Consider the following 57,671-nt stretch of genomic DNA (forward strand, 5'->3'; position numbering starts at 1 on the left):
CAAATATAATTCTTTTGTGGCACAAGAATCAAACCAATTTTCATTCCTGGCGGTGACCAGTAGGTCATGTTTGATTCCTCCGTTTATATATAAATAGTGGCTTTCATGGCATCTTTTGAACTTCATGTGAGATTTATCTGATACACGACTAAATGTAATAGATAAACCTGGGGAGTTCCCAAGGATAAAAAAATTATTACGAGGACGGATTAATACAAGGTTATTTTAAAGAATAATAACCGGTACTCTTAGAGTATGAAATTCAATTTTCTATAACTTCATTATTAACTTCCTCCAGTACAATATATTATAGTAATCAAAACCTTCCATATATTTGGGTATTTGTTACACTATCTGGCGAATTTTCAAAGATAGTATAACAAAACACCCCTGTTTGTTATAGCATCTTGAAGATAGTAGAACAAAAAGGCTTACTTTGTTATACTATCTGGCAAAATCTCGAAGATAGTAGAACAAAACACCCCTGTTTGTTATAGCATCTGGAAAATAGTAGAACAAAAAGGCTTACTTTGTTATACTATCTGGCGAATTTCCAAAGATAGTAGAACAAAACACCCCCGTTTGTTATAGCATCTTGAAGATAGTAGAACAAAACACCCCCGTTTGTTATAGCATCTTGAAGATAGTAGAACAAAAGGGCTTACTTTGTTATACTATCTGGCGAATTTCCAAAGATAGTAGAACAAAACACCCCCGTTTGTTATAGCATCTGGAAAATAGTAGAACAAAAGGGCTTACTTTGTTATAGTATCTGGCGAATTTTCAAAGATAGTAGAACAAAACCCAACAGCTATACAATTCTTTACGCTGGAAACAAAGGCCGGAAAGGGCATTTCGTCATAATTCTCAATAAAAACAGCCCCCGATTCCGGGGGCTGCCAAAGAGTTAGTTTACGGTGAACGGAGCTTTTTGCCCTTCAACGAGTATTTCATATTGTCCTGGCATTACTTCCCTTTTGCTGTTTGAGAATACATCCCCCGGAACGACTGCCAGCTGTGATGCAGGAATTTTGAAGGTGACTGTTTTGGTTTCTCCTGCTTTCAGGCTGACTCTTTCAAAGCCGATTAGTTTTCTGTCAGGTGTCAGGATTCCGCCGGCTTTTTGGTCGGAGTAGATTTGGACAATTTCATCTCCGTCTCTTCCGCCGGTATTTTTCACATTGACAGAGACTTGAATGTTTCCGTTCTTTTTCACATTGGCGCCTACTTTCAGGCTGCTGTACTCGTATGTGGTGTAGCTGAGCCCCGCTTCGAAAGGAAACAGCGGATCGTAGCCGGAACCTGGAAGGCTGTTATAGTAAACTGGTACTTGTCCAATGTTTTTCGGCCAGGTGAAGGAAAGCTCCCCGCTTGGGTTGTAGTTGCCGAAGAGGATGTCTGCAACGGCTGTTCCTCCTTCTGCACCTGGAAGGAAAGCGGCAAGAAATGCGTCAGACTTGTTGATGGCATCTGTCATCATGACAGGCCTTCCTGTTACTCCGACAAGAATTGTTTTCTTGCCTGCAGCACCTACTGCTTTCACAAGCTCCTTCTGCGCCTGGCTTAAATCGGCCGTTGTTGTATTGCCTTCACCTTCTGCATAAGGTTTTTCAGCGACTGTCAGCACGACAACATCTGAATTTTTAGCGGCTTTCACAGCTGCATTAACTGCTTTGGTTATTTCAGCAGAATTATTTTCCTTATCAGCCGCAGGAACGCCCTCAGCGAAATTCACTTTCACATCTTTGCCGACCGCTTTTTGAATACCTTCAAGGATTGTTACGCCCGGAGGCTGCTCTTTTGGATTTGTTGCTCCCTGCCATTCAATCGTCCAGCCGCCCATTTGGTTGCTGATGCTGTTGGCTCCCGGCCCAATGACAGCGATTGACTTCAGCTGCTCTTTTTTCAGCGGAAGCAGATTGCCTTCATTTTTCAAAAGCGTCATGCTCTCTCTTGCAGATTGCAGTGCAAGCGCTGAATTGCCGTTCAAAATCAGATCATTGACTTTCTTTTCATTCACATAAGGTTTTTCGAAAAGACCCAGTTCAAATTTCAGTGTAAGAATTCTTGATACTGCTTCGTCAATGCGCTTTTGCGAAACGCCTCCTTCATTTACCAGCTCTATCAGCAATTTCGTATATTCTACCGCATCAATCGGCACCATCGACATGTCCACACCTGCATTGATACTCATGGCAATGGCTTCTTTATAATTGGCAGCTGTTTTATGCACAGTTACCAGTTTAATAATGTCTTCCCAGTCACTTACAACGACACCCTTGAAGCCAAGCTCTTTTCTCAGCAAATCAGTCAGCAGATACTTGGAAGCATGAACCGGCACTCCGTTCACAGCACCCGAGTTAATCATCATCGTTTTAACACCAGCTTTTATTTGGGCTTCAAAAGGAGGAAGAAAAACTTCACGAAGTGTTCTTGCTGACATGTCTCCAGGGGCACGGTCCATTCCATTAAACGGCTGTGAATAACCAATAAAGTGTTTACCGGTCGCAGCAACTGCATTGTTTTTCGAGATATCCTTACCTTGCTGTCCGATAACTGCCTCTTCATTCATTTCTGAAACAAGATAAGGATCTTCGCCAAATGTTTCATAATAACGGCCCCAGCGAATATCCCTGGCAACATCCCCTACCGGCGAAAAGTTCCAGTGTACACCGGTGGCTCTTACTTCTTTGGCAGTCTGTTTGTTCACTTCTTTTACAAGAGATCTGTTCCAGCTGGTGGATAATCCGATGTTATGAGGATACAATGTAGCACCGATGATATTATTATGACCATGTACAGCGTCTACTCCGTAGATAATCGGTATTTTCAGACGGCTGTTTTCAAGCGCATATTTTTGAACGGCGTTCGTTAGCTTTGCCCACTCTTCAGGGTTATTCGGCAGCGGTGAGGCGCCGCCTCCACTCAAAATACTGCCTACATGATTGTCCTTCAGAACTTTTTTCATCGTCTGCTCATTCAGCGGCCCTCTGTCCCAATCTCCGTTCCCCATCAGGACAGTAGCATTGATTTGCGTCATTTGCCCGACTTTTTCTTTAAGCGTCATTTCTTTCAGCAATGCTTTTACTCTTTTTTCGATAGATTGATTTTCTTGAAGGTAGACTGGTGCAGCTTTGGTTTTTCCATCGGCTGCCATGGCATAGTAGGAGCCTGTCCCCAACAGAAGGCTGCCTACAAGGCTGGTCACAACGGCACTTTTCATCAGCTTTTTATTACCCATGTTTTCTCCTCCTAAAATATGTAATGAAATCGCTTACAACTACATTATAAATTGTAAATAATGTGAAAATACTGTAAGTTCTAGCACTATTTTAGGGTTTTCTTCATTATTTTAAGGTAAAAAAACGGTTTATGTCAGAGTCAGGACTAAGTTCTTATGAGCTGCAGAGGCTTAAGTCACGAGAAAAAATCCACTTCTTTTCATCTTCTTTTCTGTTAAAATACATAACTATAGAAAGGGGGAAAGAAACGATGTTTTTACATAGAATTGATGAGAGCATCTCTTTAAAAGTTCTTCAGCCCCAAGATGCGCCCGAGCTGTTTCAGCTGACTGACGCTTCTAGAGCTCACTTGAAGGAGTGGCTTCCCTGGCTGGATGCAACTTCAACAGAAAAAGACACAGAAGGCTTCATCCTGTCTGCACTAAAAGGCTTTGCCGAAAACAAAAGTCTTACCACGGGGATCCTTTATCAGGGAAAGCTCGCAGGAACGGCAGGCTTTAATTCTATCAACTGGGCCAACAAAACAGCTTATATAGGCTACTGGCTGGGAACGGGATTTCAAGGCAAAGGCATCATGACAAAAACAGCTTCCGCACTCACGGAGTACGCTTTTTCGGATCTTCATTTGAATAAGGTGGAAATCCGGGCTGCTGAAGATAATGCAAAAAGCAGAGCTGTACCAGAAAGGCTGGGCTATACGCAGGAAGGCAAGCTTCGTCAGGCGGAATGGCTGTATGATCACTATGTTGACCATATTGTTTACGGAATGCTGGCTGAGGAATGGAGAAAAAAGTGATTTTTGTTGACATGTGTGCGGGAGTGGAGGTATTTGTAAGAAAATATGACCTGTTCAAACACCTGAACAGGTCATTTCATATAATGCTTTTTAAAATCAGGATGAAGAGAAAATTTTTGCCGCAAATTTTGAAGATTTTTGCCAAAACTGTTTTCTAATACGTCTCTGTGCTTTTCCATAATTTCCATTAGGTATAAATCATGAATCATCACTTCCGTAATCGGCATGACCAGACCAACATGCATGGTCCATGCTGCACGGCTGTCTTTTCCAAGGGAAACAATCCCCGCAAGCACTTCTTCATCATCGGCACTCATGACAATCCAGCGGCCGCCATATTCTTCTGTTATTTCGCTCCCCATATAATGTAGATACACATCCGCAAAATCAGAAGCTATTACACCATAGGCGATAATCGTTATGGAAACTCCTTTAGAAGCTGCTTGTCTCAAAGAAGGCTCAAGCTCGTGAAATTCCTCTTCCCATATCTCCAGCAGTATTCTGTTCTCGGCAGCTAAAATTCGGGCTCTCACTTTATCAAGAATTTCTTTGCTTCCTGTAATATTCCAGATGTTTTCACGATCCTGAGAAGAGTACTGAAAATCCTGTAAAGATTTTTCTGCCAGCTCAAAATTTTCTTCTGCCTGAATTCTCCGGTTTTTAATCAATTCTTTTGCAGGCACAGGTGTATACTGAGGCGTGTTTCCCGGACTCACCAGAATATCTCCGCGATGTGTAAGCTGATCCAGAACTTCATAAATTTTCGAACGGGGTACACCGGATTTTTTCGCCGCCGCATAGCCGGTTAAGGGAGATTCCTCTAATAACGCCAAATATGCTTTCGCTTCATACTCCGTAAAACCAAGATTTTTTAATATGTCCAGAATATTTCCTTCCATAAATCCTCCATTAGTCACTACTTTAGTAACTAATATTTTAGCAAAAAGATTGCCACAATCCAAGGGCATCTGATATAATTCCAAAAAAGTAGTTACTGATGTAGTCACTAACAGGATAGGGGTAAAAAATTTCATGGATAACTTAATCACATACATACCTATTGCAGCCATGATGGTTATTCTTCCCGGAGCCGATACGATGCTGCTGGTACGAAACACGCTCAGCTACGGCACCAAAGCAGGACGCTTCACTGTACTCGGAATGGCAGCAGGGCTTTCTTTTTGGACGCTCATTGCGATACTCGGCCTTGCAGTTGTCATCGCAAAATCCGTTGTTTTATTTACCGCCATTAAATATTTGGGCGCAGCTTATCTCATTTATCTCGGAATCAAAAGCTTCTTTTCAAAAAATGGTTTTTCCCTGAAAGACATACAGTCTCAGGCAAAAGAGCCTGTTCACTATTCCAATAAGCATAATAAAGATTCCTTCGTACAGGCACTGTTCAGCAATATTCTTAATCCGAAAACTGTTCTGGTATATATTACGATTATGCCGCAGTTCATCAGCCTGGATGGAAATGTCAATCAGCAATTGATTGTGTTAGCCTCTATTTTGACCATTCTCGCTGTCCTATGGTTCTTGCTGCTTGTTTCTATCACTGACTATGCAAGAAAGTGGATGAACAACCCTAAATTTCAGCAAGTGTTTCAAAAGTCAGCAGGCTTAATTCTTGTAGGCTTTGGCATTAAGACAGGCTTTTAAGCCGCTCTCCATCATATACTGAAAAGCACAGAGAAGCATGAAAGTAAGTAGTTCAGATAACGTCGAGAAAACTCAAAATTACAGCCTAAAAAAGTTCCCTCAACGTATATAGCAAGTGAATTAACAATAAAATTATCGCAACAGAAAAAGCTTGGGATATCCCAAGCTTAGGCTGTCGAGAAACTCTTGGCAGTCTTTTATTTTTTTCTTACACTTTTCCAATTCTCCGCGTTAATTTGGTATAATATTTGAATCAAAAACGTGTAGGTTGATGAAAAGAGAGAAATTACAAGTAATAAAAAAGCTTGTGGAAGAAACATATAGTATCTTTCTCCACAAGCTGAGTACCCATTTGGGTACTTTTTCACCACAAGGTTTATTAAACTAATTTGGGGAAAATACTTCACCAACTGCTGTCTCTAAAGCTGGAGTTAATATCAAATGTTTACCATCAATAGATGTAACAATCCTTACCTGTACCTTTTTTCTCAATAACTTCTCTATTACATTTGGGTCGGAATTGGGCTTCGGTATCTTAATCATATATTACCTCTTTGAGATCCTTATCCACGCCGATTCCCCCATCCAATTAAGCCAGTGTATATTCCGATACTTCTTCAACTAACACTCAGATAGCTAAAGTACATTTGATAAGATGATAATGAAAAAAGGAAGCGTTCAATAAGAATCCGCTTCCCTTTTTTGATATTAACTTACTTAATTAACCACTGTTTTCCGTTTTCGCAAATGAATTTTATTTCGTTTTGATAATGGTCATAATGTCCTTCATCTATCATTTTTTGAAAAGCAACATCACCTTCACTTGCTTTTCTCTTCATTGTCATACATAACCCTTCTAACCTTAGCACAACCATATTTAAATAATCTTCTTCTATACCCTTAACACCGTAGGATTCAAAAAACAATTTAACTCTTTCCATAATACCTTGTGCATCACGTTCTGAATCATAATAAACTGCTTCACCTGTTTCGGTATGATAAAGCCTGCTCAAAGGGACACAAGTATAAAGAGTATAAGCTATGTCCCAAAGTCTAGGACCAGGACCTGCAAGGTCAAAATCAATAATACCTACTGGTTTATTATTGTTAAAAATTATATTGTAAATAGCAAAATCATTGTGACAAATAACTTCCTTGTTATTTGGAGTATTGTCGATTGGATTCCACTCACCTGATATTGGAAAATCACACACAGCTTCATGATAGTTACGAAGTAGTTTTGCTATTTCTTGTAATGCTTCATTAGACCACATATATTCTTTCAAAGGATAATTACCAGCTTCTCCGTCAATAAATGATAATTTCTCTCTACCTTTTTCATCAATTCCTAAAAACCTAGGTGAGTTTTCGAATCCTTTGTTCTCTAAATGTTTTAATAACTCGTGAATTTTCTGACTGTCTGACTTTAATTCTCGCCGAACAGTATCTCCCATGCGAAATACGCTTGAGACATTTCCCCCTGTTAACTTTTCTTCATTTTCATATTGACTTTTCATTAGTAGTTTCCCCCTAATTAGGGACACTACTAATGTCGATAGAGAGATGTATTTTTGCCCATAATAAAAAACAGATATACGAAGGTATCTGCTTGGCTATGGGAATAATATTACACACCAAGTGTCCCTTGAATGATTTTAGATAGACAAATAAACGCATCCTAGGACCTAGGACCGTGATTGCCTCTATCCAATTAATTAATCATTTAAAGGTTGTTCCACATGTGTAACTAGATTCCCCTTTCTTTACATCTCTTTAATAGAATTTACCAAATATCACTAATTATGTAAAGGTTATAAATACACTAAGAAGAGCCAATTTTTGTTGCTCAGTATGAGTAGTAATTTGTACTAAGAGTGGTGGACCCATTCTCACTCCTTATTAAAGGAATGCACCCTTTAGCTTAGTTAAGCTATTTTATTAATTAATTTGCTTTAAGTATGTTTAAATGCTTGGTTGAAGAAATTAAATCTATTTTTTTATTTCCTTTTGTGTATATAACGGAAGCACCTTCCCTTTCTCCCTTTTTCCATCCATTGATTTTAAGCACTAATTCATATCCAAAAGGTATGCCTTTATCCTCTGATGCAGCTGACCAATCATAACTTTTTCCTATTTCATTTTCCTGAATTAATTCAGCATACCGTGGGACAGGAAAGTTAAATAAATCTTCTGATGGTAGATATAGAGCTAGCAAAATGAAATAATAAATAACTCCTCCTAACAAGGGCATAGCTAAGGCTATTGTCCACCCAATCATTTTCTTCCTTACCTGATTTGCCATATGAACCTCCTGTTAAACGACCTGTTATTTATTTATTCTTCCTGCCTTTTTGAAATTCATCTTTCAAAAAAACTGCCCTGTTAGTTGAAGAAGATACTTCAATTGGTAAAATCTGATAATTTAATCCTATCATAAGTGGTGTTTCTTTGGTACTTGTTCTTATTATCTTGGGAATTTTATCAATTATTGGGGGGTTGTTCTACTATCTTTGAAAATCCGACAGATACTATAACAAAGTGTGCCCTTTTGTTCTACTATCTTCTAGATGCTATAACAAACTGAGGGGTTTTGTTCTACTATCTTCGAAAATCCGCGAGATACTATAATAAAGTGAGCCCTTTTGTTCTACTATCTTCCAGATACTATAACAAACTGGGGGGTTTTGTTCTACTATCTTTGAAAATCCGCGAGATAGTATAACAAAGTGTGCCCTTTTGTTCTACTATCTTCAAGATACTATAACAAACCGGCACGTTTTGCTCTACCATCTCCAAAAACTCCACAACATCCCACACCAGAGTCTACACAAAAAAACACCCTCACTCAAGCATCTGCCCGCAGCAAAGGTGTTTTCCAGAGTTCCCGTACCCTTCAGCAATTCCCAAAAATGTCCGCAGGTTCCCCTGCGTTCCGCCGCCCTACAATCCTACTTTTCCAGCCAAGTGTACATATAGCCTTTGTCTTCTATTTCTTCTCCACTACTTACGATGTTCAGCGGGCGGAATGTGTCTATCATAACGGCAAGTTCCAGCGTTTCTTTTTTTCCGATGCTTCCTTCTGTTTTACCTGGGTGGGGGCCATGGGGAATGCCGCTTGGGTGCAGGGTAATGGAACCTTCTTTTACTCCTTTTCTGCTCATAAAGTTTCCTTTTACATAATAGAGCAGTTCATCGCTGTTTACATTGCTGTGATAGTAAGGCGCCGGAATTGCTTCCGGATGATAATCATACAGCCGCGGCACAAATGAGCAGACCACAAAATTATGTCCTTCAAAGGTCTGATGGACAGGAGGCGGCTGGTGGATGCGGCCGGTAATGGGTTCAAAGTCTTCAATGTTGAACACCCATGGATACAAATAGCCGTCCCAGCCTTCCACATCCAAAGGATGGTGAGCAAGGACATGCCGATGAAGCTGACCCCTTGATTTTGTGATTACTTCGAATTCACCTTTTTCGGTGTAAGTTTCCAGCTTTTCAGGGCCGCGGATATCCCGCTCGCAAAAAGGGCTGTGCTCGAGCAGCTGACCGTATTCGTTTCGGTAGCGTTTCGGTGTTGTGATTTGGCTGAAGGCTTCTAGAAATAGTACAGAGGTTTTTTCCTCCGGCAGCAGTTGATAAATCGTGCCAATGGGAATCACCACATAGTCGCCGGGCCTGTATGTAAGCGTGCCAAACATCGTTCTTATTTTTCCGGATCCATGGTGAATGAACAGCATTTCATCACCATCGCCGTTGCGGTAGTACTGTTCCATCGCTTTGCTGACATTGATAAATCCGATATAAAGATCAGCGTTGCCGAGCAGATATTCTCTTCCCCCTATTGCATCTCCGTTTTTTTCGATAGAATCTGTATAAAAATGGCGATGGGACAGTGCTCCCTGCTTTTCAAATTGAGGGGTATACCCACCAATCAATTCGCTTTTGCTAACCTCGGTCGGCATATGATGATGGTAGAGAATTGATTGTGTACCAGAGAATCCTTTCGTTCCCATCACCTGCTCCCTGAAAAGAGAATCATCTTCTTTTTTAAATATGGTGTGGCGCTTTTTTGGTATTCTTCCAAGCTGGCGGTAGTACATTTTTTCACCATCCTTTATTCTTCAGCAATGATATTCTTCAGTTTTCCTAGTCCTTCGATTTCGATTTCCACAGTATCTCCAGGCTCCAGCCAGCGGTGAATGTCAGTTCCAAGCTCCAAAATGCAGCCTGTACCGACAGTGCCTGAGCCCAGTATTTCTCCCGGATACAGCGTAGTTCCTGCAGAGGCCCTTTCAATCATTTCCCCGAAAGAATAGTATAGATCCTTGACGTTGCCGAAAGATAAGGTCACCCCGTTCACGCTTGCTTTCATCATCAGATTATATCCCTTGCCGGATCGAAAAGGTTCCAGCTCATCTGCCGTCACAATCGCAGGGCCGAATGAAGTGGCAAAGTCCTTTCCTTTTGCAGGTCCCAGTCCCACTTGCATTTCTTCTCTTTGCAAATCTCTTGCGCTCCAGTCATTCATGACCGTAAATCCGAAAATGTACTCCTCTGCATTCTCCGCTAGCACATTTCTCCCCTTTTTGCCGATTACACAGGCGATTTCCAGTTCATAATCGAGCTCCCTGCACGCTTTCGGCCTAAAAATTTGGTCACCCGGCCCATGCACGGCAAGAGAATTTGTAAAGTAAAAGACCGGCATGCTATACCATTCTTTCACCATGCTGAGCCCCCTGTTTTGCCGGGCTGTTTTTACATGCTGCTCAAAGGCATAGAAATCTCTGATACTGCGCGGATTGGGCAGAGGTGCAAGAAGCTGGACCTCATTAAGAGGATAGTGCCCGCTCCCCTCCCCGGCACCTTGAAAAAACGTTTTCAAATAGTGCTGGTAGTGTTCATAATTGTCCAGGAGTGCCAGCATATTGTCCGGGAGTGCTCCATTAGAAACCTGATGCATATCGACAGCCATGCCGGATTGAGACAGCCAGCCTGCTTTCTTTTCCCCATTTTGCTGCTTAAAGGTTATCAGCTTCATGTGTTTCCACCTAATTTCTCTGCAAATCAAATGTGTTTTTTACAGGCAGCGTGTAAGAAGCTCCGGCGAGTCTGCCGACCGGATTCAGCTTTTCTGTAGAAATTCTGCCGTTTTCATAGAGCTCATCATTCACATGTACATGGACAACTCTGCCGATGACCAGGCTGCCGCTGCCTGCATGATCTCCGTAGGAAAGAATCTGGTCCAACTCGCATTCCAGATGAACCATCGATTCCTTCACCCTGCATGCTGATACAGCACAGGCGCTTTCCTTTGTGAGCCCGGATTGTTCAAATTCATCGACATCTGAGGGAAATTCACCAGCGCATTCATTCATTTGCAGGACAATGCTTTCACTCACTATGTTAATGACAAACTGTTTTGTCGCTTCAATATTTACCAGGGTATCTTTTTTTTCACCGTCAGATCCTCTAATCATAGGAGAAAAGCAAACCATCATGGGATCTGCAGAAATGGCTGTAAAAAAACTGAACGGCGCCAAATTGTCCCGCCCCTCTTCATCCCTGCTTGATACAAAGGCAATCGGCCTCGGCAGAATGGAGCCGACCAATAGCTTATATGCATCCTTCCAGGCAAGATTGTCCGGTTTTATCTCCATTACTTCACGCTCCGATTCTGAAAATGCACATTCAGTACGTTTATCAAATATTCATGATCTTCCCTTGTGCCCAGCGTAATCCTGAAAGCTTCCTCATAGCCTCTCAAGCTAAACTGCCTAACCAATATTCCCTTGGATGCGAGCAGGTCAATAACGGGAGACTGGGAAAAGGCAAACAAAAAATTTGTTTCTGAAGGAAAGCATTTTATACCAAATTGCTGCAGCCTTTCCTGAAGGTAATCTCTTTCCACCTTGTTTTTCTGCCTGCAAGAGGAAACAAACTCCACATCAGCTAGTGCTGCAGCTGCTGCGGTTTGGGCCATGCTGTTCACATTGAATACATCTCTCACTTTGTGAAGCTGTGCTGCTATCTCTTCAGAGAGCATGGCATAGCCGCAACGCAGTCCTGCAAGGCCGTATATTTTGGAAAATGTCCTGAGAATAACAAGATTGCTGAAAGCAGAAAGAAGCTGCTGTGATTCCAAATATCTTTCTGAAGAGGCATATTCATAATAGGCTTCATCCAGTACAATCAAAACATGGGTGGGAACCTGCTCAATAAAAGCAGATAGATCTTCCTTGCTGACAATCGTGCCTGTCGGGTTATTAGGATTGCAGATAAACACCATTTTTGTATGCTTCGTAATGGCGGAGAGCATATACTTCAAATCATGTTTCCCTTCCGTTAATGGCACCTCAACCGCTGTTCCGCCTTCTATAAGTACATTCGTTTTATATCTGGGAAAAGTCAGATCTGCCATCACAGCTTCATCATGTTTGTAAATATAGGCACGGACCAGCAGGCGAATCAGCTCTTCAGATCCGTTGCTAATCAAAAAATGTTCCTGCCCAAGTTTGTAATGTTCGCTGAGCCGCTCTCTTAGCAGGCTGGCGGAACTATCAGGGTACAGGTGGATGAAAGGACTTTCCCGTAACAAAGCTTCCCCGGCTTTCGGTGATGCTCCATACACATTTTCGTTATCTGACATTTTTCTAAACTGTGGTATTCCATACTTTCTTTGAAGCTCCTGCAGTGATTGGCCAAGCTGATAAGGCTGTATTTGTTTCAAAATGGTCCGTGCACCTATGCTCATGGAGAACCCCCTTTCAAAGATTGATCATCATTTGACAGCAGTTTTTTTTCGTTACAAATTGCCTCTTCTTTCCTGCTCTCGTTCGATTGATTCAAACAGGGCTTTAAAGTTGCCTTCTCCAAATCCTCTTGCACCCTTGCGCTGAATGATTTCAATAAACATAGTTGGACGATCCACGATTGGCTTTGTAAAAATCTGCAGAAGATATCCTTCGTCATCTCTGTCGACCAGAATACTCAGTTCTCTCAGCTTATCAATCTCTTCGTCTATCTTCCCCACACGCTCTGACAGCATATCGTAGTAGGAATCCGGCGTGCTCAGAAATTCCACTCCATTTTTGCGGAGAGTTGACACTGTACTCACTATGTCTTCCGTTAAAATAGCAAGATGCTGTACTCCGGGCCCATTATAGAATTCAAGATACTCTTGTATTTGTGATTTTCTTTTTCCTTCTGCAGGCTCATTGATCGGAAACTTAATTCTGCCTCCATTGTGCATCACTTTGCTCATCAGCGCCGAGTATTCCGTGCTGATATCTTCATCGGAAAAGTGCTTCATTTCTTTGAAGCCCATCACATTGCTGTAATACTCCACCCACTCTTCCATTCTTTCTACATTTCCGACAACATGATCAATGCCGATAAAGCCGGCATCTTCACATGGAACAGAGGAAGAATACGCTTCAAAGCCCGGCATGAAAATGCCCCCATAGTTCCCTCTTTCCACAAGGGTGTGGATGGTGTCTCCGTATGTACCAATTACCGCTTTTTTCACCACCCCATTACTGTCTGACAGCTCGTAAGGCGGCTGAATCTCAATCGCGCCGCGCTCTACAGCTTCCCTGTAAGCTGTTTCCACGTCATCAACTAGCAACGCAATATCTCTCACTCCGTCACCATGTGTTTTAACAAAAGAAGCCACACGGGAGGAATCGTTTAGTGTACCAGTAAGGACCAGACGGATTTTCCTTTGTTGAAGCACATAGGATACGGTTTCCCGGTTTCCTGTTTCAAGGCCTGAGTATGCCACAGGCTTAAATCCGAAAGCAGTTGTGAAATAGTGTGCTGCCTGCTTTGCATTGCCTGTATAAATTTCAAGATAATCCACATCTTTTACCGGAAAGTAATCCTCTAGTGTACTGTTTTCAGCTATTGCTCTCTCTCTCATCTTCTTACCTCCTAAAATAATTTAATTTTCTGAACAATTTTATAATAGATAAGCTTCCATTTTTTCTCAAGAGCACCTTGTAAAGCAACAACACTGTTCTGCACTGCAGAATCCCCGCTGTTAAACACGAACCTTGCTGATCTTTGCCTTGTGAATACTGTGTATGCTTTCTCCCCTGAATGCCTCGGCCGCTTCCAAAAGGGCTTCATTCAAGCTTGGATGAGGGTAGGCAGCAAAGGTGAGATCTTCAGCTCTTGCAGCCATTTCCAATGAGAGGACCCCGCTCGAAATCAATTCAATTGCACCCCGGCCCATTGCGTGAACGCCAAGCAGCATGTCATTGTCCCCGTCTATCACAACCTTGAGGAGTCCTTCTTTACTGCCGGTAATGCTGCTGTAACCGTTGGCAGACAGAGCAAATTCTCCTGTTCGCACTGAATAGCCTTCCAGAGCAGCTCTCTCTTCTGTCAGTCCTGCACAGGCAATCGGAGGAGATGTTCTTGCTGTAACAGGTAAAAATAAATGATTATTTTCACTGTTTCTTCCGCAGATTACCTCTGCAGCAGTTTTTCCCTGCTGAATTGCCTTCACGGCCAGCTGCGGTCCTTCCGTAATATCACCGATTGCAAAAATATGCGGAATAGAGGTTCTGCCTGCCTGATCTGTTTCAATCAGGCCTTCTTCTGTCAGGATAATGGGGAGTCTGTCCAAGCCAAGATTCTGAAGGGAAGGTTTTGTTCCCAGCGAGTAAAACAGGTGAGTGCCTTCTACTGTTTTCGGTCCCTTTTCCCCTTGAAGAGCCAGTGTCCAAGAGCCCTCCGAGAAGGCTGCATGCTTGTAATGCACCCCTTTTACTACTGCTATTCCAGTCTTTTTTAGTATTCGTGACAATTCTTTGTTGATGCTGCTGTCAAAAGGGAATGACTGTTGTCCCTCAGGGAGCACGATGGTCACGTTGCTGCCAAAAGCATGAAAAGCCATGGCCAGCTCTAATGTAATATAATCATTTCCATAAAGAATCAGGCTTTGTGGAAGCTCCTTCAGTTCCATAATTGTCCAAGGATTTAAGAGCACGCCTTTTTCTGCATGATCCACATCCTCCAATAAAACGGGTGTACCGCCGACTGCTAGTATTCCTTCACTAAAAGAGTACACGTCATAGCTGTCACTGCCTTCAACTCCAATTTTGTTTTCCGAGAGAAAAAAAGCGCTTCCCTTCAGCACTTCCACTTTATTAGCTTTCATTAGGCCTTCTACACCTTGGCGAAGGTTTTGAATTACGCTGTCCTTATGCTTCATGAGCGTTTGCAAGTCAAAGATATGTTCTCCTGCAGAGATGCCGAGAAAGTGGTCTTGCTGCATAGCAATCAATCTTTCGGCACCGTATGCCAGCACCTTGGATGGAATGCAGCCCTTGTTAAGGCAGACTCCTCCAAGCGCTTCCCTCTCGACCAGCGTTACTTTCTTTCCCAGCTGCGAGGCTCTTATGGCTGCATGATAGCCCCCCGGGCCCCCGCCGATAATGATTAATTCACGTTCATGGGCAAGCTCTCCCACTACCATTTACATCAGCTCCAATAACAGCAGGTTAGGATTTTCAATCAGCTCTGCGAATCTGTTGGTGAATTTTACTGCAGTTGCCCCGTCGGCAACACGGTGATCAAATGCCATCGATACATTCATGATAGATCTGATCGCAATTTCATCATCTTCCGTGACAACAGGCCGTTTTTTAGTCTTGTGAAACGAAATCAGCGCAGTTTGCGGATGCTGAATAATCGGGGTGGCTCCGATGCTTCCGCCAAGCGGGCCGACATTGCTGACTGTAAAGGTTCCCCCTGAAATCTCTCTAACTGAAAGCTTGTTATCTAGTGCAAGCTGAGTGAGACGCTTCATTTCGTTGGAGATGCTCAGCAGGCTTTTCTGCTCTGCATGTTGTATGACAGGCACAATCAGCCCTTCAGGAGCATCAACTGCTATACCGATATGATGTTCTTTGATCAGGCGAATCTCTTCTTTTTCTTCTAAAAGCTCCGCATTAAATACAGGAAATTCTTTCAGGCAGATCGACAGTGCTTTTATGAAAAAGCAAGTTGCTGAGATAGTACGGTTGTGGAATTTTAGTTCCTCTCTCAGTTCTATCAACCTTGTTACGTCAACTTCCTCAAAGTGAGTGCAGTGAGGAATCGTGTAAAGCGAAGCAGCCATTTTCCTCCCAATTTGCTTTCTTCTTCCTCTGAACGGGATGATATCTGACTCTGCTTCTCTAATATCTGGAATAACAGGAGAGAGTGCTTGTTCGCTTTTTACGGCAGGCTGATCCTTATTTTTACTAGATAAATAGGCAGTCACATCAGAATCTAGAATTCTTCCCCCCGGTCCGGTGCCTGTTATCTCCTCAATATTGATGTGTTGATCTTTGGCCATTTTTCTCGTGTAAGGAGAGGCAAGGATTCTTTTTGTCTGAGAGGCTTGCGTTTTCTCCTTGTTTTGAACAGACTGCCCATTTTGCCCCTTTTCTTCTTCCATCGTCAGGAGCACAGTACCCACCGCCACGGTTTCACCCGGCTTCCAGAGAATGCTCTTAACCACGCCTGCCCTTGGAGCGGGAATCTCAGCGGTCATCTTGTCTGTCTGCACTTCCACAAGGGGGTCATCCGCTTTTACCACATCACCTGCCGAAACCAAATAGCAGTTAATATCCGCTTCTGTCATTCCTTCTCCGATGTCATTCAGTTTGACTTCAACCATGTTCAGCCTCCTAAAATTTCATCACTTTTTCAATTGCAGCTGAAATTCTCCTGTGATCAGGAAGATAATGATCTTCAAACCCAAAGTAGGGAACGGGAGCGTCAAAGCCTGTAACTCTTTCAGCAGGTGCTTTTTGATATAGAAACGCTTCGTCATTGATTAAAGAAATCAGATCTGCGCCAAGTCCGCCTGTCATGTGTGCTTCATGGACAATCACGGTTCTTCCTGTTTTTTGTACAGATTCAACGATCAAATCCCTGTCCAGTGGATAAAGCGTACGCAAATCAAGCAGATCACAGTTTATGCCCTTTTCCTTCATCTGTTCAGCTGCCTTTGCAGCAGGAGGGATCATGGCTCCCCAGGCGATCACTGTGACATCATTTCCTTCTCTTAACCTTGCTCCCTTTCCAATCTCAACTGTGTATTTACCTTCAGGCACTTCTTCCCTTCCTGCACGGTAGCTTCGCATCGGTTCCAAAAACAGAACAGGATCAGGATCCTCTATAGCAGCTATCAGCAGCCCTTTTGCATCTCTCGGGCTGGAAGGACAAACCACTTTCATGCCGGGCATGTGGGTAAACAGTGCTTCAGTACTGTCACAATGTATTTCCGGGGCACGCACACCTGCTCCATAAGGTGCCCGAATCACCATTGGCACCGTAAAATGGCCGAGCGTTCTCATTCTAAGCCTGGAAGCGTGGGTCATCAGCTGTTCGTAAGCAGGGTAAATAAACCCGAGAAATTGTATTTCAACCACGGGTCTGAAGCCATTTACCGCAAGTCCAATCGCTGCACCGACAAATCCAGCCTCACTAAGGGGTGTATCAGCAACACGCTTCTCCCCGTACTTTTCCTGAAGGCCTTCGGTCGCCCTGAATACTCCCCCGTTTTTTCCTATATCCTCACCAAGCAGAAGAACTTCGCTGTTTTCTTTCAGCATGACATCCAGTGCATCCGTAATGGCCCCAACAAGTGTCAGCGGTTTTGTCTGAATTGCAGTGCTCACCTTTCCCCGCCTCCAATCAGATTCAGATAATCAGCTTTTTGCTTTGAAATGGTCCATGTCGGCTTTTCAAAAACATAATCAAAGATAACGGAGGGATCTCCTTTTGGAAAACTTTCCATCTCTTCAATGGCAGCATCTATTTCGTCCGCTGCCTCTGCCTCTGTCTGGGTGAACCAGTTTTCATCATACAGGCCGTTGTTTTTCAGCCACCTCTCAAGCCTCAGAATAGGATCGGTATCAAGCCTTTTGGCTGCGCTGTCTTCCTGGCTGCGGTATTTTGAAGGATCATCAGCAGTGGTATGAGCACCATATCTCCACGTTAAGGCCTCAATCAAGGTTGGTCCTTCTCCTCTTCTGGCCCGGCTCAGTGCTTTAGCAGTTTGAAAATACACAGCAAAGATATCGTTTCCGTCCACCCGGACTCCGGGCATGCTGTAGGCAACTGCCTTTTGAGCAATCGTTTCCGATTTCATCTGCTTGTGAAGCGGCACTGATATAGCATATTGGTTGTTTTGATTAAAATAAACGACCGGCGCGCCAAACACGCTCGCAAAGTTCAGCCCCTCGTGAAAATCTCCTTCAGAGGTAGCTCCATCGCCAAAATAGCACAGTGCGGCATTGTCTGACCCCTTCATTTTTTCAGCGAGTGCTGCTCCCGCTGCATGTGGAATCTGGGTAGCGATGGGAATGGCAGGAGGAAATATCTTTTTTCCTTCCGGCGGCACGCATCCTTCGTTTCTGCCATTCCAAAACAGCAGTATATTTTTGAGAGAATGACCGAATATCATGGCTGCTCCGTGATCGCGGTAGGTGGGGAACAGCCAGTCTCCGCTCTTGAGTGCCATCGCGCTGCCTGCCTGTGAAGCTTCCTGTCCCTCATAAGGGGCATATGTACCAATTCTTCCCTGCCGCTGAAGACTGATTGCTTTTTTATCAAACATACGAATTCTGATCATTTCCTTAAGAGACTTCATGACCCGTTCTTCTGTCACTTCACTGCTGTGCTCTTCTGAAACAACTCTGCCATTTGCATCCATTATTTGAAATACCGGAAACATTTTTTCCATGGACTCACCCTTTGCGTCAAGATTCATTATGATATCCATTAAATTCTGACTGCCCACTTCGGACGCTTCATATGGGAAAAGAAACTGTTTCGGCGGGTTCTGGCTTCAATTCTTGTTTCACAGAAGTAATCTGCTGCCTCGATAGTAGTCATTCCTTCTCGTTCTGCCTGCTGATATACATTCAGCAAAGACGTATAGATTGCTCTTGTTTTTCTGAGCACCCGCTCTTTGTTAGGTGAATACAGCTCATCTGCAACCTGAATCAACCCGCCTGCGTTGACAATATAATCAGGCGCATACAGAATTCCTTTTTCCTGAAGGAGCTTTCCATGACGTGCCTCTTTCAGCTGATTGTTTGCAGAGCCCGCGACTCCCTGCACTTTCAGCAACTCTATTGTTTCATCGTTTATGATGCCGCCCATTGCGCAGGGGATGAACACATCAGCCGGCTGTGCATATATTTCATCGCTGGAAACTACCTTGATTCCTGCACCAGCCTCTTTGGCCTTTTCAGTCACAGCATCAATTGCTTTTGTATTGATATCTGTTACATATAAATCAGCACCATTCTCAAGGAGAACTTCAGCCACTTTCAAGCCAACCTTTCCAAGTCCCTGAATGCTGTATGCTTTTCCAGCAAGCACATCACTTCCCCAGATTGCCTGATTGGTGGCCTTCAGTCCGTAAATCACTCCCTGTGCGGTTGGAACAGAAGAATCCCCGCTGCCTCCGTACACCTCATCAACGCCAACGATACAATTGGTTTCTTTCAGGGCATGGATAAAATCTTCGGGAACAGTGCCCATGTCAGTACCTGTGTAAAAACGGCCGTTCAAAGATTCAACAAACTGCCCGAAAGCACGAAACAGCTCAGGGCTCTTATCCTTTTCGGGATTCCCGATTATTACTGCTTTTCCCCCGCCAAAGTCCACGTCTGCAGCCGCGCACTTGTATGTCATCCCTTTTGACAGGCGTAAAACATCTTCAAGAGCTGCGTCCACATTTTCATAAGGATACATTCTGCATCCGCCCAATGCAGGACCGAGCCTGGTACTGTGAATGGCAATGATTGCTTTCAAACCGGTCGATTCATCATTGCAGAAAACTACTTGTTCATGTTCCCGGATTTTATCGAACATGTCTGATTCTCCCCCTTTAATCCGTTGCATTATGTTAGCGCTTACAATTTTAAGAGTTCCTAATGTCGGCACCTTTCATCAGTTCCAATATTTTATCTTTTGGCAGAATCAGTTGAACTACCTCGCCTGCTCCGACTGTAATGCCTGAGCATACAGCTTTTACGCTTGTTGTGATCCTCGATTTTTCGACTGATACAGCTTCCGCTTCAATTTTCACAACTGCTCCCTCAGTGCACGGAGCAAGATGTTTAACGGAAACACCGCTTCCTATTCCTTCTTCATGCTCTTCCAGAAAGGGAAGAATGATCTGCCGTGATGCCCATTCCATATGGTAAACCATGGACACTGTTGAATACACAGGATGAATAATGCTGCCTTCAAAGCCCGCAAACATCTCGGGAGTGACTGTAATTTCTAATTCAGCCGTACATCCAGGTATCAGTCCTTTCCGCATGTCATCACACTCCCAAAAATAAATATAACGTTTATTTAACGTTATCATAACATTCCGTTAAATGCTTGGTCAATTCATTGTTGGAAATTTTTATATATTCAAAAAATAAGAGCGGCTATTGTATGGCCTGCTCTAAGATGGTCGACAAAAGGTTGTGAGAAACCATTATGTTTAGGGAGTTCAGGAATGGTGGAAGAAAGGCTGATTTCCGCTCCGGGTGCTTGCTTTCCGGGGGGCAGGCGGTGAGCCTCCCTCGGTGCTGATGCTTCTGCGGGGTCTCTCCCCTCCCACTAATCCCCCAGGAGTCAAGCACCCTCCGCTCCAATCAGCAGTTTTATTCTTGAGACACTGACTCAAAATCTTTTTATAGTCAGAGTCAAGCACCTTGCCAAGTCAATTTAGGAATGGTGGGGGAAAAGCTGATTTCCGCTCCGGGTGCTTGCTTTCCGGGGGGCGGGCGGTAAGCCTCCTCGGTGCTGACGCTCCTGTGGGGTCTTACCTGTCCCGCTAATCCCCCAGGAGTCAAGCACCCTGCGCTCCAATCAGCAGTTATATACTTGGTACTTTGACTCTCAAAATATTTTTTAGAGTTAGATTCAAGCACTCTGCCAAGTCAATTTAGGAATGGTTGGATTCGATTTATACTGTTGATATTCTTCCTTTTATTGTAGTCGTATACTTATACTGTCGCCTTGAGGACATAACTAGCAATCTACATACTTGTCATGGTTAATCACTTCTGGATAGAAAGGATTGCTGTAGTGTAATAAATTGATTGGAACGTAGGGTGGCGACTCTGCGGGAAATACGGCATAGTAGAGACCCTGGACTGAGCGCAGCGAGGAGGCTGTTTTGTATAGATTGATTAGCAAACAATTAAAAGGTTGATATAATGGGGTTTGAGGAAGGGTTTCAGCGACTTAACCAAATCAGCGCAAATGTCGCTATTTAATGCAATGAAAAAAGACTTATTTCCAGATGAACCAGATAAAATTACTAAACTACTCAAAAGAATTCGTGAAACCCCGATTCGCCTCTGACTTGGGTTGAGTTTATTGTGGAAGTACATCTGTGAAGCGGAACGGTAAGTATTGTTCGAAACACCTTAAACGGGCAAGCAAACTAACGTCTGTGGGATTCTTGAGTCTGATAAACAGTCCTTAAGATTAGGGCATCTCATTGCCCTCCCCTATCCAGTGCGTTTAGCAGATGATAGGGCTGCGCTACTTTGCCCAAAGCGTACAGCTTTTTTGTTCGTATGTGTTTTAGCGTCTTTTGCTTGAGTACATATATCGTTTTACAGACAACATGAATTAAGCTGTCAACCTCATACGTTATACAATTATCAGCTTGTCTGACCTCAATTCAATGTAATATCTTGTACTATTATCTCTTCATTAGAAATCTTGTAGAAAAAACGATTTTCCTTACTATAAGTAATAGCCTCTCCGTTCAGAAAAACACTGCTTACTTCATTTTCGTCCTTTACCTTACCATATAAAACATTTATTGAACTTTCTGTCTCAATATCAAAAGAATAATCAGACGTAATTTCATACTTCCTAAAGTCACCTATAACATCCCATTTAAACGTGTTGTTTTTATTTTTCTTTAACAATAAAAAGCTAATAGCCTCTTCTTTTATTACTGGATAAATAGTGTATTCTTTTATTTTCTCTTCTGCCAAGAAAATTACATTCTCATAATCCTTTGATGACTTTACAAAATTAACAAAATCCTCTTCAGAAGCAAATTGTTGATTTGAACATCCAATAAGTAAAATAAAAAAACCGAAAAATGTAATAATCTTTTTCATAAAATAGAGCACTCTCCCTTTTATTTTAATTTTTCTAGAAAAGAAAACTTTTTAGCGTTTTCAAGGTGCTGCAACGAAATATCTCGACAACTATCTCTATTGATATCGGCGGCTTGAACTTGGAAAAAACTTAGCATTTAAAAATCGAGTAGAGCAAATGCTTGTTCCAGCGTGTCAAAAAATCTAATCACAATACAGTTGAGATGTTAAAAACTTCATAACAAAAGACCTGGAAAAGAGGTCTGTGTAGTGATTTACTTTGAAACTATAATATTGTTTTTAGCTTTACTTTTGCGCAAAAATAAAACCCACCACACTAACAAAAACAAATACCCTGCAATTGTGAAAATAGACCAAATAGCACCCTTTTGCAATTGACTCATGAGTGTTCAAATTCATTCATTCCTTCTGCTCTTCCAAGACTATATATTAGAACGATCATTGGAAGGGTTACAGTGAACATAAGGGTTATAAAGGACAAAATCTTACCTTTCTTTTTCACAATACTATATATCGCAGTTCCTAATGTTGCTAAAAAAAATAAGTAATACAATATCCAAAACCGATTTGGAAGGGTTTCCCATTGCACTTGTTCCACTTCCTTCATTTTTATAATTTTATATAATTATTATAAACCATATTTTACCATAAAAAAAACTTAATTTGAACTTATGTCATAAAACAACAATCTTTTAGAAAACAGCCTATATTTTAAAAAAAAGACCGCAGTCAAACTCGAAATCCTCGAGTTTGACTGCGATCTGAGAAGCCATTTTAAGAGAAATACAGCAAAGGGGAGTTAGTTGAAAAACTATAGAGCTGCAGCCCCCTTAGGAAAGAAGTGCTCTGTCACTCGCCATTTTGGTGCCTCGTATTCTCTGAAACTCAGAGAGAAGGTCTTCAATTGAAAGCTTTGCTTTGTCTGCATCGTTTACTTCCAGAATGATTTGGCCCTTGTCCATCATAATCAGCCTGTTTCCTAGATCTAGTGCCTGCTGCATGTTATGGGTGACCATCATAGTAGTAAGATTGTATCTTTCCACAATTTCCTTCGTCAGTTTTGTAATGAGTGCTGCCCGGGAAGGATCCAGAGCTGCTGTATGCTCGTCCAAAAGCAAAATAGAGGGTTCTGTAAAAGTAGCCATCAGCAGTGACAGCGCCTGCCGCTCTCCCCCTGAAAGCAAACCTACTTTGGCTGTGAGCCGGTTCTCCAGCCCGAGATGAAGCGATTGCAGCACTTCCCGGAATAGCTCACGCCGTTTTTTTGTCACTCCTGGCCTTAATGTTCTTTTTTTGTTTCTCGAATAGGCAATTGCCAGGTTTTCCTCTATTGTCATAGTCGGTGCCGTTCCTGCCATTGGATCCTGAAAAACGCGCCCGATCAATTTAGAGCGGTTGTACTCGGTCATATACGTTACATCTCTGCCATCCAGGCTGACAATTCCGTGATCGGCTGCCATGACGCCTGAGATCACGTTCATCAAGGTTGACTTTCCTGCGCCGTTGCTTCCGATTACTGTAACAAAATCCCCTTCTTGCAATGTGAGATGAATATTGTCGAGGGCAATCTTTTCATCAGGAGTCCCCTCATTAAAGACCTTATGAATTTGATTTAAGTGCAGCATGCGCCTTACCTTCTCCCTCTGCCTGGACACTGGCCAGTGCCAGTCCCTCCAGTCTTTTCTTCGCCTTGCGTTTTTTCTCGCGATAGCCTTCAATCATTTTTGGCGCCGTTAATGCAAGAATGACAATGACAGCGGTGATCAGTTTCATATCTCCTGGTTTTAAAAATTCAACTCTCAATGCCATCGACACTACAATTCTGTAGATGATGGCACCCCCAATGACAGCAAGCGTTGTTCTTGCAATGGTTTTCGTTCCAAACAGCGCTTCTCCAATAATGACAGAAGCAAGTCCGATAATAATCATCCCAATCCCCATGCCAACATCAGCAAAGCCTCCCTGCTGGGCAATAAGGGCACCTGAAAAAGCCACCATAGCATTTGATAAACCCAGACCAAGAATAATCATGATATTTGTATTGGATGAAAAGCTCCTGATCATACGTTTGTTATCTCCGGTAGCCCGGATTGCAAGCCCTGTTTCAGTTTTTAGAAAAGCGTCCGTCAAAAACTTAATAACAAACGTGACCAGTATCATAAAAATCAAGATGCCCCAAGTGCTCGGAAGGCTGCCAGAAAGGCCGACAGCTCCCAGAATTCCATTGAAAAAAGCATCTATTCCTGTTGCTTCAAAAAAGCCGCTGACCGCTGTTAATGCCGTATCCGTATTCAGCAGGGGAACATTTGATTTCCCCATAATCCTGAGATTGATGGAATATAGTGCAATCATCATCAAAATTCCTGAAAGCAAAGCATTGACCTTTCCCGCTGTATGAATCAATCCAGTCAGGCATCCTGCTGCAAAACCAGCCACAAGCGCAATCATGGTTGCTGCAAAAGGGTTTGTACCGTTCACTATCAAAATTGCGGCAACAGCTGCTCCTGTAACAAAGCTGCCGTCCACCGTTAAATCAGGAAAATCAAGTATCCGAAACGAGAGGTAAACACCGAGAGCCATAATGGCATAAATGATTCCTGACTCAAATGCTCCAAATATTGCTGTAAACACCCGTAATCATCCTTTCAATCGTTCTTGTTCAGAACTGTTTTACTCCTCGTAGAACTCTCCGTCTTTGCCCCATTCTTCTTTCACTTCAACACCTTGCTTTTCAGCAGCTTTTTTATTGATCGTTAATGTTAAAGAATCCGGAAGCTCCACTGGAATATCGGATGGTTTACTTTCTCCTGAGAGGATTTTAGCGGCCATTAATCCGGATTGATAGCCAATGTCATAGTAGTTAAATCCGCTTGCAGCAACCGCACCGCGCTTCATAGAATCCAGCTCACCTACAAAAAGAGGGATTTTTTTGCTGTCAGCTACAGATATGACCGACTCCAGGGCTGATACAACTGTATTATCTGTTGGGACGTAGATGCTGTCAGCTCTTCCAGCCAAAGATTCTGCTGCCTGTTTTACTTCCGCAGAGGTTGAAACAGAAGCCTCCACAATCTTCGCTCCGTTTGCCTCAGCAAGCTTTTTGACTTCACTGACCTGCACTTCGGAGTTCTGTTCACCTGCGTTGTATATGACACCAATGCTTTTCGCTCCAATTTCCTGGGTGATAAAGTCAATGGTCTTTTTCGTAGCATCAGGATGGTTATCAGTTGTTCCAGTTACATTCCCTCCCGGCTGTTCAAATGACTGTACAAGTCCGGAGCCGACCGGATCTGTTACTGAAGTAAAAATAATCGGAATGTCCTTTGAAGCGTTAAGAGCAGCTACAGCACTGGGAGTCGCATTTGCAAAAATCAAATCCACTTTGTCCCCGACAAAATTGTTTGCGATTGTAGCAGTATTGTTCATGTCAGCCTGAGCATTCTGAAAATCAAATTTTACATTTTCGCCTTCCTTAAAGCCTTCATCTTCCAATGCCTTTTTAAATCCCTCAGTGGCGGCATCAAGTGATGGATGCTCAGCGAACTGAGTAAGACCGATTTTATATTGCTTTTCGCCCGATGCTCCTGAAGGTTGATCAGTGCCGCAGGCTGCCAGCAGAAGTGATCCTGCCAGAAGAATGGAAAGTGCCTTCATTTTCTTTTTCATCGTTATCCCCCTTAATAGATTAATAGTAAACCGGCTATCAATGGAAGAATAAAGAAACAGGAAGCTGCCGGGAATCACTTATGTAAGCGTTACCAAAAAGATATGATATATTATTATAACAACGTAAATATACCGTTATATTACCATCAGCCCAGAGAAGTGTCAATAATATTCGGAAAATTTAGTATGTTGAGAATTTAAACAAGTTTGTGTGGAGGTTTCTGCAGTAGAATGTATAGCGGTCACAAAAAATTTCGACATCTACCTGTGAAATCCTCCCGCTATTTGAAATGATGGGGATGGGAGAAATACATTTGCTTACGACTAAAGTGTACTGCAATAGAGGAAATGCTTACGGCTAGTGAATGTACATCCGCGGAAGATTTCCGGTTAAATGAAATTCGGGGCTCTTTTAAGCGGATACAAGGGTGCCGGTTATGTAGCTGAAGATCCTTCACTTACTCCGACTCAGCTCTCCAGCTCCCCCATCACCACCTCTACAGCAAATCTTCCGAAGCTCTTCTCAGCTGCTCGCGTGCCTCTTTCATCATTCTTTCGAGCAGCTCATGTACTGACGGAATATCTGTAATCAGACCGGAAACTTGCCCTCCATTCAAAAATCCATCCTGCTCGTTTCCTTCAAGAGCGCCTTTGCAATGATGATCTTCTGTCGTGAGTTCATTAAATTTATCCGCAGATATTCCGTTCTTTTCCGCTTGAAGCAGCTGCATGGAATACGGCGTGGTCATCAGCCTGCGGATTTTTCCTACAGACCTGCCGACAATGACCGTATCGTGATCCGTTGCAGCTAATACTCTTTCTTTGTAATAATCATGAAACGGTGCTTCCTGTGTCGCAACAAATCTTGTTCCCATTTGAACTCCCGAGGCACCAAGGGCCAGCATGCCGGCAAGTCCCCTTCCATCCCCTATCCCTCCTGCTGCAACTACCGGCAAAGAAACTGCCTCCATAATTTGCGGGATTAATGTTAACGTTGTTGTTTCCAAGCTGGAGTTTATCCCGGCCGCTTCATAGCCTTCAGCGATGATGATGTCAGCACCTGCCTCCTGTGCTTTTTTTGCTTGTTTGACCGACGCTACCACCGTTAATACCTGGAAGCCTGCTTCCTTGAGCATGGGCAGAAAAGGTGCGGGATTTCCCGCTGAAAGAGTAACGGCTGCCAGTTCATGCTTGACGGCAAGCTTCAACAATTCTACAGAGTATGGTGAAACACCTAAAGCTACATTTAATGAAAACGGCTTGTCTGTCTTTTGTTTTGTTTGTTCGATTATGCTTTCCACCTGAGCTGGAGTCATCGTTCCTGCTCCAATGGTGCCTAAACCCCCAGCCTCTGAAACGGCAGCAGTTAAGACCGCATTGCTGATATTCCCCATTCCCCCTTGAAGAATCGGGTATTTTATTTGAAGTACAGATAAAAGTTTATTCACAAAAATTCCCCCTCCGTAAAAATAATGTTATACTAATTTCAGAATATTTACAATTGCTAAAAAGGAGGATATTTATGCTGATTCCTTACGGAGACAAAAAACCTATCATACATGATACTGTTTTTGTAGCACCCGGCTCTTTTATTATTGGTGACGTAAATATAGGAGAACATTCCAGCATCTGGTTTAATGCCGTTCTGCGGGGTGATGAGGATTTAATTTCTATCGGTACACGCTGCAGTATTCAGGATAACGCTACCTGTCATCTTTACCAGGGTTTTCCTCTAACCATTGAAGATGAAGTCACAGTGGGGCATAATAGCATCCTTCATGGCTGCACCATTCGCAAAAGAAGCATCATTGGCATGGGGGCGACCATTCTGGACGGTGCAGAAATTGGGGAAGAATGCATTATTGGAGCCAACACGCTCATCCCGGCAGGCAAGGTCATTCCGCCTCGCTCGCTTGTCGTCGGATCTCCCGGTAAAATAGCCAGAAGTCTTATGGAAAAGGACTTACAACTAATTCAGCTGTCCATAGATACATATGTGGAAAAAGGGATGGAATATAAAGAGATGCTTTCTAATTAAAGAATAGTCCTTTCTCTGCAAACATTATTACTTTTTATACAAAAGGCTGTGTTAATTTTTCATGTTGATATTTATACTAAAAAAAGAGGAAATCCGAAAATTTAGGGTTTCCTCTATTATTAACCTACTTTTTATAAGGGTGATAAAATGAATGCTAATTCATTGATTGAATGGTCAAACAAACATATCTTAGGTTCGTACCCTGATGTCTCTTGAAAAATTTCAAGCAATTTGTAGGCATCATCACGTTTCTTCGTATTCTCGGCCATTTCAATCAACTCCACCACGCTATGGTCATTTTCTTTGGTTTTTGGTTCATACATACAACCTCGTCCACCTCTTCTTCTTAGTAAAAATGTAAGTGTGACTAATTGCTGTTTGAGATCGACTAGAAAGGATGATATGAAATGAAAACCTGCGCCTATTGTGGAAGTTCGGTTGAATCTATTGAAGATACATATACGAACTCATTCAAGCCATGAAAGAAGAAGCCGATGAGTTTTCGGAAACAGAAGCCTACGCCTTTAGTGATTATGAAAAAGTAACTCGGAAATGCTTTGTCCTTGAAAACACCATTCGTAATAGTATGGGATATTATCCTGTGAAGTTAACAGGGGGCTAAATTAAAATGTTGGCAGAACGAATAGAAGAGTCAGCTAAGAAAGATATGGTAATCCAGCTCAACCACTGAAATAATTGTAAATACGATTAGTATATTAACTTGTATTGATATGGTGGTTTTACCAACTAAAAACCCCTGAAAATCCTACTAGTTATCCCGGGGGTTAAAGAGTATAGACGTAACAGAAGCTCAATAGAGAACCTAAATAATTAATTCTTTGAGTTTACCTTGTGCAAAATTTTGAAAAGAAGTGTAGTTACAAAACATAATTGGAGAAATAAAAAGATGCCTACAACAAAAGCACTTTCGATATTCGTATCTAATATAACTCCAAATAAATATGCTAGCCCGTAAAAAACAGCGATCCCACCAATTACGTTTGCTATAAAAATGAAAATTGGATTATCTATGATGCTCAAACCCTTCTAAGGTAAATTTATCCCCATGTCTGTTCTCCAAGACGTATCAGCACTGGGGCCCTTTACGCTTATTATACCAGAACCAACAGAGATACTGCTTAGCCATTCTGGGGATTCAACATGCACTGATTTTTGAATCTAGGATCCCATTCCTTTTCTTCTGAACCCAAATATTTTGCAAATAATCGTTTTGCTAAGTCAAAGTTAAATGGTTCTAAGGTTGCTTTTCCTCTGAAACCTACATGTAATACCTTCCCTGTAGAAGGATCAAACTCAACAATACCGACGGCACATTTCGGATTTTTGTCTATTCTTATTGGAAAAGTATCTCCAGTAGTTCCTATAATCCAAAGGCATTTATCTTCCCAAAAAAACCACACCGGAGATTCCCTTGGTCCTTGGGATGAAGCCGCTGATAGATGAGGTTTTTTTAGGAATTCATCCAAATCAAAACTTCGTTTACCTTTTATAATCTCCATTTATACCACCTCTTTATTACAGATTAGCGCCCGATTGTTGAATAACAATTACTTTGATTTAAAGTATATAATTTCAGGATCTCCTTCATCTAAATTTTCAACTATACCACTCTCAATAAATCCGTTTGCATCAAATACCTTCTGCATACTAGAGTTAGAACGATTAGTAGAAGAAAATACCTTCGTAGTAGGAGATATACTCATCATATAATCGATCAGTAAGCTTGCATTTCCTTTTCGTCTCTTGGACGGTGACACAATAATTAGTGTTATAAAAGAGCATTCAAAGAAGTTAATATCGTAAATTAAAAACCCCTCAATATCATCTTCATTTTTTGAAATTATGCAATGTCCTAACTCAATAGCATTCTCAATATAGTCTCGTCTGCTCGTGTTGCCAATAACCTCACAGTCGACATTCATTATTTTGTCAAAATCTTCGATATTAGCCTTAACAGCAATCTTCATCTTACTTCCCCTTTTTTAAGCTTTCTAGCAATCTAAAATTATTTTAGGATCGCGCCAATTTAATTGAATAACTAAAATCTCTTTAAAAAGTATAGAGTTAGGTCATCATCGTTTTCACATTTTGAATAATTTTTTTCATGGGATTGTCCGACCGCTGTGTATAGTAAGCGTGCAGGGTCTTAAAAGCTGAGTTTTTGGCAACCAGAAGCATACAAACCCTAAACAACAGAGCCCTGAGCTTTTTCCGCCCTCTCTTCGAGATGGTCGTTTTCCCCTTGTGCTTACCGGAGGTATTCCCCTTCAGGCTCAAGCCTGCTAGCTTAATGAGTTGTCGGGGGTGATTGTATTCGCTTAGATCACAACCTCCGCAAAGAAACCAGCCACTGTATCTCTTCCAACACCTTTAACCGCCAACATTTGGGGGACCCCAGGAATCTGTTCAAGAAAACAGTCTATTTTGGTGTCTAGATCTTCAAATTCCTTCTGGATTAATTCATACTTGGCCAGAAGTGTTTTCAGCTCCATTTTTGCCATTTCGGAGCCTTGGCGAAGTCCGATAGACTGGCTCGCTGCCTGCCTTAATTCCCGAACTTTATATAGTCCCCGCTCCGTTTAACAGCTTTTCTTGAATGAGTAAGTAATTCTTCTTCTGTAAAATTTTTAATCTCATGCGGTTTGCATAAAGCCTTAAGAATTGTAAGGCAGCCTTTCCTTCCCATTCCTTGAATACCTTAAGGAACTTGGGGAAATACCGGTCAATCCAGTTGTGAACCTGACCTTGGACCGTTTGAAGGTCCTCGGTTAAGAGATTGCGTATTTTCTTTGCCACACGGAGTTCGGCATAAACACCTTGCGGTATGGTAGGTTCGGCGTATCTCCCGTCCTTGACCAACTGGGCGATTACTTTGGCATCCTTCACATCATTTTTAGTTGGGGAATTATCATCCAACCCCTTGCTTTTCTTGACGTGCATAGGATTTACAGCTACAAACTTAATCTCGTTTTCTTTTAAAAAGTGTGCCAGGTTGAACCAATAATGACCAGTAGGTTCCACACCGACAATCACTTTCTCCATACTCTGGTTTTAACAAAGTTCCATAAGCATCTATTCTGTAAACAAATTAAGCATCATAGCATTTGCGAGAGGGATAATCCATCCAAGCTTATAAGCATTCTTTCGACTGTTGTTCGCTAAAAAAGCTTTTAAAACACAAAAAAAGCGTATCAACAAGATGTTGCATTGGTACGCTTTTTCTAGGTTACAGACGATATCAGAGAATATAAGGATGATTCATCATATCGTAGTCAGTATCCTTCTTTTCAATTTCATTTCCTTCCTGAAATACCTCTTCAAAAAAGCGTGATGCCGGCTCAGCAAGTGCTTTATAATACTCGCTGAACAGGGACGCTGCATGGCCGCCAAGCCACTTTTCGGGGAGAAGCTCTTCCGGCAGCCCGGGATCTGAAAAGAGAAATTTACGGTATTCATGAACAAGCTTGGTTCGTTCAACAAAGCATTCTGCTTCCGACATATTTCCCTTTTGAATTTTGTTTTTATCAATAATGTATTTTTGGCTGTATGTACTGATAAATTCTTCATACTTGGTGTTAATCTCCTGCAGGTCCCAGCTTTTTTCCACAAGACGCCTGTTTTCATTCGGACCCTTGTATTCTGCTGAAAAAAAGTCAACATAGTCATGTATGCCGTACTTTTCTATGAGATCATGCACCTGCTTTTCGAGATTATTCGGAGACACCCAGAAACTGTTGGACATACTGCCAAAGCCGCTCCAGATTAATTCTTTTCGAAGCTCATCCCGGATGCTGCGGATGTCTTCCGGAATTGTATACATTAAGATTCTCCACTTGCCGTCCCATTCCTCTGGCTTTAGCTTAAAGATTCTTTTTCCAGCCTCATCTATGCGTTTTTGACCTCTTTCAGTTAAAGAATAATAGCTTTTATTTCCTATCTTTTCAGCCTGGACCCACTCCTGCTTATTCATTCTGGAGATTGCCGCCCTGACAGACTGATCATTATGGCCAAACTCATTTAACAGCTTAATCAGGCTGCCGATCCAAATGCTGCTTCCGTAATGGGAAATATAATCACCGTACAGCGTAAAAATCATTGATCTAGTATTCAAGCTGCTGTCATCCTCAATTATTATTCAACGGAAAAAAACCGTTATAACATATATTATCAGTATGTTTATTATTTTGCAAAAACAAGCGCTTTCAAACTTTCTTTCTATTTCTCTTTTTTGTACCGTTGTATCTTGCTAAAAGCAGACTATACTTACTCTTCTACTCTTTCAACGATGGTGGCAATGCCCTGGCCGACTCCCACACACATGGCGGCTAGGCCGATTTTAGACTTTCTTCTTTTCATTTCATGCAGAAGGGAGGTCAGTATCCGTGCCCCGCTTGCACCAAGCGGATGCCCAAAAGCAATCGCTCCTCCATTCACATTCACCTTATCGCCAGGCACATTCAACTGATTGATGCAGGCGAGTGCCTGTGCTGCAAAAGCTTCATTCAATTCAATCAAATCTACATCTGAAAGTGTCAGTTCCGCTCTTTTCAGGGCCTTCTCCACGGCATCAACCGGGCCTATTCCCATCAGTGACGGCTCCACGCCTCCAACAGCTGATACCCTGTAAGCGGCCATAGGCAGAAGGCCCAGCTGTTCCGCCTTGTTCCTGCTCATCATTAACAGAGCTGCTGCACCGTCATTTACGCCCGAAGCATTGCCCGCTGTAACAGTTCCCCCTTCAAACAATGGTTGAAGCTTTTCCAGCTTTTCTACCGTTGTTCCCTGGCGCGGATGTTCGTCTTGCGTAACAGTCAACTCATTTCCTTTTCGGTCCTGATAGGAGACAGGAATGATTTCATCAGAAAACACTCCGTTCCTCACTGCATTTTCTGCCCGCTGCTGGCTCTCTGCTGCAAAAGCGTCCTGTTCCTTGCGGCTGATAGCATACAGCTTCGCAACGTTTTCGGCTGTTAGCGGCATAGAATCTGTTCCGTACTGCTCTTGCAGCCTGCTGTTAACAAACCGCCAGCCGATGGTTGTATCAAACACTTCCATATTGCCTCTTGGAAATTCTGCAGAAGGCTTTGCCATCACAAATGGAGCCCTTGTCATGCTTTCTGTGCCGCCGGCTATGAAAATCTCCCCTTCTCCAGCCATTATGGCCCTGGCACAGTAATTCACCGCATCAAGTCCTGAACCGCAGAGCCTGTTAATGGTCGTACCAGCTGCTGACACGGGCAGACCTGCCAAAAGGGCGGACATTCTTGCTACATTTCTGTTATCTTCTCCTGCACCATTTGCATTTCCAAAAACTACTTCTTCTATGTCATGAACATTGCACTGAGGATTTCTTTCTATCAGTGCTTTTATGACAATGGCACCAAGATCATCAGGACGGATGTGTTTCAGAGCTCCGTTATAACGCCCGATTGGTGTACGGACGGCATCAATAATAACTGCTTCTACCATGTTCTTTCCCCCTATTGTTTGACAGGCTGCTGATATTCGTACACGCCGCGCCCCGTTTTTCTTCCTAATCTGCCCGCTTTTACATACTGCTCCAACAGAGGGGCCGGACGGTATTTTTCACCCAGTTTTTCGTGAAGATATCTTAAGTTGTTCAACCTTGTATCAAGGCCGACAAGGTCACCAAGCTCAAACGGTCCCATCGGATAATTCAAACCAAGCTTAATGGCTTTGTCAATTTCTTCTGCTGTTCCTACACCCTCCTGAAGCATGTAAAATGCTTCATTTCCAACCAGTGCGCTGATTCTGCTTGTAACAAAGCCTGGGAATTCATTGATCGTCACTGTTTCCTTCCCCATTGCAGCGGCTGCTGAGCGCACTGCCGCCGCAGTCTCGTCACTGGTATCAAGTCCTTTTACTACTTCAATGAGCGGCATTTTATGAACAGGATTAAAGAAGTGCATTGCAATCACCTTGTCCGGCCTTTTTGTAAAAGAACCGATTTCCGTAGGGCTCATGGTGGAAGTGTTTGTCGCGAGTATACAGTGACTGGCCGCATGCTGATCAACAACCTCAAAAATGGATTTTTTTATCGAAAGTACTTCCGGTACAGCCTCAATAATAAGATCTGCATTCTTCACGTTTTCTGCAAGAAAGTTTGAATAGGAGAGAGCACTTTTCGCTGTCAGCATCTTTTCACGGGACAGCTTGCCGCGCTCAATGCTTACTTCAAATAACCTGTCAATTTCCTGCTCCGCCTTATGCAGCTGCTTTTCATCTATATCTACTAAAACAGTCTGAAATCCGCCCGTACAGCTGACATATGCAATGCCTCTGCCCATTACACCAGATCCGATCACAACGACTTTTTTCATCTTCACTTTCCTCCTGTTTATTTAACCTCCCCACTTAACCAAGTTGGGTATGGGGGTTTTATGGTAGATCACGATAAAAAAGCAGGCACCTGATCAGGTGCCCGCTTCAGCTGCTACAGATTAAACGGGTTGAGCGGGCGGCTGCCATAGTAAGAAACAATACTCTTTGTTTCCGTATACAAATCCAGCGTTTCAATGCACAGCTCTCTGCCGAAGCCTGATTGTTTGTACCCTCCAAAAGGTGTGCCTGGGAACGCAGAAAATGGACAGTTTACCATCACAATGCCAGCTTGTATCAGCTTGGAGACACGTGTTGCGCGTGCATAATCCTTCGTCCATACTGCTGAACCCAGACCATAATCACTATTATTCGCCAGCTGAACAGCCTCTTTTTCATCCTTAAATTTCATCACAACTGCAACCGGGCCGAATATTTCCTCGCGCACCGCTTTCATACCATGATTCACTTCTGCAAGTATCGTCGGCTCATACCAGTGGCCGTTCTCAAAACCTTCTACAGAAGCTCTTTTTCCTCCGGTTAAGACCCTAGCTCCGTCTTCCTTTGCCGATTGAACGTAGCTGTCAATGACCTGGAGCTGTTCCCTGCTGATGACAGCTCCAATATGGGTGTTTTTATCAGCAGGATTTCCAAGCTGCAGCCTTTTTGTTTTTGCAACAAACTTTTCCATAAACTCTTCATAAATATCCTCATGCACATATAATCTTGAGCGGGCTTCACAGGACTGGCCTGTATTATAAAAGATGCCAAAAAGTGAACCGTCTACTGCAGCATCAATATCGGCATCTTCAAAAATGATGCTGGGAGATTTGCCTCCGAGTTCCAATGTGACTCTTTTCAATGTTTGCGATGCTCTCGACATAATGTCTTTGCCAATTGGCGTGGAGCCTGTAAAAGCTACCTTGTCGACTTTCTCATGTTCTACCAGATAGTTACCTACTTCCGAACCGGAACCCGGAATAATATTTACGACTCCTTCCGGCACGCCTGCTTCTATACAGATTTCCCCAAGAACAATCGCTGTTAATGGGGTCAAAGATGCCGGCTTCACAATAACGGAGCAGCCCGCAGCTATAGCCGGAGCAATTTTCCAGGCTGCCATCATAAGCGGGTAGTTCCATGGAATAATTTGTGCACAAACGCCAACCGGCTCCTTCTCCGTTATGTTTTGAAAGCTGCCCGGGACGCTGTTGACAGCTCCACGGTGGCTGACAAGAGCACCTGCATAAAATTCAAAATCCTCTATTGCCTGCATCACTTGTCCCTGTGCTGCAGAAAGCGATTTTCCAGTATCCAGAATCTCCAGTTCCACCAGTTCATTGAATCTTGCTCTCATAATTGCTGCAATTTTATTTAAGGTTCTGGACCGCTTGTTCACAGGAAACTTTCTCCACTTACCTTGATCAAACGCTTGTCTCGCAGCCTGTACAGCAAGCTCTGCGTCTTTCTTTGAAGCCTTTGCTACTTCTGCGGCTGCCTCTCCGGTAGCCGGATTGTAGACAGTATACGTTTCTCCGCTTTCGCTTTCCTGTCTGACACCATTAATGATCAGCTGATATTTATCCCTTTTTACTTGAAGAGTTTCAAAAGTCGTTTCTTTCACTGTAGCCATGCTTTCATCTCCTCTGTTGGTTTTTGCAGATTTATTTTCCGGTAAATAGAGGCTTTCTCTTTTCAATAAAAGACTGTACTCCTTCACGGTGGTCATCTGTTTTGCCTGCAATTCTCTGAGCCTGGGCATCTCTTTCCAAAAACTCCTGATAGGTGGATGACCAGCTTGCTCTCAAATTCCTCTTGATCAGGCCGACTGCTTTTGTAGGCAGTTTTGCCAGTCTGTCTGCAAACAGAGAAACATCCTCTTCCCAGCTTTCATGAGAATACACTTCTGTTACCAAACCTACATTCAGAGCCTTTTCAGCCGAAACTTTTTCTCCAAACACGGCAAGCTCGAGTGCTTTTGCATGACCAATGATTCTTGGGAGAAAGTATAGATTCCCTGCGTCAGGGACGAGCCCGACATGGATAAATGCCTCAACAAAACTGGCTTTTTCCGAAGCTACCCTAAAGTCGCAGGAAAGTGCCAGGCTCATGCCTGCCCCTGCTGCGACGCCATTCACAGCAGCAACGATTGGTTTCTCGCAGCGTTCAATTTCAAGCAGCATCGGATTGTACCTGCTTCGGAGCACTTCACCGTGATCCATGTTCTCCGATACTCCTCCAAGGTCCTCTCCTGAACAAAAAGCTTTTCCCGCTCCTGTTACCACGAGTACCCTGACACTGTCGTCACGGGAAGCAGCTTTTACAGCGGAGCCAAGATCCTTGTTCAGCTGTTCTGTAAAAGCATTGTAAGTTTCAGGTCTGTTCAGCGTAATATAGGCCGTGGCATTCCGAACTTCATACAGGACTGTTTCATACAAAACTATGTACCTCCTTATCTGCCTTTAAAATGCGGCACTCTCTTTTCTTTAAAAGCCGCCATGCCTTCTTTCTGATCCTCGGAGGAGAAAAGCAGATAGAAGTTTTTTCGTTCGAACTGCATTCCCTCATACAGGGAATGATCTACGGCTTTCAGCACGGATTCCTTGATTAGCCGGACTGCAAGCGGCGCTTGTTTGCCGAGCGCGGCAGCAAATTTCATTGTTTCCTCCATCAGCACTTCATCTGCAAATACCTCATTGACGATCCCATATTTGTGCGCTTCTTGTGCGCTGATTCTTTTTCCGGTCATCAGCCATTCCATTGCCTTTGTTTTGCCAAGCAGCTTGGTAAGCCGCTGTGTACCGCCTGCACCCGGCATGATTCCGAGCTGAACCTCGGGAAAACCGAATGAAGCTGTTTCTGCAGCAAACAGCATGTCACAGCATAGGGCGAGCTCGAATGCTCCGCCAAGCGCAAAACCGTGAACTGCCCCAATGACCGGTTTTTTTATGCATGCCAGCCGGTCCCAATCTGTAAATTGATTCATCATTTCCAGGGAAACGGTATCCTCATGCATCATTTCGTCTATATCTGCACCTGCTGCAAACGCCCTTCCGCGTCCTGTTAATACGATGACTCTTACCCCTTCATCTGCATCAAAATGCTCCATTGCATGGAGGATTTCTCCCACCATCTGTCTGTTAAGCGCGTTCAGCACGCGGGGCCGGTTCAGTTCAATGGAACCGACTCCCTCAGCCTCAGATACTACAATGCACTGATACTCTCTACTCATCAACTTCTTCACCGATCATCAGCGTAATGAGGTCACCGGCAAATTTCATTGCATCCTTTCCAGAAGCTTTGCCTTCATCCGTTTTCATGGCTGCTTTTAAAGCGTCATGGCTGTCGTAGTACATCTCGCACATAAGATAGTACTTTCCTTCGCCGCCCATCGGACTTCCTGTAATCCTGGTCACTTCCATTTTTCTCAATCCTGGAATTTTAGCCGTAAGAGGTCCGTGTGTTTCAAAATAATGCTGATCAAACGCCTCCTTGTTTTCAGGATGCTTATATAGTGCAATCATTTTTACCATTTTTCTCTCTCCTTTTTCATTTTTATTCTGTCACGGATGATGTCCGTGGGACAGTTGGAAATGGATTCTACTACATGAGGGTGGAGATCGGTTTCATTGCCTCAAAGGGATTTCGGCAGCTTTTGCAATATAGGATGCTTCTGCATGCCGTTGGTCCGAATAAGTTCTCCATTGTCGTATAGGTTGATCCACAGTAAGGGCAGTCTGCCTGCCACTCTCCTGTCTCAGTCATATGCCTTGGCGGAGGTGCAATGCCAAATTCCTTTAACCTGGCTCTTCCTGTATCGGTTACTCTGTCAGAAGTCCAAGGCGGGTGAAAAATAAACAGTACCTCCGCGGGGGGTGCTCCCTCCACCTTCATTAAAGCGAGCTCAACATTTTTTTTTATAATATCCAGCGCCGGACAGCCCATAAAAGTTGGCAGCAGTTTGATCACCGCTCTATCTTCTCTCAGCTCAAACTCCTCCAGCATGCCCAGTTCAATAATTGAAATACTGTCAATTTCCGGGTCTTTGACAGAATGAAGAGCGATCAGCATTCTTTCTTTTAACGTCACTATTCATCATTCCTTTACCAGCTCGCGGACCGATCCAGGCGGTAAACTTCGCTGAGCGTATTCAGAGCTGTTTGAAGATCTTCTGTATGCTCGCCGTTTCTACCATCTCCTGACATCATCAAGAATTGAGAAGGCATATTGTACTGCAGCTCCTGAAAAACAGGCTTCATCATCGTGATCCAGGCGCTTTTAAGCCCTTCCTCCCCTGAAATCAGCCCCAGGCTGTTCATGATCTCTCCCTTTTCTCCAAGAGAGAAAATTCCCCCGAGCTCCTGGAAGACTTCTTCCGCAGCTTTTTCCATTCTCTTTCTTGCTTCTCCTCCTGCTTTCATCAACTGTGAAAACCATGTTTTCCAATGCAGCAAATGGTAAAACAGTTCCATATTTACTTTTACGGCTGCTTCCGAAAGCGGCTGATAAGAGCTGGATTTGAGGCTGTCTATTTTGACCTTCTTTCCTGCTGTGTAAAAATAGTTCCTGACTACGGTAAAAGCCCAATCATATTGCGGCTCAATCAAATAGGTGCCGGGTCCGTTCACTTTTTCAAGCAAAATAGCATTCTTTCTTTCTTCTGCCGGCCTGGCGTGTGCAAGGGTATCCGCGCTTCCCTCACCCAGTTCCTCCAAAAGTCCGTAAAACATGGCGGCGTGACCCATCGTGTCCTGGCTGATGGAAGAAAACGCAACATCTTCTTCAATATGCGGCGCCAGCCCCAGCCACTCTGACCCCCGGTATGACAGAATAAAGTCGTCATCCGCCAATTGAAAGAGAAGCTGTGCTGCTGCGCTGCGGAAATGTTCATCAATCAAAGCATCTTGTAAAGATTTCTTCATGATTCCTGCTTCCCTCCCCATGACAGAATCTCTTTTTCATCCAGCATCTCCTGTTCATAGTGCCGCCACTTTTTCTTCAAGTATCCATAGCCCTTTGTGTTGCGGTAGTCTTTGTTATCCAGCCTTTGCAGAGACTGCCTTTCTTCCCTATCCATCTTTCGAATATCGCTGCGCTTTACAACCCAAATATCCGCAACAGGCTCGCGTCTCATAAAATTCTCCTGCGCCATCACCAGAGCGAGCTCATGATTAGGAGCCAGCAGCGAAAATTGATATTGCAAAGGCGAAGTATCACTTCGTTTGCTGAAAACCTCAAATTCCTGGTAAAAGCCTTTGCCCGTCATATTCTCTCTCCCTTCAGCCAATGCCCTCTGCCGTGTTTTCGCCGCTTAATGCATCTATAACCCATTTGTTAGATTGATAGGATATCTCACGCAGCCTCAGTCTCTCCTTTGATTTGGGTCCATTGTTTTTGATGATCTGCCTAAACTGGCTCCAGTCCGGCTGCCTGTATTCCCACTCTCCGCTTTCCTTATCAAAGTGCATTGTATTGTCCGGAACCGTCAAGCCAAGGGATAGCACTCTTGGTATATACTTTGAAAAAAAGTCCTGCCTCAGTTCTTCATTGTTTTTGGTCCGGATTTTATACTTCATTGTGATATCCTGCTTGGAGGTTCCCGTTGCAGCAGCATCCTTTGGGCCAAAGAACATCAGCAGCGCTTCCCACCAGCGGTCAATCGAGTCCTGTATCATCACCTTTTGCTCCCGTGTGCCTTCTGCGAGAGCCATGATGATTGCTTCACCATGCTGAGCATGAAAGACTTCTTCCGCGCAAATTCTTTTAAGGGCTCTTGCATAAGGTCCATAAGAGGCTTGAAGCATATTTGTCTGCGTCATAATGGCAGCCCCATCCACAAGCCAGCCAATCAGCCCGGCATCTCCCCATGATTTGGCTTCCATATGGAAAACATTATGAAACTTTAAATCTCCTGACAGCAGATCCTCAATAAGATTCTCACGGGTTTTCCCAAGCGGCTTCATTAAATCTTCCGTTACCCTGAGAAGAAGCTGTCCATGCCCCATTTCATCCTGTACTTTAGCCATAATGCCCAGTTTCCTTTTCAGCGTAGGAGCCTTTGGAACCCATTCTTTTTCAGGCAGCGCCCCCATAATCTCGCTGATTGCGTGCATGGATATCAATTTAATCAATGTCATTCTGTATTCATCAGGCATCCAGTCATCAGCCTCAATTTTCTCGCCCGCTTCAATTCTTTCCATAAAGCGCTGGAGCTTGGCTTCCTCTGAGTTGCTGTTTGAAAGGGAATGTTCCATCTCATATTTCCTCCCTACAGTGTTAATTCTTCTTTCGTTTTATCCAGAATTCTGACAGCTTTTCCTTCAGACCTCGGAATTGTTTTTGGTTTGTGCACTTTTACTTCAACAGAAATCAGGCATTGGCTTTTCAGATCCGACCCCACTCTCTGCTGCAGCAGAGCAGAGGAATCAGCGTGGAGAATTTCGCCGATACCCTTAAAATACGCTTCTGTCATTTCCACATGAATTTCCAGGACTTTAAGGGACCTTTTTTTCAGAATCTGAATTTGATAGTGGGGGCTGAGCTCCGGATTCTGCAGCAGACAGTGCTCAATTTGAGAAGGAAACACATTGACGCCGTTAATAATCAGCATGTCATCCAATCGGCCCTTCACTCTTGACATCCTGCTGGTTGTTCTTCCGCAAAGGCATTTTTCCCTTGTGATGGAAGCAATGTCCCCCGTCCGGTAGCGGATGACAGGAAAACCTTCTTTCGTAAGGCTGGTAAAAACCAGTTCTCCGTCCTGTCCATCTGGTACAGGTTTGAGGGTTTTCGGATGTATGACTTCTGCATAAAAATGGTCTTCTGCAAGATGAAGTCCGTCTTGAGCTTCATGGCATTCATTTGCCACGCCTGGTCCAATCACTTCACTCAGCCCATAAATATCGCATGCTTTGATCCCGAACTTATCTTGAAGCGTCTTTCTCATTTCCTCAGACCATGGTTCAGCTCCAAAAATGCCATATTTTAAAGAAGTTTCTCGCGGATTCAGCCCCATTTCCTCCATACATTCAGCAATGGTCAGAACGTAGGAAGGAGTGCCGCATATGATCTCTGGTTTGAAATCAGAAATCAGCATGACCTGCCGCCGGGTATTTCCCCCTGAAACAGGAACAGTCAGCATTCCAAGCTTTTCGCTGCCGTAATGAATGCCTAATCCCCCAGTAAACAAACCATAGCCGTAAGCATTGTGCAGCATGTTTCCGGGCTCTCCCCCTGAAAGTGCTATTGCGCGTGCTGCAAGCTCGCTCCAAGTTTCTATGTCCTTTTTTGTATAACCTGCCACTGTCGGTTTACCGCTTGTTCCTGAGGAAGCATGAATTCTAGCCAGTTCACTTTTAGGCACTGCAAGCATGCCAAAAGGATAAGAATCCCGCAGGTTCTGTTTCGTGGTAAAAGGAAGCGCTTCCAAATCTTTTAAACTTTCAAATCCCTTTACTTCTGTTCTTAGCTCAACCCATTTATTTCTGTAAAAGGGCACACGTGCTGCTGTATAAGACAGGGTGAGTTTAAGGCGCTGAAGCTGCAGTATTTCAATTTCCTCGCGGCTTTGTGTTTCAAAGCTGTGGAGAATCACCTCTCCACCCCCTAATCCTTATTTATATAACGTATATTATTCGTTACATACTATAAGTGTTATACTAATGTAAATCTAAGATAACCCTTTATGTGGAAAAAGTCAATTATTTTTCAGAAAATTTAAATATAATTTGTGGATAGCGGACATGTGGAGGTTCTTTGTGGAAGTAATCTGCGGGGATCTTCCTTTAAAGTGAGGATGCTGGCTGACCTCACTATTTTTCTGTGGGATGAAATTGGATCAGCCAGCAATTCAGCTAGTAAAACTTGCTGCAATGAATTTCACTTCTTCAATGCACTCCTATAAGCATGAAAACGGCTGCTAAACTGCCAATCAGCAATAAAGTTAACCCTAAATAGAGAAGTAATCTCCCATAACGCACTAGTGATAGAATGTTAACAAAGAGAAAATATAGCATGGCAAAAGATAAGATAAACAGGGAAAACTCCCAGGCCTCTTCACTCTTTAGCATCGCCTCAGAATTAATATATAACTCCAGCTGCTGATTCAAAGAGATCGGAGCAGTGATTGTACTGAGAATGATTATAGGCACAAAAATGATTCCCAATATATTCAACAGCCTTCTGACCGACATATCTTTTTTGGGAGATGTGATAGCTGCAGGCTGAATTGGCTCGTTACGTTGATATTTTACTTCCATGTCATTCCTCCTCTTGAGTGTGTATACGCTTTTCCGCTTTTAAAGTTTCATTTACTAATTTCTATATAAAATTTACGTTATCTTTTCTTTATTGCTATTCAGTCTGCAGAAGCAATCTTTTCCCCCAATCAAAAAATGATACATTCTATGAAGAAATACACCTGAAGTAATGATCCTTAATGTCCAAGCAATTCTTTACACCTCACCATATGATAGAGCGAACCTCTTTACAAGAGGAACTCCACTATCTTAAAAGGAAGTGAAAGAATTGGCATTTTTATCAACCGGGCCTATTGAAAACAGTCCAGTCAGCGGAGTAAGGCCCAGCCAAACGCTAACAGTAAAGTTTGTCAATAATAGTACTGTCTCCTCTTCATCCGTTCTAATAGAGGGTTATGTATTAAATGGAACCCGAACACTTTATGTACTAGAACTTTTAGCACTTTCTCCTAACCAGGTTGTCACAAGAAATTATTTTGCCAATTTAAATGCATTTGAGTTTCAATTCACAGTAAGCGGAGCAGCTGAGAATGAAACTGAAATCTCTGTATGGGGAAGGAACGCCGCAGGACAGTTGGTCGCAGCACACAGGTTAGTATCTGATGAATTACTGGGTACTGATGCTGGTGCTACCGGCGCTACTGGAGTGACTGGTCCTACTGGAGCGACTGGTCCTACTGGAGCGACTGGTCCTACTGGAGCGACTGGGTCTGCTGGAGCAACTGGCGTTACGGGACCTACTGGCGAGACTGGAGCAACAGGCGCTACGGGACCTACTGGCGAGACTGGAGCAACAGGCGCTACGGGACCTACCGGCGATACTGGAGCAACAGGCGCGAGGGGACCTACTGGCGATACTGGAGCAACAGGCGCTACGGGACCTATAGGCGATACTGGAGCAACAGGCGCTACTGGACCTACCGGCGAGACTGGAGCAACAGGCGCTACTGGACCTACTGGCGATACTGGAGCAACAGGCGCTAATGGACCTACCGGCGAGACTGGAGCAACAGGCACTACTGGACCTACCGGCGAGACTGGAGCAACAGGCGCTACTGGACCTACCGGCGAGACTGGGCCAACCGGCGAGACTGGACCTACCGGGCCTACTGGACCTACAGGTTTTACTGGACCTACTGGCGACACAGGACCAACAGGCGTTACTGGACCTACTGGCGACACTGGGCCTACCGGGCCTACTGGACCTACAGGTTTCACTGGACCTACTGGCGACACAGGACCAACCGGCGTGACCGGACCTACTGGCCCCGGCATCTTTGAGTGGGGACAAGAGACCATATTTTGGGCAGATTCTAAGGCACCTGGACCTGGCACAGGGACACCAGAGGATCCATTTAATTCACTGCAGGCTGCCATAACTGCTGCAACTTCGAGCTCATATGCCGTACAGTTTGGAATGAGAGCACGACTGATTATCCTGATTGCGGCTGACTCCGCCTTTGATGAGGACATTGTGATTCCTCCAGCAAGACACGTTCAGCTGCTAGGTCTAGGACCATGGGAACTGGGTAATTCGCAGGGAGTTAATTTTTCTTCCACCGTTCCGAGAAATGTGACGATTCAGACCAACCCTGCTTTGGAGGACTCTTACACTTCACAAGGGCCTCAGTTTGTAGCAAGGCCCGTAACCGTTATAGGGACATTTGACAATGGTACTTCCGTAAGCACCCATACGAATTATACAAATGGTGCCATCATCAGTGGAAATATCTCGTTTGAAAATGTAGCTGTGGGAGATCCATTTACAACAATTGAATTTCAGCTGCATAATGCTAATGTAGTGGGAAGCATCTTACAGGCAGGCCACCAAGGGCAGTTAAATACGTATATTTATAACTCGCGAATCAATAGTGCCACTCACACTGGATTAAGAATTCAGCGCATGATTGACAGCCGATCTGATGGCACTATAACAGGAGCAGTTTACAGCGAAATTTCAAACTCTTTTATTAATGGAAGCGTAAATCTCAATGCAACTTTCGATGTACCGCCAAGAGGCATTTTCAGTACTCAGTTCGGTGCAATTCAATGGAACGGCAGCCTGGTGCTTGACACATCTTCCAATTATTATTTTGTGACTAATGGAGCAACCCTCGTTACTGGAACGAAAACAATTTTATTCAGTATTGCTTAAAAAAAAAGAGTTAGCAAAAGTAATAAGCTAGGATGCTTAACTTGTGCACATGCTATATAAAATCCCTTTCACCCGCAAATATAAAACAGCTTGGGACATTGTATACCTAAGCTGTTTTTTTATCATCTCATTACTTTTATATCTCCTTATCTCCGCCATTCAATGACATCTCTTCCAACAGCTGTATGATTCTATCATTCTGTTCTATCATTCTCTTGTTTTGAGTATTAAATTTTGAAAAGTCAAAAGAAAAAATTAATAAAAAGATTACTAAAATAAAACTCATTTCTTCATTGCTCCCTTCTATTCAAATAGTCTAAGATCTCATACAGTTCTTCCACTACGATTTGTGCTTTGCATTCTCCCCAAAAAGCGTCTCTCTTCCAGACACCTGTCATTCCGGCTGATTCGGCAGCTCTTACATCATTAACTGGATGGTCTCCCACGAATAAGCACTGATGTGGTTCTACTTCAAGATACGTAGCCGCTAAGTGAAAGATTTCCTGATTCGGCTTTCTCATGCCGACCGTTTCTGAAACCAGAATACTATCAAAAAAGCCTTCTATTCCCAAAGCCTTTATATTGGCCAATTGAAACCCGCTTTTCCCGTTTGTGATTACCCCGAGCTTCATTCCCATTTGCCTCAGCTTTTGAAGAGTTTCAAATAGCCTTGGAAAAGCTATGCAGAATCTTGGAAAGTTTTCTAGATAATCCTGTAGAAGCTCTTCAGCAGAAAGCCCCTGTATATTCCATTCCTCAATCAGCTTTTGATAGACTATATCCTTCCAGACATAACCCCTGTCATCAAGGATGGTGAATGTATCTAAAAACATCTTTTCGGGAATATGTTTGAACTCTGTAATCCTGCTGTGCTGATTTTTTAAAAAAGCCTGCAGAGTAGTATGCCGGTCAAGCATGGTCCCATCAAGATCAAACAATACAGCTTTTATCAAAGAAGTTCCCCCCTTTTCCTTATTCAAAGTGTACCATTTTTATCCATCGAAATTGCTTAATAAAAAAAAGGCCGGAGCGGCCTCTTTCTATCCCTTGTATTTTTCATCTCCCTTAGCTCCCCACCAAAACAGCAGGACAACTGCAAGGATGACTACAACAAATGGCGCAACCATGATCAGCCAGAAGTTTATGTCCATTGAATTCCCTCCTTATTTTCCCTGTACATATTTATTGTTGAATAAAAACAGCCTCATCAGCAGATACAGTGATGGAATCAGCATCAACAGCCCTCCTATAAAGGCTGTTACCAATGCTGTTGCCATCGCAGGATTGGTAAAACTGCTGTAGATTGTCAGGTATGGATACAGTATGTAGGGAAGGTGGGTTGCACCATATCCAAAAAACGCCGCTGCAAACTGCAGCATGACCAGAATAAAAGCAGTTCCGAGGTTTTTTCTTTTCCATAAAAGATAAACTGCTCCGCAGAAGAACAGAAATGACAGGATAAAGATCCAGGCCATGCTTAGCATGTTTTGAAAATGCACAGGGTTATGCCTGCTCAGCGCAAAGAATACGAGAAAGCTTGCCAGAATTGTCGGCAGGCTCCACGTAAGGGCATACTTTCTGACAAGCTCAAATGCAGGTTCATCTTTTGCAGATTTTGCATAGTAAGACAAAAAGAAAGAAGAAATGTACAGAACGCTCACAATCGCCAGCACAACAACCGACCACGAGTACGGACTCGTCAACAAAGCATTGTAATCAATCAGCACCTGTTCATTTTCAACTGTGATAAAACCTCCTTCTGAGAGGGTTAGCACGACTGACAGTGACGCAGGTATAAACAGGCCTGTCATGCCATAGAGAAATTGAAAAAAAGTTGTCTGCTTTGCTCCATAATGATGGAACGCGTAATACGCTCCGCGGATTGCAAGCAATATGGTTGCAATGCTTCCCGGTACCAGCAGGGCTGTCCCATAATAGAATGCAGTGTCCGGAAAAAAGCCCACAATCCCTATAAAGAAGAATACCAGGAAAACATTGGTGACCTCCCAGACGGGCGACAAATACCGGTCAATGACCTTGCTGATGACATGATCCTTTTTGGTCAATTTTGCGTAAAAATTATAGAAGCCTGCTCCGAAATCAATTGAGCCAACTATTATATAGCCGTACAGAAAAATCCAAAGGACTGTAATTCCCACTAATTCATAGCTCATCTCATCCCTCCTATTCTATTCCCCGGTCGCGCAGTTCTCTTTCAACAGGATTGGATTTGAACATTTTTCTGATAACGATTACACTCGTCACGGTAAGGAGAATGTATAATGCAGCAAATACCCACAGCATGGTATCTACATGAGCTGCTGTTGTTGCACCTTCTTCCGTTCTCATCAATCCTCTCAAAATCCATGGCTGCCTGCCTCTCTCTGCCATCATCCAGCCCATTTCTATAGCAAGAAATGCCAATGGACCTCCTGCAGCAATGGACCAAAGAAAAGGCTTATTCAATTGATTCAGTTTTCTCGATTTAGACAGTACAACATATAAAATGGATATCAGTGTCAGAAAAATTCCAATTGCAATCATTGTGTCAAAATAATAGTGAATAATCAGCGGAGGCTGTTCATCAACCGGAAACTGATCCAGTCCGATCACTTCCGCTTTCGGATCGCTGTGGGCGAGGATGCTGAGTGCATATGGAACTTCAATTCCGTACTTCACCTCATTGTCTTCCGTTAAATACCCTCCCATGATCAGCGGCGCTTCAGTAGAGGTTTCAAAATGCCATTCTGCGGCTGCCAGTTTTTCAGGCTGATATTCTGCAAGAAACTTTCCGGAAAGATCTCCGATAATCACAGTAGATACAGCGAAAATAGCTGCAGCTGTCATTGTAAGGTGCAGGGCTTTTTTATAGTAAATATGTGTTTTTCCTCTCAAGATCTGAACCGCTGTAATAGATGCCAGCGCAAAAGCTGACGTTAAGTATGCGGAAGAAAGAACATGGCTTACCTTGGTTGGTGTGGCAGGATTAAACATAGCCTGAAGCGGATGCACATCTGTCATCACACCGTCGACAATTGTAAAGCCAATCGGTGTATTCATAAACGCGTTGACAGTTGTAATGAAAAAGCCTGAAGCTGAAGCTCCCAATGCCACTGGAATCAGGAGGAGAAAGTGGTACATGGGATTTTTGAACCTGTCCCATGTGTATAAATAGATTCCCAGAAAGATTGCTTCAAAGAAAAAAGCAAAGGTTTCCATAAATAGCGGCAGTCCGATAGCATGCCCTGCCACCTGCATGAATGACGGCCATAGAAGATTGAGCTGCAGCCCTATCGTCGTGCCTGTCACAACACCGACTGCAACTGTAATGACAAAGCCTCTTGCCCATCTGCGGGCCATCAGCCGGTAATGTTCATCCTTCCTCTTGATGCTCATCCACTCTGCAAGAGCAATCATGATGGGGAAGCCGACTCCAATTGTTGCATAAAGGATATGTACTGCCAGCGTTAAGCCAGTTAAGATTCTGCTGTATAGAACCGGATCATATTCCAGCACAGAAGCCCCTCCTATTATAGTATTAGTATTCTAAATAAAAAGGCCAATCCCATCAAAATAGAAAGTACGATACATAAAGTAATTAACCTCTGCTCATGAACTTCATATTTTTTCATACATTCCCCTCCCTCCTTCCGCCGGCTTTTAAGAGCAGCCAAATCAGTTACCAGGTTCTTTTTTTATGTACAAAACCAATTGCCTTGCTTACGGAAAACAGCAAAGCTACTTTAACAGTGATTTTTCGGCTCCATGAGGAAGAACAATAGCTATAAATCAAACAAGCAGGCAAAAAATCAACCAACCTATCCATCCACCATCTACCCTTTACCCTAAATAAACTGTAAATACCTCATATTCCTTCAATTTCTTTACTTTTTTCGTCGTGCTGTATCGCATAATGTGGTTGTTTAACAATTAAAGGTTCTTTTTTAGGTTATTTGTTGTCCTTTTAGTACCCCTTACTTTCTATATACAATTGGGCGACCTAGTTGAAAGAGTTTCTCCTCATCCAGGACGATTTTTCAACATAAACATTGATAAACGGAAAATTTCCGGCTGCAAACAGAAAATAGTCATATGTAGGGAAAGTAAGAGTAGCTTTTACGCTTATGGAGAAGAAAACTTAGAATTTTATATAATCAAAGGTTCATAGGCGGAATACCTCAGGTTATTGGTGGCTTTTTTCAAGCTACATGTGATTGAAGCGGAAATATTACGTCTATTTTCCACTTGTAAAATTCCTCAAGTTTCAGAGCTCTCTCCCCATTTTCACGATAGATAACTGCTATATTTGATAGCAATTGAGAGCAAATCCACCTTCGTTTACAGGACTATTAACGAAGAAAAACTTCCATTAAAAACCATCCTTTGCATTTACTGACTTCACTGCCGAAACATACCTTACTATTAATATCCCAGAATACTGTTTAAGAAAAAAAGTACAGGGGTAGTTAACTTGTGTACAAAAAGTGAAAAGGAGATGAAAATATGAATGAAGTAAACAACAGCTTGAACAATGTTTTCAACACTATCATTGAAGCAATTCCGCATATTCTAGCGGCTCTCTTGCTTCTCATCCTGGCCTTTATTGTTGCCAGCGTAGTCAGAGCAATTATCGTAAAAGGTTTAAAAAAGATTGGCGTTACACGCGGAATGGTCAGAGCTAAAATGACCCGTTCAGAAGAACAGGCTGAAAATACGTTAAAATCCATAGGAAACGTTCTTTACTTCCTGATTTTTATCCTGTTCCTTCCAAGTATATTGGATGCACTTCAAATGAATTCAGTTGCCCAGCCGATTACAAACATGGTGCAGCAGTTCCTTGCCTATCTTCCTAATATCTTCGCAGCAATTGTCATTCTGCTGATTGGATATTTCGTAGCAAGGCTTATCCGTGACCTGGTATTCAACCTTCTTCAGTCACTGAACATCGACCACTGGTTTGACAAACTGGGAACAAGCACTGCAGATGCTCGTCAGGAATCGAAAATGAACAAGACTACTTTGGCTAAAGTTCTTTCTAATTTTGTCTTTTTCATTGTATTAATACCTATTATTACAGTCGCACTTGAATCATTAAACATTCAATCAATTTCGCAGCCGATTATTTCCGTACTAAATACGGTTTTAAATATGATTCCGAACATTTTTGTGGCGATTATCCTGATCATTGTAGGATATTACCTTGCGAAATTTATCTCTGAGCTTCTTGTCAGCCTGCTTACTCGCACAGGCGTCACGTCTATTTATCAAAGTCTTGGGGCCAGCGATCCAACAAAGTCTAAATTTGACATCAGCAGAGCCATTGGAACAGTTGTCAAAGTACTGATCATTTTATTCTTCACTGTTGAAGCATTAAATGTTCTTCAGTTCCAGGTTCTCAATGAAATTGGAAATGCAGTAATTGGTTATCTGCCAATGATTATTAGCGCCCTGATCATTCTTGGACTTGCGCTGATTGGCGGAAGAATGCTTGAAAATGTAATCAGAAACTACTCAAACAGCCCATTCTCAGCTGCGCTAGTTAAATATATTCTGATTACGTTCGCAGTATTCATGGCTCTAGATCAGCTAGGATTTGCCTCTACAATTGTAAACATTGGATTCCTGCTGATTCTCGGCGCACTAGCAGTCGCTTTCGCCATCTCATTTGGTATTGGAGGGCGTGAATTCGCAAAAAGAAATCTTGAGAGATTTGAAAACAAGATTCAAAGGGACCAAAATACACCAAATAATGGGCAGTAAAGATTAGTCATTCTACAAAAAAAGCGCTTGACAGCAAATGTCAGGCGCTTTTTTTCTGTTCATCAGCTTTTCTTTAAGCCTAATGGCTCTCAATAAAATACTATAATTTAGAAATATATGTTAAAATTGGTATATTCTCCTCTTACTTCGTATCTTCATCGCCTCTTTATCCTATCCAGGGAAATTAAAGTCGTCATCATATTCTCACATTTTCATGACCTTTTCCTCTTTTTTTCCCAAATAGTCCCTTATCTCTATATCATTCAACATACAGCCGCTATAAAATTACCTTATCAAATGAAAGAGGTGATCCTATGAAAAAAGCAATTGCCTGGTCTATGGCGGCATGCATCATCGCCGGTTCCTATTCCCCTGCCCTGGCTGCAGACAAAAACAGCAAATATTACGCAACTGAGATTCTTGCCATGCAGCCTCAGCTGACAGAAGACTCCCTGTTTGAAGATGCAAAAAGTCTTGCCAAAGAGCAAAAAGTAAAAACTGCAGACATTCTTGAAAAAATGTACTTAGAGCTTTCCAATGATGCTAAAAAAGCTGCAGAAGAATCCAGCGGCTTTCAAGCACTAGGAAATGAAGGAGGCTCTATCATCATTGGCAGCAGCACAAAAGGACATATATACTATACGCCATCCGCAACTGCCTATCTTGATCATGGCCATGTGGGCATGTATTACACTTCGTCTACTATTGTAGAGTCAGTGCCGGGGGATGGGGTAAGAACCATTTCCGCCAGTTCACGGAAAGTAGATTCAAAAGCAGTTATAAAATCCGTAAAAACGACCACTGCCAACCGTGATGCAGCAGCAAACTGGGCACGCAGTGAAGTTGGTGAGTCGTACTCCTATAATTTTGCAACAAACCGTTCAACCAGCCATTATGGCGCAAAAAACTGTTCTAAACTTTTATGGTCTGCATATAAGCTGAAATCAGGGCTGGATCTTGATGTAGACGGCGGCCTTGGCGTTTATCCAAGAGATGTGCGTGATTCTAAAGATACCACTTTGGTCAAAACCTTTTAAATGATGCCTAAGGAAAGTAAGCGAATATGTTTAAAAAGCGAATGCTATGTTCGCTTATTTTCCTTTTTCATTATATAGGAGGGATACACATTGAAGAAAACAGCAATCGTTACTATACTGTCAGCAGGACTAGCAGCCGCAGGTTTCTTTTTCTATACTTCATTCGGCGGCAGCACAGCGGTCACTGCCAATAAAGAAGAATATCAGGATCCTGATTTTTTAAAGGACAAGCAAGCTGCCATCTATTTTTCGACTACTGCTGATCAGGATATTGACGGTTCCGGAAAAAGCTATGCTGCTTTTATAGATACATCCGGCAATACACTCAGCATCCAGAAGAAAGGGCTTGAGCTTGGCACGATTGCCCACTCTGATGACACTCTGCTGCTTGAGGATAAACAATCAGTTACTTTATTGGGTCAGCAATATCAGGAGTTTTCTGATAGTAAAGCACAATATACCGGTGAAAGATCAGGTTATCTCCCAAAGGAAAATCTTTTTTTCAGTCTTTATAATTCCGGATTCAATTCAAATGGGGGCTACAATTCGGATGTAAGGTTGATTCGTCCTTCCGGATTAACAACAGGAACTATTCCCCACTATATTACTTCTTCAGGAATCGTCAACGAGGAAGTCATGATTGTGGCACATAATATAGATACCCCCACGGAGTTCTCGCTTAAAAAAGTAAACTTTGAAAAAGAGATTTCACTGGAGGATATTGCAGACTTCACAACAAGCAGCGAGCAGGTCCCTCAGTCACCTGTGCTTGGGGATGGCCGTTATTATTATGTCATCCTGTCAGATTATAAAAATGATCATGATGAAGATGTTCTTCTTTACAGAATCAATCCGGAAACAAAAGAAACTGTGACATTTACTTTGGCACAATACCGCGGTATGGAAGATACCGGAAAAACGATCGTATACAATAACCGAAGATCAGCATATTTACAAGATAATATTCTTTATTATGTAAATGGAATTGGCGACGTATTTGCTTACAACACAATAACAGAGACCAGCGAAAAGGCTTTTTCCTTGCAGGATGTTGAGCAGTCGAGAAGGTCGTATAATGAACAGGCATATTTTACAGAAAACTATCTTCACATTTTTTATTACAGCACTGCAAAAGATACATACTTTATTGACCAATATGATCTGAAATCGGGGGAGCGTGTGAAACAGCAGGAACTACCGGATATGAAAAATATGATGAACAGTATGAATAAAGGCAGAAAGTCAGTGTACTCTTATGATTTCGTTGTTCTTGACTAAACATGTATTCGACCTAAATGAATAGGAAAAGATTGTTCTCTTTGAAAAAGTGTTAAGGCGCCTTGGCAGCCACTATTCATATATAAACGGAAGAACTCCGCCTATTCAGAGAAAACAGGGTAAATGGCCTGAAATAGTCGGAGGAATCAAACATGACCTACTGGTCACCGCCAGGAATGGTTTTTAGGAGCTTAAGCGGAATTCATTCCCTTATTTTGCTAAAAAAATGGCCCATTCTGAAGTTAATCGGAATTTCTACGCTTATTTTTTCTTTGTGAGGATAAGTCTGTTGTAAATTAACCAATTCTTTTTGAACGTCATCTTACACAACCACTTAATCAAGTGAAATTTTATGGCATAAAAAAATCGGCATCTCGCCGATTTTTTTTATTTTCCGATAAACATCTGCGTCCAGTAGTTGCCTTCCTCAGTATGGCCCACACCAATATGAGTGAAATCACCATTCATAATATTCTTCCGGTGACCTTCACTGTCCATCCAGGCTTGAACAACTTCTTCAGGAGATCGCTGTCCCATTGCAATATTTTCTCCAGCTGTTTTATAGGTAACACCAAAGTCCCTCATCATGTCAAAAGGAGAACCAAATGTCGGGCTGTTGTGAGAGAAATATTGATTTTGCTGCATGTCATTGGACTTTTCCTGCGCTACATTGCTTACCTCTTCATCAGCTTGCAGCTTTGGCAGCCCTTCTTTAGCGCGTTCAGCATTTGTTAGTTCAATTACCTTTGATTCAAAATCGCTGATATTTCCATTTGCCTCTTGCTGATTCTGTGCCTGCTGAGTTTGTCCCTGCTGGCCTTCATTTCCCTGAGGTGCTGGTGTAGCATTATCCGGCTGAGCTCCCTGCTGTCCTGTTCCCTGCTGCTGTTCTGCACGCCCTCCATATTCAAATACATGTCTTCCTCCATCCTGAATTAATGCAGTGTGAGGAAAGTTTTTGCTTGGAATTGTTGTGCTGAAAGAGTTGGGATCAATCGTAATATAGCCGTGTGAAACTCTTTGAATATCAGCTGTACTCAGATTCTGCTGATTTGTGTTTCCTTGATTCTCATTTGCAGTTGTTCCGTTACCACCCTGATTTCCATTTCCCTGATAGCCATACTGATTTCCGCCTGAGAGATTTGTGACTCCCGGGTTTCCAGTTTGGTTGTTAGTTCCTCTCTCATTCATCCCTTGCTGATTATTGTTGCAAGCTGATAAAACGAGAAGCAGCAGCAAGCCCAATAATGAAAACTTAAAATAAACACGTCTCATTTTCCCAATCTCCTTTATTCTCATTTTTTTACATCTTTATCATTCCGAATAAAAGGAGAATTATCATTGGAAAAAATTAAAAATCATGATTCGCCGTTGGATATGTAAAGGACCATTAATTCTTCATCGTAATACTGACCATTGACTTTCAGGGCATTTTTCTCGACTGCATAGCTTTGAAAGCCAAGTGAACGATACAGCTTTTTCGCAGACTCATTTTTTGCCATAACAGTCAGATGAAGCTGTTCGATGCACTTCAGCTCCCCTGCCTGTTGAATGGCTGCCTGCATCAGCTTCCTGCCCAGCCCTGCACCGCGTTTTTCCTCTGATACATACATGGCAACAATATTGCCGCGATGCTTCAGCTTGTTTTTTTCCTCCGGCAGCAGGGTAACAGCTCCGTATAATTGCTGATGTTCAATAGCCCCAAATGTGTAGGATGAAGTTGATGAAAGTCTGTTTTCAAATGTTGAAATCGGAAGAGCTTCCTCCTCTTGATAGCTTGAGGCAAATGCCTCTGGATGAAGCTGCAGCGCTTTCAGCCGCATTTCCTTATAATGTACAGCATAGTTTTTTCCAAGCAACAATATTTCCACTTTCCCTACCGCCTTTACTAAGTATACATCTTGATGAGTAAGACTTTGATTATTATCAACTGTGATACTGATTTTCATGCCAAAGCTAAAGGGACACGATTAATATAGTTGACCAGACATTCACCCGGCCGCCTTACTCCGAGGCAGGTTACACTTCCCACATCAAATTTAAAAAGAGGAAATTGTTCCTTTTCCAGTCCCATCAGCAGCAGCATAAGTATGTTTAAGAAACCGCTGTGAGAGACAATGGCTACCTTCTCTTTGCGATGCTGCTTCAACAGGAGGTGAAGAACATTTTCAGCTCTCTTTTCTACATCCTCAAATGTTTCCCCTTGCGGAGGTGCACTGAGGGGATCTGTCCATGCTCCCTCCCACTCCGAAGGAAAAAGCTCTATGGCTTCCCGCCTGCTCATTCCGTTAAAAACACCCGCATCCCGCTCTTTTAACTCATGAAGAGGAATCGGATCCAATCCGAGCGAATCGCTAATAATCATCGCTGTGGAATAAGCTCTGTTTAAAGGACTGCAGTAAATATGCTGTAAGCCCTGACTTTTCAGCAAATCAGCAAGCATTTTGCTTTGCTGATAACCTTCTTCACTTAAAGGAAAATCTGCCTGCCCGGCAATTCTTCCTTTTGCTTCAGATTTTCCATGCCTTATAAGAAGAAGTTCCACATTTGTCTCCTCCTTACCTATTAAGAATTGGTAATAGCTTGTTTTTCCTCTATAACCAATTTCTTAATCATGTTAAACCTTTGGCCCTGCAAAACCTGACCAAACATGCCGGCGAAAGTATAATTGCATTCTCAATACCTTCAGGAACATTGCTTAGGGATTGTGGGAAAAAGGCTGATTTCCGCTCCAATCAGCAGCTTATATTCTTAGTACTTGACTCACAATCTATTTAAATTCAGAGACAAGCATCTTGCCAAATCAATTTAGGAATGGTGGGAGAAAAGCTGATTTCCGCTCCGCTCCAATTAGCAGTTATATTCTTAGTATTTGATTCACGATCTATTTAAATTCAGAGACAAGCATCTTGCCAAATCAATTTAGGAATGGTGGGAGAAAAGCTGATTTCCGCTCCGGTTGCTTGCTTTCCGGGGGGCGGGTGGTAACGTCGATGACGCTCTTGTGAGGTCTCACCCCTCCCGCTAATTCCCCAGGAGTCAAGCACCCTCCGCTCCAATCAGCAGCTTATATTCTTAGTGCTTGACTCACAATCTATTTAATTTCAGAGACAAGCATCTTGCCAAATCAATTTAGGAATGGTGGGAGAAAAGCTGATTCCCGCTCCAATTAGCAGTTATATTCTTTAGTATTTGATTCACGATCTATTTAAATTCAGAGACAAGCATCTTGCCAAATCAATATAGGAATGGTGGGAGAAAAGCTGATTTCCGCTCCGGTGCTTGCTTTCCGGGGGGCGGGCGGCGAGCCTCCTCGTCGCTGACGCTCCTGCGGGGTCTCGCCCCTCCCGCTAATCCCCCAGGAGTCAAGCACCCTCCGCTCCAATCAGCAGTTATATTCTTAGTACTTTGACTCAGATTCTATTCAGAGTCAAGCACCTTGCCAAGTCCAAGTTGCCAATTTATTTAAATTCTTGACAGGAAAAAGTAAGTATCGCCTGCATGGACATTTTTAATCCTTCACAGGGTTGTCTAACGTATATTATGCTTTCATTTCCCTCAACAAATACACGTTCAATCGTCCCTTTTGCGTCTTGCATATAGTTGTTACCTTGAAAAATCAATACTGTTTTAGATTGCGAACTAAATGATCCTGTGAAATTGATTGATTGATCGCTAGCATTTTACGTTGTTTACGTTCATTATACTGATTCTGATTTATTTGTCATCATAGTTGGTCATCTCTGAAAGAAATGATACAGCTAGTGTAATAAATTGGTTTGGAACGGAGGGTGGCGACTTCTGCAGTAAAAGCGGGAAGCCACTGAGAAAGTATTTCTTTTAAAAAAGAGCAGACTGTCGAAAAACTTTCGGCAGTATTTTATTTTGAATGTTTGGAAACCCGGACACAAGAGACTAGCTTTGAGGAGCTGAATGCAGTTAAGGGGTCATTAAAAATGGTATTCCTGAACTGGTCTTTTGCTTTGTTATACGATTCCAAAGATACTATAACAAAACGCCATACTTTGTTATAGTATCGGGGGAAATTTCAAAGATACTATAACAAAACCCCCTTCTTTGTTATACAGTTCCAAAGATACTATAACAAAACGCCATACTTTGTTATAGTATCTGGGTAAATTTCAAAGATACTATAACAAAACCCCTTTCTTTGTTATACGATTCCAAAGATACTATAGCAAAACCCCCTTCTTTGTTATACGATTCCAAAGATACTATAGCAAAGCATCATATTTGATATACGACCGGAACTGTATATAGCCCTTTCTCCACAAACTGAAAGATGTTTTTTAGGAGATCAAAAATGTCTCCCCATTTTAAACCGTTGCTTAGAAGCGATTCTAGAGCCTCGTTTTTTGTCACAGTTTTCATTTTGAATATTTTCGAGTTTTTTATGTCCCCAAAGCAGCTCGGCACAGCCCGCGGAAAGCATCCACCCGGAGTGGAAATCTAACTCACATTAATATTCTATCTAAATTTTAAAAATAAAATAGACCGCAGGCAAACTCGAAATCCCCGAGTTTGTCTACGGTCTGATACCCCGGCTGGAGGCCGGCGTTAACTCATTATCTGTTTTCCATCCATTCCGGCTTGCCAAAACCTTGGAATTCACGATCGATTGTTTCTTCAAACTCACTAGACTCTACTGCCGCTTTCAAGTCTTTCGCAAGCTGGCCGTCGATGTCTCCTGTGTTGACAACTACACGGTTGCGGTAATCATCCGGCATATTTTCCAAAACGAGGGCATCAAGCAGATCCATTCCTGCAGAAAGAGCAAAGTTTCCAGGTACTGCTGACAAATCTACGCTATCAACCGCTCTTGGAAGCTGAGCTGCTTCTAATGGCTTGAAGACAATTCCCTTTGGATTGTCCTGTACATCTTTTTCAGATACAGTTAACGGATTCACATCAGGGTTCAGTGTAATGAAGCCTTCTTGCTCCAGTATTAACAAAGCTCGTGCTGCATTGGTCGGGTCATTTGGAATGGCAATTTCTGTACCTTCCTCAATTTCATCCAGAGAATTTACGGATTTAGAGAAAATTCCCATAGGAGCAGTTGGTACGCTGATGACTTCTGACAGCTCTATATTATTTTCTGAAGCAAAACTCTCCATGAAAATTTTATGCTGAAACAGATTGGCATCTAAATCTCCGTTTGCCAATGCTTTGTTGGGCTGAATGTAATCAGAAAATTCTACAACTTTGACTGAATAGCCATTTTCCTCAAGAATCGGCTTGATTGCTTTA

The 57,671-nt window shown here is 42.8% G+C and carries 52 protein-coding genes and 3 pseudogenes (1 of these 55 running past the window's edge); 9 read left to right on the plus strand and 46 right to left on the minus strand.

Features of this window, described 5'->3' with window-relative positions; genetic code table 11:
* Positions 1–907: 907 nt before the first annotated feature.
* Positions 908–3,241: a glycoside hydrolase family 3 N-terminal domain-containing protein gene (locus GJU40_RS06565; protein WP_154306963.1), complete on the minus strand. Its 2,334-nt coding sequence runs from the start codon at positions 3,239–3,241 to the stop codon at positions 908–910.
* A gap of 251 nt (positions 3,242–3,492) precedes the next feature.
* Here GJU40_RS06565 and GJU40_RS06570 point away from each other — a divergent pair, with 251 nt between their 5' ends.
* A complete protein-coding gene (locus GJU40_RS06570; RefSeq protein WP_154306964.1) occupies positions 3,493–4,038 on the plus strand; it encodes a GNAT family N-acetyltransferase in 546 nt (181 codons plus the stop codon).
* A 71-nt stretch (positions 4,039–4,109) separates the two neighbouring features.
* Here GJU40_RS06570 and GJU40_RS06575 read toward each other — a convergent pair whose 3' ends face one another.
* On the minus strand, positions 4,110–4,937 hold the full coding sequence (locus tag GJU40_RS06575) for a TrmB family transcriptional regulator (RefSeq protein ID WP_154306965.1): 828 nt from the start codon (positions 4,935–4,937) through the stop codon (positions 4,110–4,112).
* A gap of 133 nt (positions 4,938–5,070) precedes the next feature.
* On the opposite strand from GJU40_RS06575, the gene GJU40_RS06580 reads away from it, so the two are divergent.
* Entirely contained in the window at positions 5,071–5,700 is a 630-nt protein-coding gene (locus GJU40_RS06580; RefSeq protein WP_154306966.1) for a homoserine/threonine efflux transporter, read from the plus strand.
* 384 nt (positions 5,701–6,084) lie between these two features.
* Here the strand turns inward: GJU40_RS06580 and GJU40_RS06585 are convergent, their stop codons facing one another.
* From GJU40_RS06585 to GJU40_RS06650, 14 genes are all read right to left on the minus strand, one after another.
* Positions 6,085–6,243 (minus strand): hypothetical protein, encoded by a 159-nt coding sequence (locus tag GJU40_RS06585; RefSeq protein ID WP_154306967.1) that lies wholly within the window; start codon positions 6,241–6,243, stop codon positions 6,085–6,087.
* 170 nt (positions 6,244–6,413) lie between these two features.
* On the minus strand, positions 6,414–7,217 hold the full coding sequence (locus GJU40_RS06590) for an aminoglycoside phosphotransferase family protein (RefSeq protein WP_154306968.1): 804 nt from the start codon (positions 7,215–7,217) through the stop codon (positions 6,414–6,416).
* A gap of 425 nt (positions 7,218–7,642) precedes the next feature.
* Complete coding sequence (locus GJU40_RS06595; RefSeq protein ID WP_154306969.1) at positions 7,643–8,002, minus strand: hypothetical protein; 360 nt, start codon at positions 8,000–8,002, stop codon at positions 7,643–7,645.
* Positions 8,003–8,648: 646 nt separating this feature from the next.
* Positions 8,649–9,800: a homogentisate 1,2-dioxygenase gene (locus tag GJU40_RS06600; protein ID WP_154306970.1), complete on the minus strand. Its 1,152-nt coding sequence runs from the start codon at positions 9,798–9,800 to the stop codon at positions 8,649–8,651.
* Between the two features lie 14 nt (positions 9,801–9,814).
* The gene (locus tag GJU40_RS06605; RefSeq protein WP_154306971.1) at positions 9,815–10,738 is read right to left on the minus strand and encodes a fumarylacetoacetate hydrolase family protein; all 924 of its coding nucleotides are present in this window, start codon (positions 10,736–10,738) and stop codon (positions 9,815–9,817) included.
* A 10-nt stretch (positions 10,739–10,748) separates the two neighbouring features.
* On the minus strand, positions 10,749–11,357 hold the full coding sequence (locus tag GJU40_RS06610; protein WP_154306972.1) for a flavin reductase family protein: 609 nt from the start codon (positions 11,355–11,357) through the stop codon (positions 10,749–10,751).
* Positions 11,357–12,451 (minus strand): histidinol-phosphate transaminase, encoded by a 1,095-nt coding sequence (hisC, locus tag GJU40_RS06615; RefSeq protein WP_154306973.1) that lies wholly within the window; start codon positions 12,449–12,451, stop codon positions 11,357–11,359. Before hisC ends, GJU40_RS06610 begins: the two co-directional genes overlap by 1 nt.
* Before the next feature lie 51 nt (positions 12,452–12,502).
* Positions 12,503–13,618 carry a 4-hydroxyphenylpyruvate dioxygenase gene (gene hppD, locus GJU40_RS06620; protein WP_154306974.1) on the minus strand — a complete coding sequence of 372 codons (1,116 nt, stop codon included), beginning with the start codon at positions 13,616–13,618 and terminating at the stop codon, positions 12,503–12,505.
* Positions 13,619–13,738: 120 nt separating this feature from the next.
* Positions 13,739–15,181, minus strand: a complete 1,443-nt coding sequence (locus GJU40_RS06625) for a dihydrolipoyl dehydrogenase family protein (RefSeq protein ID WP_154306975.1) — start codon at positions 15,179–15,181, stop codon at positions 13,739–13,741.
* Positions 15,182–16,369, minus strand: a complete 1,188-nt coding sequence (locus GJU40_RS06630) for a dihydrolipoamide acetyltransferase family protein (protein ID WP_154306976.1) — start codon at positions 16,367–16,369, stop codon at positions 15,182–15,184.
* A 10-nt stretch (positions 16,370–16,379) separates the two neighbouring features.
* Positions 16,380–17,375, minus strand: a complete 996-nt coding sequence (locus GJU40_RS06635) for an alpha-ketoacid dehydrogenase subunit beta (protein ID WP_343031436.1) — start codon at positions 17,373–17,375, stop codon at positions 16,380–16,382.
* On the minus strand, positions 17,372–18,442 hold the full coding sequence (pdhA, locus tag GJU40_RS06640) for a pyruvate dehydrogenase (acetyl-transferring) E1 component subunit alpha (protein ID WP_154307051.1): 1,071 nt from the start codon (positions 18,440–18,442) through the stop codon (positions 17,372–17,374). Before pdhA ends, GJU40_RS06635 begins: the two co-directional genes overlap by 4 nt.
* Positions 18,443–18,480: 38 nt before the next feature.
* On the minus strand, positions 18,481–19,581 hold the full coding sequence (locus tag GJU40_RS06645; protein ID WP_246188289.1) for a Leu/Phe/Val dehydrogenase: 1,101 nt from the start codon (positions 19,579–19,581) through the stop codon (positions 18,481–18,483).
* 49 nt (positions 19,582–19,630) lie between these two features.
* Positions 19,631–20,035 carry a thioesterase family protein gene (locus tag GJU40_RS06650; RefSeq protein WP_154306978.1) on the minus strand — a complete coding sequence of 135 codons (405 nt, stop codon included), beginning with the start codon at positions 20,033–20,035 and terminating at the stop codon, positions 19,631–19,633.
* A 938-nt stretch (positions 20,036–20,973) separates the two neighbouring features.
* Between GJU40_RS06650 and GJU40_RS06655 the strand changes: the two are divergent.
* Positions 20,974–21,082 (plus strand): annotated as a pseudogene (locus GJU40_RS06655) (IS1595 family transposase); the annotation flags it as partial.
* A 313-nt stretch (positions 21,083–21,395) separates the two neighbouring features.
* On the opposite strand, the gene GJU40_RS06660 reads toward GJU40_RS06655, so the two are convergent.
* Positions 21,396–21,851 carry a hypothetical protein gene (locus tag GJU40_RS06660; RefSeq protein ID WP_154306979.1) on the minus strand — a complete coding sequence of 152 codons (456 nt, stop codon included), beginning with the start codon at positions 21,849–21,851 and terminating at the stop codon, positions 21,396–21,398.
* A gap of 55 nt (positions 21,852–21,906) precedes the next feature.
* On the opposite strand from GJU40_RS06660, the pseudogene GJU40_RS20950 reads away from it, so the two are divergent.
* Positions 21,907–22,072, plus strand: a pseudogene (locus GJU40_RS20950) (IS1595 family transposase); the annotation flags it as partial.
* Between the two features lie 609 nt (positions 22,073–22,681).
* Here the strand turns inward: GJU40_RS20950 and GJU40_RS06665 are convergent.
* The 4 genes from GJU40_RS06665 to GJU40_RS06680 all read right to left on the minus strand — a co-directional run bounded on the left by GJU40_RS06665 (position 22,682) and on the right by GJU40_RS06680 (position 26,965).
* Complete coding sequence (locus GJU40_RS06665; protein ID WP_154306980.1) at positions 22,682–23,476, minus strand: ABC transporter ATP-binding protein; 795 nt, start codon at positions 23,474–23,476, stop codon at positions 22,682–22,684.
* A complete protein-coding gene (locus GJU40_RS06670; RefSeq protein WP_343031437.1) occupies positions 23,451–24,482 on the minus strand; it encodes an ABC transporter permease in 1,032 nt (343 codons plus the stop codon). The genes GJU40_RS06665 and GJU40_RS06670 overlap by 26 nt, the downstream gene beginning before the upstream one ends.
* Before the next feature lie 39 nt (positions 24,483–24,521).
* Positions 24,522–25,517 (minus strand): ABC transporter substrate-binding protein, encoded by a 996-nt coding sequence (locus tag GJU40_RS06675; protein WP_154306981.1) that lies wholly within the window; start codon positions 25,515–25,517, stop codon positions 24,522–24,524.
* Between the two features lie 497 nt (positions 25,518–26,014).
* Complete coding sequence (locus GJU40_RS06680) at positions 26,015–26,965, minus strand: NAD(P)H-dependent flavin oxidoreductase (RefSeq protein WP_343031438.1); 951 nt, start codon at positions 26,963–26,965, stop codon at positions 26,015–26,017.
* Positions 26,966–27,039: 74 nt separating this feature from the next.
* Between GJU40_RS06680 and GJU40_RS06685 the strand changes: the two genes are divergently transcribed.
* Positions 27,040–27,555 (plus strand): gamma carbonic anhydrase family protein, encoded by a 516-nt coding sequence (locus GJU40_RS06685; RefSeq protein WP_154306982.1) that lies wholly within the window; start codon positions 27,040–27,042, stop codon positions 27,553–27,555.
* A gap of 131 nt (positions 27,556–27,686) precedes the next feature.
* On the opposite strand, the gene GJU40_RS06690 is transcribed toward GJU40_RS06685, so the two are convergent.
* The 17 genes and pseudogenes from GJU40_RS06690 to GJU40_RS06775 form a co-directional block, all read right to left on the minus strand.
* The gene (locus GJU40_RS06690; RefSeq protein ID WP_212029805.1) at positions 27,687–27,878 is read right to left on the minus strand and encodes a hypothetical protein; all 192 of its coding nucleotides are present in this window, start codon (positions 27,876–27,878) and stop codon (positions 27,687–27,689) included.
* 816 nt (positions 27,879–28,694) lie between these two features.
* On the minus strand, positions 28,695–29,075 hold the full coding sequence (locus GJU40_RS06700) for a pyridoxamine 5'-phosphate oxidase family protein (RefSeq protein WP_154306984.1): 381 nt from the start codon (positions 29,073–29,075) through the stop codon (positions 28,695–28,697).
* Positions 29,076–29,123: 48 nt separating this feature from the next.
* Positions 29,124–29,543: a GNAT family N-acetyltransferase gene (locus tag GJU40_RS06705; RefSeq protein ID WP_154306985.1), complete on the minus strand. Its 420-nt coding sequence runs from the start codon at positions 29,541–29,543 to the stop codon at positions 29,124–29,126.
* A gap of 127 nt (positions 29,544–29,670) precedes the next feature.
* A pseudogene (locus GJU40_RS06710) lies at positions 29,671–30,621 on the minus strand (IS110 family RNA-guided transposase); the annotation flags it as partial.
* Positions 30,622–30,814: 193 nt separating this feature from the next.
* Positions 30,815–31,687: a phenylacetic acid degradation operon negative regulatory protein PaaX gene (gene paaX / locus GJU40_RS06715; protein WP_154306986.1), complete on the minus strand. Its 873-nt coding sequence runs from the start codon at positions 31,685–31,687 to the stop codon at positions 30,815–30,817.
* Positions 31,688–31,839: 152 nt separating this feature from the next.
* Positions 31,840–33,045, minus strand: a complete 1,206-nt coding sequence (locus GJU40_RS06720; RefSeq protein ID WP_154306987.1) for an acetyl-CoA C-acyltransferase — start codon at positions 33,043–33,045, stop codon at positions 31,840–31,842.
* A gap of 11 nt (positions 33,046–33,056) precedes the next feature.
* The gene (locus tag GJU40_RS06725) at positions 33,057–33,917 is read right to left on the minus strand and encodes a 3-hydroxyacyl-CoA dehydrogenase (RefSeq protein WP_154306988.1); all 861 of its coding nucleotides are present in this window, start codon (positions 33,915–33,917) and stop codon (positions 33,057–33,059) included.
* Between the two features lie 113 nt (positions 33,918–34,030).
* Positions 34,031–35,548: an aldehyde dehydrogenase family protein gene (locus GJU40_RS06730; protein WP_154306989.1), complete on the minus strand. Its 1,518-nt coding sequence runs from the start codon at positions 35,546–35,548 to the stop codon at positions 34,031–34,033.
* A 31-nt stretch (positions 35,549–35,579) separates the two neighbouring features.
* Positions 35,580–36,353 carry an enoyl-CoA hydratase-related protein gene (locus tag GJU40_RS06735; RefSeq protein WP_154306990.1) on the minus strand — a complete coding sequence of 258 codons (774 nt, stop codon included), beginning with the start codon at positions 36,351–36,353 and terminating at the stop codon, positions 35,580–35,582.
* A gap of 14 nt (positions 36,354–36,367) precedes the next feature.
* Positions 36,368–37,147: an enoyl-CoA hydratase/isomerase family protein gene (locus tag GJU40_RS06740; protein ID WP_154307054.1), complete on the minus strand. Its 780-nt coding sequence runs from the start codon at positions 37,145–37,147 to the stop codon at positions 36,368–36,370.
* On the minus strand, positions 37,140–37,448 hold the full coding sequence (locus tag GJU40_RS06745) for an EthD family reductase (RefSeq protein ID WP_154306991.1): 309 nt from the start codon (positions 37,446–37,448) through the stop codon (positions 37,140–37,142). Before GJU40_RS06745 ends, GJU40_RS06740 begins: the two co-directional genes overlap by 8 nt.
* Positions 37,449–37,518: 70 nt before the next feature.
* Positions 37,519–37,986, minus strand: a complete 468-nt coding sequence (gene paaD / locus GJU40_RS06750) for a 1,2-phenylacetyl-CoA epoxidase subunit PaaD (RefSeq protein WP_154307055.1) — start codon at positions 37,984–37,986, stop codon at positions 37,519–37,521.
* A 32-nt stretch (positions 37,987–38,018) separates the two neighbouring features.
* Positions 38,019–38,837, minus strand: coding sequence for a 1,2-phenylacetyl-CoA epoxidase subunit PaaC (paaC, locus tag GJU40_RS06755; protein ID WP_154306992.1), 819 nt, complete (start codon positions 38,835–38,837; stop codon positions 38,019–38,021).
* The gene (gene paaB, locus GJU40_RS06760) at positions 38,834–39,181 is read right to left on the minus strand and encodes a 1,2-phenylacetyl-CoA epoxidase subunit PaaB (protein WP_154307056.1); all 348 of its coding nucleotides are present in this window, start codon (positions 39,179–39,181) and stop codon (positions 38,834–38,836) included. The genes paaC and paaB overlap by 4 nt, the downstream gene beginning before the upstream one ends.
* A gap of 13 nt (positions 39,182–39,194) precedes the next feature.
* Positions 39,195–40,169: a 1,2-phenylacetyl-CoA epoxidase subunit PaaA gene (paaA, locus tag GJU40_RS06765; protein WP_154306993.1), complete on the minus strand. Its 975-nt coding sequence runs from the start codon at positions 40,167–40,169 to the stop codon at positions 39,195–39,197.
* Positions 40,170–40,183: 14 nt separating this feature from the next.
* Positions 40,184–41,509, minus strand: a complete 1,326-nt coding sequence (locus GJU40_RS06770) for a phenylacetate--CoA ligase family protein (RefSeq protein ID WP_343031439.1) — start codon at positions 41,507–41,509, stop codon at positions 40,184–40,186.
* A gap of 292 nt (positions 41,510–41,801) precedes the next feature.
* The gene (locus GJU40_RS06775; protein ID WP_154306994.1) at positions 41,802–42,173 is read right to left on the minus strand and encodes a hypothetical protein; all 372 of its coding nucleotides are present in this window, start codon (positions 42,171–42,173) and stop codon (positions 41,802–41,804) included.
* A 268-nt stretch (positions 42,174–42,441) separates the two neighbouring features.
* Here GJU40_RS06775 and GJU40_RS20820 point away from each other — a divergent pair, with 268 nt between their 5' ends.
* Complete coding sequence (locus GJU40_RS20820) at positions 42,442–44,328, plus strand: collagen-like protein (protein WP_212029807.1); 1,887 nt, start codon at positions 42,442–42,444, stop codon at positions 44,326–44,328.
* 290 nt (positions 44,329–44,618) lie between these two features.
* Here the strand turns inward: GJU40_RS20820 and GJU40_RS06785 are convergent, their stop codons facing one another.
* The 4 genes from GJU40_RS06785 to GJU40_RS06795 all read right to left on the minus strand — a co-directional run bounded on the left by GJU40_RS06785 (position 44,619) and on the right by GJU40_RS06795 (position 47,844).
* A complete protein-coding gene (locus tag GJU40_RS06785) occupies positions 44,619–45,281 on the minus strand; it encodes an HAD family hydrolase (protein ID WP_154306995.1) in 663 nt (220 codons plus the stop codon).
* Positions 45,282–45,368: 87 nt separating this feature from the next.
* Complete coding sequence (cydS, locus tag GJU40_RS21495) at positions 45,369–45,479, minus strand: cytochrome bd oxidase small subunit CydS family protein (protein ID WP_425481205.1); 111 nt, start codon at positions 45,477–45,479, stop codon at positions 45,369–45,371.
* A gap of 12 nt (positions 45,480–45,491) precedes the next feature.
* The gene (locus tag GJU40_RS06790; RefSeq protein WP_154306996.1) at positions 45,492–46,502 is read right to left on the minus strand and encodes a cytochrome d ubiquinol oxidase subunit II; all 1,011 of its coding nucleotides are present in this window, start codon (positions 46,500–46,502) and stop codon (positions 45,492–45,494) included.
* Between the two features lie 10 nt (positions 46,503–46,512).
* Positions 46,513–47,844, minus strand: a complete 1,332-nt coding sequence (locus tag GJU40_RS06795; protein ID WP_343031440.1) for a cytochrome ubiquinol oxidase subunit I — start codon at positions 47,842–47,844, stop codon at positions 46,513–46,515.
* 987 nt (positions 47,845–48,831) lie between these two features.
* Between GJU40_RS06795 and GJU40_RS06800 the strand changes: the two genes are divergently transcribed.
* From GJU40_RS06800 to GJU40_RS06810, 3 genes are all read left to right on the plus strand, one after another.
* Positions 48,832–50,088 carry a mechanosensitive ion channel gene (locus tag GJU40_RS06800; protein ID WP_154306997.1) on the plus strand — a complete coding sequence of 419 codons (1,257 nt, stop codon included), beginning with the start codon at positions 48,832–48,834 and terminating at the stop codon, positions 50,086–50,088.
* A gap of 314 nt (positions 50,089–50,402) precedes the next feature.
* Entirely contained in the window at positions 50,403–51,125 is a 723-nt protein-coding gene (locus GJU40_RS06805) for a YiiX/YebB-like N1pC/P60 family cysteine hydrolase (protein WP_154306998.1), read from the plus strand.
* Between the two features lie 90 nt (positions 51,126–51,215).
* Positions 51,216–52,403, plus strand: coding sequence for a hypothetical protein (locus GJU40_RS06810; RefSeq protein WP_154306999.1), 1,188 nt, complete (start codon positions 51,216–51,218; stop codon positions 52,401–52,403).
* A 387-nt stretch (positions 52,404–52,790) separates the two neighbouring features.
* Here the strand turns inward: GJU40_RS06810 and GJU40_RS06815 are convergent, their stop codons facing one another.
* The 4 genes from GJU40_RS06815 to GJU40_RS06830 all read right to left on the minus strand — a co-directional run.
* The gene (locus tag GJU40_RS06815) at positions 52,791–53,678 is read right to left on the minus strand and encodes a CAP domain-containing protein (protein ID WP_246188290.1); all 888 of its coding nucleotides are present in this window, start codon (positions 53,676–53,678) and stop codon (positions 52,791–52,793) included.
* Positions 53,679–53,761: 83 nt separating this feature from the next.
* Positions 53,762–54,274, minus strand: coding sequence for a GNAT family N-acetyltransferase (locus GJU40_RS06820; protein WP_343031441.1), 513 nt, complete (start codon positions 54,272–54,274; stop codon positions 53,762–53,764).
* Positions 54,275–54,348: 74 nt separating this feature from the next.
* Positions 54,349–54,948 (minus strand): histidine phosphatase family protein, encoded by a 600-nt coding sequence (locus GJU40_RS06825; protein ID WP_154307000.1) that lies wholly within the window; start codon positions 54,946–54,948, stop codon positions 54,349–54,351.
* A gap of 2,041 nt (positions 54,949–56,989) precedes the next feature.
* Positions 56,990–57,671, minus strand: the 3' portion of a protein-coding gene (locus GJU40_RS06830) for a MetQ/NlpA family ABC transporter substrate-binding protein (RefSeq protein WP_154307001.1). Its footprint extends 143 nt past the window's final position; the window shows 682 of its 825 coding nt (coding positions 144–825); the start codon falls outside the window, past its right edge — the gene reads right to left on this strand; it ends in the stop codon at positions 56,990–56,992.

It is taken from the genome of Metabacillus lacus, assembly GCF_009674805.1.
Taxonomy (GTDB): domain Bacteria; phylum Bacillota; class Bacilli; order Bacillales; family Bacillaceae; genus Metabacillus_C; species Metabacillus_C lacus.

What these genes read in the sequence shown, in the direction of transcription:
- GJU40_RS06565 (WP_154306963.1), bottom strand. Translation starts at nt 3,241, where the DNA reads ATGGGTAATAAAAAGCTGATGAAAAGTGCCGTTGTGACCAGCCTTGTA.
- GJU40_RS06570 (WP_154306964.1), top strand. Translation starts at nt 3,493, where the DNA reads ATGTTTTTACATAGAATTGATGAGAGCATCTCTTTAAAAGTTCTTCAG.
- GJU40_RS06575 (WP_154306965.1), bottom strand. Translation starts at nt 4,937, where the DNA reads ATGGAAGGAAATATTCTGGACATATTAAAAAATCTTGGTTTTACGGAG.
- GJU40_RS06580 (WP_154306966.1), top strand. Translation starts at nt 5,071, where the DNA reads ATGGATAACTTAATCACATACATACCTATTGCAGCCATGATGGTTATT.
- GJU40_RS06585 (WP_154306967.1), bottom strand. Translation starts at nt 6,243, where the DNA reads ATGATTAAGATACCGAAGCCCAATTCCGACCCAAATGTAATAGAGAAG.
- GJU40_RS06590 (WP_154306968.1), bottom strand. Translation starts at nt 7,217, where the DNA reads ATGAAAAGTCAATATGAAAATGAAGAAAAGTTAACAGGGGGAAATGTC.
- GJU40_RS06595 (WP_154306969.1), bottom strand. Translation starts at nt 8,002, where the DNA reads ATGGCAAATCAGGTAAGGAAGAAAATGATTGGGTGGACAATAGCCTTA.
- GJU40_RS06600 (WP_154306970.1), bottom strand. Translation starts at nt 9,800, where the DNA reads ATGTACTACCGCCAGCTTGGAAGAATACCAAAAAAGCGCCACACCATA.
- GJU40_RS06605 (WP_154306971.1), bottom strand. Translation starts at nt 10,738, where the DNA reads ATGAAGCTGATAACCTTTAAGCAGCAAAATGGGGAAAAGAAAGCAGGC.
- GJU40_RS06610 (WP_154306972.1), bottom strand. Translation starts at nt 11,357, where the DNA reads ATGGAGATAAAACCGGACAATCTTGCCTGGAAGGATGCATATAAGCTA.
- hisC (WP_154306973.1), bottom strand. Translation starts at nt 12,451, where the DNA reads ATGAGCATAGGTGCACGGACCATTTTGAAACAAATACAGCCTTATCAG.
- hppD (WP_154306974.1), bottom strand. Translation starts at nt 13,618, where the DNA reads ATGAGAGAGAGAGCAATAGCTGAAAACAGTACACTAGAGGATTACTTT.
- GJU40_RS06625 (WP_154306975.1), bottom strand. Translation starts at nt 15,181, where the DNA reads ATGGTAGTGGGAGAGCTTGCCCATGAACGTGAATTAATCATTATCGGC.
- GJU40_RS06630 (WP_154306976.1), bottom strand. Translation starts at nt 16,369, where the DNA reads ATGGTTGAAGTCAAACTGAATGACATCGGAGAAGGAATGACAGAAGCG.
- pdhA (WP_154307051.1), bottom strand. Translation starts at nt 18,442, where the DNA reads ATGGAAAAAATGTTTCCGGTATTTCAAATAATGGATGCAAATGGCAGA.
- GJU40_RS06645 (WP_246188289.1), bottom strand. Translation starts at nt 19,581, where the DNA reads ATGTTCGATAAAATCCGGGAACATGAACAAGTAGTTTTCTGCAATGAT.
- GJU40_RS06650 (WP_154306978.1), bottom strand. Translation starts at nt 20,035, where the DNA reads ATGCGGAAAGGACTGATACCTGGATGTACGGCTGAATTAGAAATTACA.
- GJU40_RS06660 (WP_154306979.1), bottom strand. Translation starts at nt 21,851, where the DNA reads ATGAAAAAGATTATTACATTTTTCGGTTTTTTTATTTTACTTATTGGA.
- GJU40_RS06665 (WP_154306980.1), bottom strand. Translation starts at nt 23,476, where the DNA reads ATGCTGCACTTAAATCAAATTCATAAGGTCTTTAATGAGGGGACTCCT.
- GJU40_RS06675 (WP_154306981.1), bottom strand. Translation starts at nt 25,517, where the DNA reads ATGAAAAAGAAAATGAAGGCACTTTCCATTCTTCTGGCAGGATCACTT.
- GJU40_RS06685 (WP_154306982.1), top strand. Translation starts at nt 27,040, where the DNA reads ATGCTGATTCCTTACGGAGACAAAAAACCTATCATACATGATACTGTT.
- GJU40_RS06690 (WP_212029805.1), bottom strand. Translation starts at nt 27,878, where the DNA reads ATGTATGAACCAAAAACCAAAGAAAATGACCATAGCGTGGTGGAGTTG.
- GJU40_RS06700 (WP_154306984.1), bottom strand. Translation starts at nt 29,075, where the DNA reads ATGGAGATTATAAAAGGTAAACGAAGTTTTGATTTGGATGAATTCCTA.
- GJU40_RS06705 (WP_154306985.1), bottom strand. Translation starts at nt 29,543, where the DNA reads ATGAAGATTGCTGTTAAGGCTAATATCGAAGATTTTGACAAAATAATG.
- GJU40_RS06720 (WP_154306987.1), bottom strand. Translation starts at nt 33,045, where the DNA reads ATGGTAGAAGCAGTTATTATTGATGCCGTCCGTACACCAATCGGGCGT.
- GJU40_RS06725 (WP_154306988.1), bottom strand. Translation starts at nt 33,917, where the DNA reads ATGAAAAAAGTCGTTGTGATCGGATCTGGTGTAATGGGCAGAGGCATT.
- GJU40_RS06730 (WP_154306989.1), bottom strand. Translation starts at nt 35,548, where the DNA reads ATGGCTACAGTGAAAGAAACGACTTTTGAAACTCTTCAAGTAAAAAGG.
- GJU40_RS06740 (WP_154307054.1), bottom strand. Translation starts at nt 37,147, where the DNA reads ATGAGTAGAGAGTATCAGTGCATTGTAGTATCTGAGGCTGAGGGAGTC.
- GJU40_RS06745 (WP_154306991.1), bottom strand. Translation starts at nt 37,448, where the DNA reads ATGGTAAAAATGATTGCACTATATAAGCATCCTGAAAACAAGGAGGCG.
- paaD (WP_154307055.1), bottom strand. Translation starts at nt 37,986, where the DNA reads ATGCTGATCGCTCTTCATTCTGTCAAAGACCCGGAAATTGACAGTATT.
- paaC (WP_154306992.1), bottom strand. Translation starts at nt 38,837, where the DNA reads ATGAAGAAATCTTTACAAGATGCTTTGATTGATGAACATTTCCGCAGC.
- paaB (WP_154307056.1), bottom strand. Translation starts at nt 39,181, where the DNA reads ATGACGGGCAAAGGCTTTTACCAGGAATTTGAGGTTTTCAGCAAACGA.
- paaA (WP_154306993.1), bottom strand. Translation starts at nt 40,169, where the DNA reads ATGGAACATTCCCTTTCAAACAGCAACTCAGAGGAAGCCAAGCTCCAG.
- GJU40_RS06775 (WP_154306994.1), bottom strand. Translation starts at nt 42,173, where the DNA reads ATGGAAGTAAAATATCAACGTAACGAGCCAATTCAGCCTGCAGCTATC.
- cydS (WP_425481205.1), bottom strand. Translation starts at nt 45,479, where the DNA reads ATGGACATAAACTTCTGGCTGATCATGGTTGCGCCATTTGTTGTAGTC.
- GJU40_RS06790 (WP_154306996.1), bottom strand. Translation starts at nt 46,502, where the DNA reads ATGAGCTATGAATTAGTGGGAATTACAGTCCTTTGGATTTTTCTGTAC.
- GJU40_RS06800 (WP_154306997.1), top strand. Translation starts at nt 48,832, where the DNA reads ATGAATGAAGTAAACAACAGCTTGAACAATGTTTTCAACACTATCATT.
- GJU40_RS06805 (WP_154306998.1), top strand. Translation starts at nt 50,403, where the DNA reads ATGAAAAAAGCAATTGCCTGGTCTATGGCGGCATGCATCATCGCCGGT.
- GJU40_RS06815 (WP_246188290.1), bottom strand. Translation starts at nt 53,678, where the DNA reads ATGAGACGTGTTTATTTTAAGTTTTCATTATTGGGCTTGCTGCTGCTT.